Below are 56,901 nucleotides of genomic sequence, written 5' to 3'. Positions count from 1 at the left end.
GATGGCTTGCCGGGGGGTGTCGATCTCGACCGGCTGACCATCCACAAGGATTTCACCGGATTGGCGCCCATCCGCGCCAAACAACATGAGCACCGTTTCCGTCCGCCCCGCCCCTACCAGCCCGGCCACCCCAAGGATTTCGCCGTATTTGGCCTTTAGGGATACGCTGTGCACCATCGTGGCATTGGGATCGCGCAGATTGGGAATGCTGGTCAGGTCGCGTGCCTCCAGCGCAATCTTTCCGCCTGTTGCGGCGGCGCGTTTGGCGAAAATATGCGAAAACTCGCGTCCGACCATGGAATGAATCAACCCGTCCTCGTCGGTGTCCGCGACGTTGCCTATATCGACAAGCTGCCCGTCGCGCAGCACCGAATAGCGATCGCAAATGCGAAACACTTCGCCCAGACGGTGCGTGACATAGATGACGCTGATGTTCTGGCGCTTCAGTTCCAGAACGATGTCCAATAGGCGATCCACCTCGGACCCGCTGAGCGCGGCGGTCGGTTCGTCCATGATGATCAGCTTGGAATCAAACGACAAAGCGCGGGCGATTTCGACCATCTGTTGCTCGGCCACGCTGAGGCTGCTGACCAGGCGCGAGGGTGATATATTCAAGCCGATTCTGTCCAGCGCCTGTTTGGCATCGCGATGCATCTGACCATGACGAATGCCGAAGGTGCCCCGTGGTTCGCGCCCCAGAAAGATGTTTTCCGCAACTGAGAGCGGTGGGATCAGGCTGAATTCCTGATAGATCGTGACGATCCCGGCTTGGCGTGCCTCCAGCGGGGTCTCAACCTGCAAGGGCGTCCCGAACAGCGCGATTTCACCGCTGTCGGCGGGTTGGGCACCGCTGAGGATCTTCAACAGGGTGGATTTTCCAGCTCCGTTTTCCCCAAGCAGGGCGTGGACCTCGGCCCGTCCAACCTCCAGCGACACACCATCCAGAGCGGTCACACCGGGGAAGGTTTTGGTAAGGTTAGAAATCCTAAGTATCGGGTCTGCCACGATCCGCACCTTGTCAGTTGACGACCGGATGCGGGCGACGATGCCCGCATCCGGTCTGTGCATTACTTGATTTCGCCGTAACGTTCGGCTTCTTCCAGGTTGTCAGCACTGATCATGCGAGGGATGATCAGGTTCACCTGTTCTTTCGGGCGTGTGCCGTCGGTTACAAAGGCATTGACGATCTGCACGGCCGTGCGCGATTGCAGCCCCGGGAACTGGTCGACCGCACCGGCCAGCCCACCTTCACGCACCGCCAAGAGCGCCTCGGGGCCCGCATCAAAGGCGATGATCTTGACCTGATCTTCTGCTCCGATCGACCGCAACGCTTCCAGCGCGCCCAGGCCCATCTCGTCATTGGCGGCAACGATGACATCGGGCATTTCCGACAGGCCGGTCAGGATCGCGTTTGTTACGCTCAGGCCCTGATCCCGGCTCCAATTGGCAGTCTGTTCGGCGACGATCTCATATTTGTCGCTCAACGGGTCCAACACATTGTGCAGCCCCTGATTGCGGTCAATCGCCGGGCTGGCACCCGGCTGGCCCTGAAGGTTCACCACCCGCGCGCCATCGGGGAACTGTTCGACAACCCACTGTCCCTGCGCTTCGCCGCCTGCCACATTGTCCGCACCCACATGAGCCAGCAACCCATCGACATTATCGACACGGCGGTCGATGGTGACGACTGGAATACCTTCGTTCACTGCATCCTCGATGGCTGTCGCCAAAGCGTTCACGTCATTGGGGCTGATGATGATCCCATCCACACCCTGCACGATGGCGTTTTCGACATCAGCCACCTGCTTGGGCGATTCATTGCGCCCGTCCGCCTCGATGATCGAGATATTTCCGATTTTCTCGGCCTCGTCATTGATGCTGCTTTGCATGTGGACAAAGAACGGGAATTGGAGCGACGGCATAGACGACATGATCGTCAGGTCCTCGGCCGCCGCGTGCGTGGCACCACCCACGGCAAGGGCTGCCGCCAAAATCAAGCTTTTAACATTGGGATGTTTCATCTGTTTCCTCCTCCGTAGCGCCGCGTCTTTTGAGCGAGACGCTGGCCTTCTTTTTTGACTTTTGCATACAAAAGTTGTATTTTCAAGCAATATGAAACCCTGGATTTTTCTTGACTAAGCCCAAGCATAAAGACACGCCAATCTTGATAAAAAATGGGAGACCAACTTGGCAGAAACCAACTCTGGCCCGATGTACGCCCAAATTCGTGATCGACTGAACGAAGCGATTGCGGCCGGTGAGATTGCGGACGGAACGCGTCTGACAGAGTCTGTTGTTGCTAATCATTTCGAAGTTAGCCGCCAGACCGCGCGCAACGCCTTGAATGAGCTGCGCGGTGATGGTCACGTTCAGATACGCCCCGGCAAACGCGGCTTTTTCGTCATCAGCGCGGGCAACTCACTAAATCCACAAACGCCAACGTCGACCCACAAGCAACCGCTTGCCAAAATCGGGAAACTCAAGCGCGAAAAAAAGTGGATGGAGCGTTACGACGACATCAAGTCCGAGCTTCTTGCCGTGGCAAGTACAGGGGAATTCAGAATTGTTCCGTCAAATCTGGCAGAACAACACGACATTAGCAGAACCGTTCTAAACGATATTCAGTTCCGCCTGATCGCCGATAACATCGTGCGACTGGAAGGCCAGAAATGGATTCTTAACCGTTTCGACAAAGACACAATCGCCGAACAATTCGCGGTTCGCAAACTGCTTGAACCGCATGCATTGTCCGAAGGGTTTGACCGGATCGAAATAGCTTTTGTCGAGGCTTGTCTCGATCGGATACTGGCTGCAGGAGCTCAAACCACTGCTTACTCCTCGGAACAACTCGAAGAGCTGGAAGCAGACCTGCATGATCACGTTCTTGGATTCTGCGGCAACAGTTTTCTTATGCAAATTCTACGCAAATGTAGATTGGTTCACGTATTCAACAGCTATTACTACCCGCGCTATCACCCTGAAAACCTGTTTGCCCAAGAACATGAAACCGTTTACCGAGCAATCTTGTCCGGCAATCGAGATGTGGCATGTAAGGCATTGGTCAATCACCTTGAATTGTCTCGTAAAACCACGATGAAACGCCTTAGCCGTTTCTCTGCCGATAATTGCGACGCGAATATCGGCTATGTCAAACCTTTGTAGGACATAAAGCAGCGCCAAAGCTGCGGAAGCCTCGGGGCTCATTACCAACAAAGCAACTTTCCAAACATGCTCCCAAGTCTTCGACTCTCAATAAAGAAGCTTGGAAAGAGAAAAGACAAGCCTAAATGGCTGGATTGTTGCAGCCAACAATGAACGGCTGAGAGAGCACAATATTGATTTTTCCGACCCGACTTGAGAACCCGCACTTTCCCTAAGCCTTAAGCAAAGTTTAGCTGGTTCTGTCGCAATCTTTTTGGATGGCAGAGCATCAGAAGAGTTAGAGAGCGGTTCACTCTGCCAGTTGGGCGAACTGCTGAAACGGACGGATTCCGGGCGTGAATTGACCTTTGCGGATCATGTTAACCAGTTCTATGCCTGCCAGGACAGATGCGGCTGAAACGAAAGACTTGAATCCCAGCATGGGTCTGATCCTTCGTTTGATGAAACGGTGCTCCTGTTCAATGATGTTATTGAGGTATTTCCGCCTGACCATTTCAATCGGGATGGGACAACCAAAGCTCTTGAGCATCTTGTTTATGGCATTGATACCAGCAGTGTTGGCACCACTTTTGTAGATGACGATTTTGCGTGGCAATCCGTCCACCTCGAGTGCGCGGGCGAAGAACCTCGTGGCAGCGGCCTTGTTCCAGCGCTTGGATAACATGAAATCTAGTGTTTTGCCGTGCTTGTCGATCGCTCGGTAAAGGTAAACCCATTCGCCTTTCACTTTCACATAGGTTTCATCCATGCGCCCGAACGGTCTGCGGGACGCTTTCTATACCGCGCTGCTTCAGAAATGAGGCCTGCATATCGACTAACCCAGCGGTTCAGCGTTGCGTGATCCAGATCAACGCCACGTTCCGCCATAATTTCTTCCAGATCCCGGTATGAAACACCGTAGCGCAAGTAGAAGAAAACCGCGTGCAGGATCACGTCTTTCGGAAAATGCGCGCCCTTAAATGAGATCGTCACGGTTTGCTCCTGTCGTGTTCTAGTGTGCGCTATCAGAAATGCACTCAAACTGACAGGTAGGGGTGAAGTTTGCGACAGAACCACCTGCACACATCCCACACCCGACCCTAAGCATGCGACGTGCCATATAGCTCTTTTTTTTCGATGATAAACCATGTTAATGATTAATATTTTGCATTTTCGCGTGTATGTGTGGCGAGCCCTTTGCGTATCAATTACACATGATAAGTATCCCTTATCATGTTTAATTGATTTCTCCACAAAACCAGCGCAGAATGCCGCTCATGACAGCGCCAAAGCCCTATCTGCCCAGCCCCTCCCCTGCCCTCTCAGAAGAGGATCACGACGCCCTCACCGACCTATACGTGCGCGGCACCCCGGCCAACACACTGCGCGCCTATGAGCGGGACCTGCTCTATGTGAGCGCGTGGAAAGCTGCGCGGTTTGAGTTGCCGCTGCGCTGGCCCGAGTCTGAGGCCACGGCGCTGGCCTTCATTCTCGATCATGCCCGCGATCTCAGCGGCGCGGCACCCGAGGACCGCGCGCGCAAAACAGCGGACGTTTTGATCGCGCAGGGGCTGCGCAAGGTGCTGACCTGCCCTGCCCCGTCGACCCTGGACCGGCGCATCGCCTCCTGGCTGGCCTTTCACCGGATGAAGAACCTCGCCAGCCCGTTTGAGGCGCCCCAGGTGAAACAGGCCCGCGCCAAGGCCCGCCGGGCCGCCGCCCGCCCCCCTGCCCCAAAATCAGCGCATCCGATCACCCGCGATGTGCTGGAGCAGTTGCTGTCCACCTGCCAAGGGTCGCGCCGGGATTGCCGCGACCGGGCGATCCTGATGCTGGGCTGGGCTTCTGGTGGTAGACGGCGCTCGGAGATCACCGGGTTGATGTTTGAAGACGTCTCGCTGAAGGCGTTTGAAAAAGAAGGCCTGGTCTGGATCTCGCTGCTGGAAACCAAGATGACAACCAAAGGAGAAACGCCGAGGCTGGTGCTGAAAGGCCGCGCGGCCCAGGCGCTGGTCCATTGGATCGAGGTTGGACAGATTAAGAACGGGCCACTGTTGAGACCAGTCTCAAAAGCGGATCGTGTGCTGAAACGTCAGCTTTCGCCGGACGCTATCTATCAGATCGTCAAACATCGCCTCCAGTTGGCAGGGTTGCCGGAGGACTTCGCCTCGCCGCACGGTCTGCGTTCTGGGTTCCTAACCCAAGCCGCACTGGACGGCGCCCCAATCCAAGCCGCCATGCGCCTGTCTTTGCACCGCTCCATGGCCCAAGCGCAGAAGTACTATGACGACGTCGATATCGCCGAAAACCCGGCGACGGACTTATTGGGGTAACCGTTCGCCAAAAACCAACTCGCACCATAAGGACGCCCTACTCCCAGCCAACAGCTCCGAACCCGAATATTCGCTGGCAAGAATTCGATTGCGCGTTAGTTGGATTCGTTTCTGAAGCGTGATCGCTCATCTGGATTCCATTCAAGTTACGCAGATCAAATTCCAATCTTCAGCTATTGGACTTGTCGCGGATGAAAGCCTCTTCAATGGCTGAAGTAAATGTTTCGGTTGCGCCGGCAGATATGCAGCCAGTTCGAGTGGTTAAAACGACCTCTGAGTGAGGGGATTACCAAAATTGCCAATTGGCAATTTTTTCGAAAGACCGACATTGCAGGGAAATTGCCAATTGGCAATTTCCAGCTTCGCTTCAGTAGATCAGTCTCGATCTGTGTCGAAATGCCTGTCCAAGAAGATCGAAAAGACCTCTTGCAGTTCATCTTTGCGTACGTCGGTCGGAAACTCCAACACGATCTTTTTGCCTTTGCGCTTGTATGTCATCGCAGGCTTTTCGGGTGACGATTGAAGAGTCACTGGATCTGCTTTTGTCGAAGCAGGAGGTTTCAACGCTGCCTTGAAGACATTCATGACCTGCACGCCGTCACGGCTGACCCCATCCGTTGCCATCTGCCTCGCAGTTTCTAACAGTTTCTCACGATCCTCGGGCCGACCCAGAAACGGCTTTAGCGTACGGGCGTGCAGTTCTTTGATCTCTCGGATCGAAGGGAATGCCTCAACGATCTCCTTCGGCAACTTGGCCAGTTGCAGGTAACGTGAAAGCCAAGCCTCACTGACCTCTAGCCGTACGGCCATCGCCTTTTGCTTACCACCGTAGTAACGAGTCACAGCGTCTGCATAGTCACGAGCACGCTCATAGTCGGAGATATCTTCTCTGTCGCGGTTCTCGATATCGCCCAATCGAAAAGCTTCTTCATCGGTCAACTCTCGAACATCCACCAAGTAGCGAAACTGTGGATAGTTATTTGCGCGTAGCCAGTTGATTGCAAAATGCCGCCGTGCACCGCAAATCACTTCATACGGCTGCTTTGGATCGCTTGTCTTGCGCACGATAGCTGGAAACTCTTGCCGACCCTGACTGCGGATTCCGTCAATCAAATCTCGACAGTTGTCCTCCGATAGTAGGTCATACGCCCGGTTATGTCGCTCCCACATACGGCATTCTCCGGGATCAACCCACCTCAGGGACTTCTCCTCGATATCCCCCGACATCCGTTCCGCAACTCTGTTAGAGCGGTTTAGAAAGCGAGCGCCAGCGCGTTCGGCTTTGGGGGCAGGGCCGCTATCGAGACCGCTTAGTACGTCATCGAAAATTGCGTCATGTTTCTTGCTCATAACACTCCCTCCTTGCGCAATGCAGTATGGTGACTGGGCCAGGTTTTGCGCATCAAAACTTCAACCTCGCGTCCCACCGCGTCCAGATATGCCCGACAGCGTTTGTGGGTTTCTGTACGAGCTGCTGGTCCCGTAATCTCGTACACCGTGCCCAAGTTCGCTGTGGCGTTATCAATCTCGGCGCTGTCTTTCAGAACACTGGCCATCATGTCTTGGGGAAAAACCGCGTCCATCATTCGTTTGATGGCTGCATGCGCAGATTTGTTGTCGTTCATCTTGGTGGCCAGAATCTTGACGAATGAATAATCACGAGCTCCGCCATGTTGAGCTAGTTCATTCAACGTTGCGCCCATCATCTTCAAAAAATGGGCAGTAGATCCAAAGTCGATATTATTCGGCGGGGCAGGGATCACCATCGCGTTTGCTGCTCGAAGCACTGAAAGAGAAATCATTCCCAGCGCAGGCGGCGGGTCTAGAAGGATTACGTCGAATTGATCGGCTATGGTGCTGATCCCATCTCGCAAACGGTCCAACACAAAAACTTGATCCCTGGCCATCCGAGCTGCGAATTCATACTCAGCGTCATAGAGACCGAGGTTTGCAGGGATGAGCGCAATGCCAGGCCAATACGTAGCGCGTAAAGCATAATGAAGCGTCTGCGGCCCACCATGCTGAAAGAATGGGTAAAGCGTATCTTCAGTCTCATCCACATCAATGTCAGGATTCAGGCCAAAGATCGAAGTCGTTGAAGCTTGGCTGTCGCAATCGATAACGCAAACTCTATAGCCTTTAAGCGCAAGGAACTGGGCAAGATGGGTCGTTACTGTCGACTTTCCAACGCCACCTTTGAATGACTGAACTGACAAAACCAGTGTTGGATCATCTGTTGCACGATGAGGTAGTGTACCGAACACTTCCCGCATCCGGTTTATGTCAGACAGTGAGTACCCGGTCCTTCTTCCAGTGACTGGGTCTTTTTCCGGCTCAGGCAAGCGGCCGTCCGCTTCAGCATCACGGATTAACTTCTCTGATCGACCTACCATCTCGGCAGCGGAGCGAACATTAAAATTTAGGTTTAGCGTTTTCTCAGTGTCGGGGGAGAATACTCGATCGCGCAATCGCTCCATCACGGTACTTGCACGATCAGATAGTTGCTCAATCTCTTCCAGCCCAACAGGGGGCAAGGGGGAGGTGGTCATAGGTTTTGTCCTGTAGAAATCTGCCTTTCGTGAATCATGCCCGGAATGGTGAATCGGCTCAAGTGTGGTTTTTGAGGCAGATCACGTAAAAAATGGGAAATTCGAAGGCAAAGGCCACAGGAGCGGAAATTGGGGGTAACCGGAGGTCATTAGTAACAACATTCTAACTCAGAATATCTAATACGGGTGAAGTTGATGTCTGACGATGTTGCCTGGTACCAATCCCCAAAAAACAAAATATAAAAAACAATCTTGTTCAAGATTCTTGGATTCAAATGTTCATACGAGTGTTATTGATTTAAAATCAATGCTTTGTCTTATGTTTCCCTTACATATCGGGCGCAAATCCTTACAGATTGGGGTGCTTTGCCTTACGTTTCGGATGGTTAAAGCTTACATTTCGGGACGGGCGTAAATCCTACTTTTGGGGACGGATCAGGTGATTCGAAAAACCCTTGTTTTATTGGGTTTTGTGAGCCTTCCTTCGAATCACACGAGCCTCGATGTTGATTCGAAAAATTACAGATTGGGTGCTGGACCGAGACAACAGTGATGGCTATGCTTACATCATACGCCATACAAAAGTAATAATTAGGTGTTGGGCAGTACATGTCAAAAAAACCATACCGCACTTTGGACGCACGGCCAAATTCTGAAAGCCTGGTCAAGCCTGGTGAGCTTGTAGACGTGATTGAGGTCACACCGCTGACGCTTAATGATCGGCGGATCTACAATCAGCTTTTGGAAAACGCTTGGGATGCCATCGACAAGCCTGTCAGCCATGTTATCCAAAAATCCATGCTGCGTGGGTCGCATAACTCGAACGACAGGGTAGGGGAGTCTATTGAGCGATTGATGTCCGCCATTGTGAAAGTGGAAGTTGTATGGGATGGCGAACCTGCGGTCGAACGGGTCCAGTTGTTGGGTGGTAACGTGGAAACAGTGCGAAGCGATGGGCTAATTGAATACGAGATCCCGGCGCGGTTGCGCAAAATTATTTCCAATTCGACAGTTTTTGCCCGATTGCAGCGCGAGATCATGTTCGCACTGAGTTCGAAATATGCGCTGACGTTGTATGAGATCGTACAGAAGCGCGGCAATCTGCGCTGGCGCTCATCCGAGAAGTTTTCCGTCGATGATCTGCGCGGCATTCTAGGTGTACCAAAGGGGAAGCTAACCAACTGGAGCAACTTGAAACTACGCGCGATCGAACCTGCAATTGCTGAAGTCAATGCGCTGTCGGATTACATGGTGGCGATCGATCCAATAAAGACCGGGCGCCGTGTGACTCACGTCGAATTGCGCTGGTGGAAAAAGGACGGAGAAGGGCAGGGGGCTGCGGAACGTGCTCTAAAATTTTCGTCCATTGGACGTAAGGCAAAAGCACAAGAACAGGAAGAACACGTTCAAGTACCTGTTGCTCCAAGCATCAAGCCGCGTCCGGCCTGGCTAGAAAAAAGAGGTGATGCCTTAAAGACCGAAACCTACGAAACTGCCCGTCTGCGCCATCCGGGGTATGACATCTACTACATTGAGGGCCAATGGCGTGACTGGTCTGCAGGAATGGAACCACCCAAAGATCCCGACCGTGCATTTCTCGCGTACATTCGGAAATTCGCTGAAGCCAACCCAATTTGAGTTCCTTACGGCTTACCTACCGATTGACGATTCTTGACCTGATGACAGGCGGCTCCCATAACGGAGAAGAATGAGCCTCCTGAATCGTAATGGGATGTTCGAATTTCTTGGCATTATACACAGTGACAATAAGCGGCGCGGAAATGTCCCCGCGCTTTCAATTGGTCGGACATTGAATTTAAATCAGTCGAAGAGGCGACCTAGGAGTTTCTCGAGTTCTTCCCTTTGCTCGACGTGCTTTTTCGGGTTGTCCCGGATCAGGCGCTCCAGATTGAGAAGCTTCCAACGCACGGCGGGAAGATTGGCGGCTTGCGGTCGATCTATTACGGCGAAATCCGGCGCGCCATCCTGCAGACTGAGCAAGAATTGTCTGGTGGGTTTGTCGAAGCGAGATTGGATATCCGCAATCAGTTGGTTGCGCGTCGTCAGTAGGTCATCCAGGCCGACGGCTGACTTAGTCATGCCCTCGAACTCACGCACATAAGGTTGATCTAAGGCGATCAGGTTGGGATTCAGCAATTCGTGTGCCGGACGTGCCGAACTGGCGATGTAGATCAGGAAAGTCCGGAACAGATCATCCGTCAGTCCTTCGTGTTCGTAGAGTAGCTTTACATCATAAAGATCGCGTGGATGCTGGCGATCCACGGCTGCGTGGAGCTTACCGCCGAACAAATCTTCGAATGAGACGATCTGCATTTCTGCATAGCCAAACGCGTCTGCTACGGCGTCGGAGACCGCCCGGGTTTCGGGGTCATGAACAACGCCGCGTGTGACAGGCGAGGTCTCGATTTTGACTTCTGCATCTTCCAGACGCGCAAGCACGCGGGTGGCGCCGCCCCCACCTCCTTTTATTCTTTGAGCCTTCGCCCCGCTGATACCCTTTTCGATCGACTTAGCGATCCGATCCATGGCTTCGTTGATCTCGGCGAGGCTCTGTTCACGCTCTTTGATCGGCAGATATGTCAGGTCGATATCAACCGAGAGTCGCGGTAGATCGCGATAGAAGAGGTTGATCGCTGTCCCGCCCTTGAGCGCGAATATCTCTTCCCTCGCGACGTAAGGCAATACACGCACGAGAAGGGCGACCTGGGATTCATAATTTCTACGCGCCATTTTCTGCCCCTGTCGTGGCGAACTCTTCGGGTACCATGATGCGATATCGCGGATGTATCCGACCCCCTTCGACCAATGCTCGATCCCCCGTCCCGAGGTTGAAGGCGTCAGCATCAAGTCGTTTGCGCCAGGGGTGATTGTGGCGATCCGCAAAAACAAAGAAGAGGCGCTTGACCTTTATTTTCTTGCAGCTCAGCAAGAGCGCTGAGAGCAACTTAGGTCGTAGTGTCGTCAAGCCTTCGAACACCATGTCGAGGTTGTGAAAACTCTCATGGTCCGGCAATTCGTCCATGGCTTCCATGACCGCCCGTTCGGGGGCCGACATGCGCAGTTGCCAGTCCCACGGGAGGGAGTTTTCAGATTTTATGTCGTCATTTGTAACACCAAGTGCCTGGTCAGCGAACAGCGACGTATTGCGCGTTTCTATAGGCGCATTGAGTGGTAGCTTCGTGAGCCAGTTGGGTATTTTGAAGCCATAGATCCAGACCGGGGCGTTGTTGCCCAAACGCAAGTAGTGGTCGTAGCCCTGTTGTGAGAGAGCGGTTTTGCCACCGATATGAATATCATAGCCCATGATATGTTGCATCGACATCAGGCAGGCCTTCCAGTCAACGGTGTTTGATACGGGCGGATTGGGAACAGGTCGGCGAAAAACGCCACGGTGAACGCGTTCGAGCCAGCCCCGTTTTACATAGTCGCGAAAGGTTTCGTAGGCTATGCCATGGGCGGTGAGCCAGTTGGCATCGACGAGATATCCCGCGGGCACTGAGTCGAGAACTTTCTTCAGATTTTTCGATCTTCCAGCGTTCATGACGCCTTAAATCATATTATTTCAAAGAAAAGGCAAGAGGTTCTCTTTGAAAAGTACATCTTTAAAGCGTCTATAGCGCTGAAAATAGCACATTATTAAAAACACAGCGCCACGCGGAAACCCATCGGAATACCCGGGATAAATGGAAGATTCCGGTGCCAAGGGCGGGAAGCGGAAGTTCGCTGCATACGCGCAAAAGACTCTGGTAATTCAGCAAAGCAGCCGTTCAGAACCATCTTCCATTTCTTACAAAATCCAGTTTCGCACTGTCGCTGCTGTGAAGCTAACGACGAGGACTATCCTTGCACCAATCAATTCGCCCTTGTCGGATCCAGAAGTGACACCGGCATTCGTTCGTCTGCCGGACCGAGGGCGAGATGGTCGGGCGCCTCAACCAGTCTGCCATGGCTGTCCATCTGGGCCTCCGGTTCTTGCTGAGAGACAGCTTGATGGTCTCGCCGCACCCACCGGGGCAGTGGAAACAGGCCCATTTGTCGACGCCATCGCTCACGATGGTCATCTCCCCCGGCACAATCTGATCCGGCGTCGGGTGTGTGGGTGTTATCCTGGCGATCAGGTCGTTTCGCGGAATGAGGCGGAAGAGCTCGAGGCTCTTCCGCAGAGTGTCGATTATCATGCCACTCACCCAATACGATCCAGGAACGGGTCGATGTCGCCAAGGCCCCAATATTTCTCACTGCCGCAGACCGGGCAGTCCGGCTGGGGCTGCGCCGCTTGCGAACGCTCGAAGCCCTTGTCGAGCTTCCGGTAGCGTTGCCACGCCCATCCACCGCTGCTGCGGAAGTCTACGAGACCGGCAAGAAGTTCGTTCACTGCCATGGTGGCCGCCTCTGAGGTGAAGGTTACGACGGCCGGGGCGGGATTACCTCCGCCGCGGACATAGGCCTCGGTCTTCTGCCGTTCATATTCGGCGGGGTCCGATCGCTGGAGATCCTCGTCGCGGGCCCTGACACGATCTACCGTGCCGCGGCAGCCGTGGCACGCCGACGTGGGAAACAGCACGCTGACCCGCGCAGCCATCTCGAGGAGGCCGGGCTCACCATCGTCACGGGGCATCAGAACCAGCCCGACATCGATCACCGGGATTAGGTAAAAATGCGCGACGCGGTTCAGGTATAGGCGCCCGGTGTGATCATCCGTGCATCCGAAGATGACGTCGCAGGATTTCAGCGCGTCACGGATATGCGGCGCGTCCACCCAGCCGTTCATCGACCGGATGTCGACATCGAGGCTCATCATCGTCACCTCGCGTGCCATGACGTCGACCTTGGGCACCGCGTTGTCAGCATCCTTCCGGGTCGCGCCATACAGGCGGTTCAGGTTAGAGTGCTCGACCACGTCATCGTCGATGACCACGATGCGCCTCACGCCGAGGCGAGCAAGAAGCTGGACCACCGGGCTTCCGGTGCCGCCGCAGCCGACCACGGCAACGGAAAGCTGCTTGAGGAGGCCGTTGACCTCCGGCCCGAAGGCCAATCCCTGCCGTGCCAGGATTTCCGACGGGATCGGCACGTCGGTCGACTGGATCTCGAGCCGAGTGCCGATGACGGTCACGCTATGACAGGGCCGGGGTGTCATGTCGTCTTCCCAGACCCGCGCCCGGTAGAGGCCGTCACCGACCTGCACGACGCTCACCAGGCGTGTCCCCTCGCCGTTACGGTTCCGGGCCATGGTGAAGAGGTCGCGCTCGTTGCGATCGTCTTGGTCTGAGAAACCGTCGAAGCCTCCCGGGTGACTATGAACAATCGCCGGCACCAGGCCTTCCTCCTTGGCCCGGCGACAGAGCTGGGCGAAGGAGTTGGTATTCCAGGTGACGTGCTTGCCGCTGGCATCAACGCGGTCCTCCTGCGGGATCGCGATGACCTCGTAGGAGTTGTAACGGGTCCGCGGCTCGAGGTCCCAGGGGTCCTGCGCGATCTCGCTTTTGCCGAGCAGCATGTAGGCGGCGCCCTCGTGCCCACGGGGATGCGCGAGCAGCGCCTGCAGCTTGTCGCGGTGACGGGCGTGGAGGGTGATGTCGTTGCGCTTCATGCCGCCACCTCCAGGGCCACTTCGACCCGCTTCAGCATGGTCCAGATGCCGTCGGTGCCGGGACGCCACTGGTTGTTATGCCGAGACCAGCGCTGCCAAGTCTGGCCATCGAAGGCCTGGCGAGCCTGCGTGCAGCGGGGCTCACGCTGGCCGGCAAGGAGCTTCAGATGCGGCACGGCGAAGAACATGTCGGGGGCGACCTCGGGATACGAGGGCGGCAGCAGGATCAGGATATCCGCTTGGGCGACCTGATACTTGCCTTCTGGCAGCGTGATCCCGGTGAGGACCACGCCCTTCTTTCCGCCTTCGATGACCTCGCGAACGGTGATGCCGCGGCCCTCAAGGTAGCGGCGATCCTGTCGGGGGAGGAGACTCATGCTGCACCACCTTCCGTGGTCTGGGGCACGCCGGTGAAGAAGTGCTCCAAGCCTGCGTCCGCAAGGCAGATAAGATCGGTGTCGCCGACCAGGATGTCATCCTTGCCGGGGATCACCTGCCAGACGGCGAACTTAGCGGGATCGACCCCGGCCAGCCTCTTAAGCACGCGCCCGCTGATGACCTTGTGGGCCCACTCGAGGCGTTTGCCATCGATGTCGAAGCGGAAGGATTCTGCGCTCGGGAAGACCAGGAAACGCTCGACCTGGCCGGGGCGCAGATCCGTGGTTTCCTCGAGGCGCAGTTCCTCGAGTTCACCGTTGCGCAGCACCTGGAACACGAGGTGTTCCTCGGCCTTACGGAAGCCGGCCCCCTCGATGATCTGGCGGCCAGTGGGCGTCGGATCGTCGATGACGGCGTCGGTGAACTTCAGGTCGTGGTCGCCGACCTGGACATTGTAGGGTCCGTGGTCGCGGGGCTTGCGGCCGGCCTTCAGGGCGGCCTGGAGATCTTCGATTTCGATCGGTTCGGTAGACATGGCAGCAAATCCTTTTCTTGTCTGCTCGACGCCAGCAGTGGGCGCCCTCAAAGGTGTATGCGCGGCAGAAGAATGTTCGCGTTCGCAGTGTTCATTGTATTTTTGGATTTTCTTGACCGCGGTACGTCGTTTCGTGCGCATATAACGTTGAAGAGCAGCGACGATGGCGACTGGCATGGCGAAAGACACATCCGAAGAGTTCCATACCCTCAAGGAATTCAATGACGAACTGGACCTTCTCTTCCGCGATGATGTCGCACTCAGGAAGCTCCATCAGAAGGCGCGGAACTGGTGCATCCGGAACAACCGAGCCGGCGACGAAGAGGAGGTCCTTCAAGAGGCGGTCATGAGGGTGATGAAGAGTGAGATCACCGGAACGCGCCAATGGCCCAAAGGTGTTGCGCTTATCGACTTTCTCTCCGGTGTGATGAGGAGCATTGCGTCGGAGCGCCCCAAGATCGGGTTTCGCAAGAACACCGACAAGGACATGGAGGCCGCGAAGGACATCGCCTCGTCGTGCAACCAGGAAGGGCAGCTCTTCGAGAAAGAGTTCATGGCTGGCTTCATGGCACTCTTCGAGGGTGATGACGACGTACAGCTATACCTCCTGGCTCTAGAGGAGGGGCAATCGAAGTCCGAGATCATGACGGGCCTCGCCTGGAATGAAAGGGAATACAACACGGTGGTGCAGCGGGTCAAAAGGACGCGCAATGCCCACCCGGAAATGAAAGAGATGCTCAATGGCGGACGATAAGAGAACTTTTCAAGATCGCCTGGCTGACGAAATCGACGAAGCTATCACGAACGCATCAGACGAGGACGTTCGGAATGAGGCTGACGAGGTCGGGGAGGACATTGCTGCTTTCGGAGATCGCATGAGGGCCTGGCTGGAGACCGCGAAAGACGAGGTCGCCGAGATGGCAATGAAGGAAGCCAAAGCCGCGGCTGACAAGGATCGTGCTACACGCGACCAGAAAGTCGTCTCCATGGCTCAGCGTACGCCAAAGAGCCGACCCGACAGCTTTATGCCGGATACGATAGCCGCGCGGCATGGAAAGAATTTGTCCGACAAAGACCGAAAAGGGATTGAGAAAGACTTGGACGACCTGTTCGACGATGACGCTTGGCCGGATAAAAAGGGCAACGAAGAATGACCCATTCTCCGCGCCGTGCCGAGGAGATCCTCCAGGCGCTGCGCCTGAAGCGACCAGAGGACATTGACCTGGAAGCCATTGCTTGGCTTCAAGGTGCCAAGGTTGACTATCGGGAAATGGATGGATGTGAAGCTTGCATCCATGGCCGAGCCGACGTCGGCCGCGCGATAATCGCGGTGAAAGACGCGCACGGAAATCTTCGGCGTCAAAGATTCTCCCTCGCACACGAACTGGGGCACTGGGAGTGGCATAGAGGAGAGCATCTGTTTTGTGCCAAAGAGGATATTGGAGGCAGTAAGGGGCGGGAACGAGGACTTTCCCGAGAGAAGGGTGCGAACCGGTTCGCCTCAGAGCTGTTGATGCCGGAGTTCATGCTCAAGAGTGCGCTGAGTGACTTCAGGAAATTCGACATGCGAACCGTGCGTCTTCTTTCAGACGCCTTTTCTGTCAGCAAGACGGCCATGGCATACAGATTGGTGGATCTTGACTTCGAACCGAGCCTTCTGGCTTCTTACAGCCGCGGGGGCCTAAACTGGTTCAAGCGATCAAAGAGTGTAGGGGAGCGGTGGTTTCTGCGGCGGACCCTCGATCCGCAAAGCAATGCCTACGATATTCTGCACAAAGGTGCCCGAGACGACATCTCGCTTTCACTTATGGACGCGGATACTTGGTTCGATACCGAGGGCGCCGACCGACATGAGCTATGTGAGCAGTCATTCCGCGTAAGAGATGACGAGATCATGACGCTGTTGGTTCTCAAGAGTGAGTATATGATGGCACGCTAAAAGGTATAGAAATCAATTGATTAGCCACTTGAGTAGGATTCAGCGTTTACCTAGACCAGCCTCACGCAGATCTAAATTTTCCCATACTATACTGACGTGACGCCTCGGATTGCCGTTCAAGCATACGTTCGTAGATTCGGCGCTCTTGTTCTAGATCACGCGTCTGATCGTCTTGTGCTTGGGCCTGCGGTTGGTTGCTCTGCATCACATTTTGATCCATTTCATGGTCCATCGTTGCCTCCCCACCAAGCATGATCACTTTGATGCAATCGTCCGTTCAGATCAAGACTTGCCTTGACGGAACGTGGTAATAGGCAAAATATTGTGTTGATAACTATGGAAAGTTTCCTTCATGCGAAGCCGTGTTGAGCTAGTTTTGGGTTTGGTTGGTCCAATCGGATGCCCGATCCACGAAGCGAGCGAAAGCCTAGCAGCGACGCTAAAGAAGATGGACTACACCCCGACAACGATTTCTCTCAGCAAGGAGATGGATCGACTTCTGACTGCCAAGGGCACAGGCTTTGCGGAAGCTCCCACATCCGTACTCCACAACAAGATCAAGAAGGGCAATGCCGTTCGGGAGGCGTTTGGCAATAATGCTGTTCTTGCATCCGAGGCTATCAGGCAAATTGTCGATTTTAGGCGCTCCGCCGCTTCGGCAAGCGGCGAAACGGATGAGGCAAAACTGGATGAGCAAGCCGTTGTGCCGCTTGATGAGCATGCATTCATCATCGACCAACTTAAGTTACCCGAAGAGATTGAGCTTCTCACAAAGGCGTTCGGAAAACGCTTTGTGCAGGTGTCAGTTGTCACCCCTTTGGAACAACGAAGACGTTCGTTGATCGGAAGAATTCGGACTGAACAACATGGTTGGGACAATGAAAGATGTGAGCAGCATGCGGATCAGTTGATCGCCATCGATCAAAACGAAAAAGCCGAAGACCGAGGTCAGCGGATTTCAAAAATCTTCCATCTCGGAGATGTTTTCTTCGATGGAACCTCTGAAGCATCAATTGAGCACTCCAGCCAACGATTCATCAAAGCATTCTTCGGAAGAAATAACGTGGCTCCAACTTCAGATGAGTTCGGTAGCTACATGGCCAAGGCTGCTTCGCTTAGGTCAGTTGATTTGTCGAGACAGGTCGGTGCGGCTATCTGCACCCCGTCGGGCGATCTTATTTCTATTGGATGCAATGAAGTTCCAAAGTACGGCGGAGGCAACTACTGGGACGAAGAGGAAAACAAGCGACGCGACATTGATCTTGGGGGTGAAGCCAACAAGAATGAGATCAACCGCATGATCTTTGATTTTCTGGGCATCCTGAAGAAGCAAGGGCTAATAACCGAAGACCGTACAGTTGAAGAGATCTTGAACGACCCGGATCATCGAAAGGCTATCAAGAAGTCGCTTGTTTCAGGTGTCACTGAGTACGGGCGTATGGTTCATGCAGAGATGAATGCACTTGCGGACGCTGCGCGTCTTGGTAGGTCTGTCAAAGGTTCGACCATCTTTGTGACGACATATCCGTGCCACAACTGCGCAAAGCATCTCGTGGCATCAGGTGTCGAACGAATTGTTTTTATCGAGCCGTACCCAAAGAGCAAAACTGAGAGCCTGTTTGAGGATATCATCGTGCCGGACACGCCCGATGCAGCCACAGTTTCGATCGAACATTTCTATGGCATCTCTCCGCGACGTTACCGCGATATTTTTGAAAAAGAGAGCCGACAGACTGACCAAGGAGAGGTTCAAAAGTGGTACAAGGGGCGCGCGGCGCCTCGCCTAGGCAACATAGAAGTTGGGGGCACGCCACGAGAACTATTTGCGATAATTGAAAACCTTTACAGTTAACGTCGTGATAAGTGTTGAACACGGGTTCGGCTTGCCCAACCGCTTCAATTTACGCCCCTTTGTTCTTAGCATAGCTGCGCTGAGCGACAGGCAACGCGGAGTTACCTGATCTCTATTGAGCCGATCTAAGGTCCTGTGCAATTGACAAGAATTTTTCAGCCCGTTCGTGTAGGTAATCAGCCTCTTCTTGGTTCAGCCGGGTCGCTGTGATTAGCGTTCCTGGCTGTATATTGAGGATACCAACTCCTGCCGAATCTGGTTGAGCAATTCGGAGCACGGTGAGCAAGCCTCGTTCTTTCTTTCTGGGTAGTTGCTCCTTACCAAAGTGGAGGAAAATTATCCTTCTTTGGTTGTTGGCCTCGGTACGTAGGTACCATGCAGTTGTAACCTGCAGGCCCGCGATGTTCGCTTCAATGGGGCTTCGACCTTGCCATATAAGTGCATGATCTTCCTTTAGATCGAGGTAGTTTTGGCTGAGGACTCTGTAGCCAGAGGACTTATTGGGAGCTACTTTTGTATGAAGTTCTAGGAACTGCTCATCCGAAATGGCCTTATCCTCATAAGAAGCCATTGCTTCGCGAAACTGTTTGTACCGATCTTTCGCAGGATCATAAGGTAGCTCGAGATCGTCAATTATGCTCTTCGCTTTTGACTTGTCCTTTCGCTTATCCCCGTAAGCGAAATCAATGAATTGACTGACTCTGATTCTCATTCTTTCCTCCCTACCTCATGGGAACAGTTGCATACTACTGGAGAGAACAAAGAATGAACAGGTCACTAATTCCACTGTGTGCTAAAACGGAGGGTGGTCTTGTTGGCCGCGTTAAGAAGACTCGTCATACTTCGGCGGTTGCGACAACCGCTGGTTTCGGCGTTCAGCTTTTGGTTTTGAAGTCGTCCCATTTGCAGCCGCAGAGAGTGTCTCCTTTGAAGGGACGCACTGCAGCATCCAGACAACGCGCTGGATGTCCGCTCCGGGCCGCTTTATCGGCACCGGAAGTTTCCTCGGACTTTGATGCTGCTACGCCTCCGAAATCCCGTGGGAGCCCAGAGCGGCCATTCGTGCCGTGTGCAGTGAAACTTCGTGAAGCAATGAGTGAGACGCGGGTCAATGTAAACATTCGCTGCGGCAGCGCCAATGACTGCATAGTTTGGGAACTCAGGGGATCGCTCGTACTACCAAGCGATAAAATTCGTCTATTGCATAGCTTTGGGTCATGGCTCTTGAGGACAAAAAACCTATTTAGACAATACCATTGTGGGTTTTGCACTTAATATCCTGAAAGCGTCAAAGCTCATGCCTTTTCAATTGGTCCGATGAGTTTGAGAAATGCTATGACCAAGAATGGCCAAAAAAGTGATCGCTTCAAAGTTGACTGCGTGCAGCTATCTCGTTAACACTATCACTATTGATGACGATTTTGTGATCCCTCAGAATTCAACGAAGAATCTCCCAAGAAATTGAATTTAAATCGACTTAACGATCTTAGAATGGCAAGAATGTGAATTTGTAAAATTTTTGTGTTTTGTAAATTGGAGTAAGTGTTTTTTGACAAGCATTAACCAGGCATTCGCATGCACTTTTTAGTTGTTACCTGGACTTTGATTGCAGGAATGGATCTGACTAGGGGGACACCTAACATTTCTTGGGAACTTAATCTAGGTGGTTCCGGCTTCTTTAAATTGTGCGAGTTGAAACAATGCGGTTTTTTCAAGCTAGGTTTTTAATTTATACAACAGTGCTTGCATGGGTTTGTGCTGGAACTGTGGTTTGGTCTGAAAGCAACGTTGAAAACCGTTGGGAAAACTGCCGTTCAGATGAAAGTTGCTGGATAGAGTTTGACTACCTTTCAAATCAAGAAACCGATCCTTTCATGTTTATTGGCCGTATTGTTGACGAAAAGAGCAATAAGTGGAGCAGTCACCACCACGCCATTGAAAGATTTTCGGATGTTCGCGATTGTCTTGTAAAAAGCGAGCAAACCAAACCAAGACCGAACCTATTATTGATTGATTGGGATCAAATTGGATTTGATCAAGCGTCCGAAATTTGCGTTTTTCGCATTGGAAGAAGCTTAGGTGATATTCAATTGCTCAAGGAATGGTTTGAATATCACGGCTTTTTCGTGGTGGGTCCAAACAGTTCTTTCTCGGACTCATATGAGCCTCAATATAAGACTGAACCGACCCAATCACTGTTAGCGAAGTGGAGCGACACCGAGTATGAAGCTCGGTACAAAGCGCGAAAAGGAAAATTATTTCAGTGGTTTGCAAGCGTTTATGGCATTGGAGGATTTGCCTTTAATGTTAGGTTTTCTGAAGATGGCAGTATCGTTTCGATTGAAGGTAATTGGACTGGAAAACACTAAAGGATTGTAAATGGGAAGCCTAGTTTTAGCGGCAAATGCGATCGCAATAAGCGTTTACGACGAAGATGGTACTGCTCCGTTGGATTCAGAAACAACAAGATACAGTTGGGGGCATCTACAAATCATAAACGGTACTGGTGTAGGTGCCGAAGAATTGGAGGTGCAAGCGTGGACGGAGGACGGAGGGGAATTTCCAAATTTTGTTTACCCCGATCAACGAAATCATTTTGGCTTCACCGATTTTGCATCAGGAGGTGATCCTGAGCCTCCCCAACTGAACTGGTCCACCGCTATGTTTAGGAAACGGAGGACCACGAATGGCAAACAAGAGACCGAAGCCCGAAGAGATTGTCTCGAAGTTACGGCAGGTTGAAGTTCTGATGGGGCAAGGCATGTCCCGTCTTGATGCGATCAGGCAGATCGGCGTTGTTGAACAAACCTATTACCGCTGGCGCAAGAAGTACGGCGGATTGGGCGTAGATCAGTTGAAAGAACTGAAACGGCTTCAGAAAGAGAATGAGCGACTGCGACGTGCGGTATCCGATCTGACGTTGGACAAGCTGATCCTGACGGAAGCCGCGAAGGGAAACTACTGAGCCCCGCTCGTCGTCGTGCTTGTATTGACCATGTTCGCAACCAACTGAACGTTTCCGAGAGACGCGCCTGCCGCGTGCTTGGACAACACCGGTCTACGCAACGGCGTGTCCCACAAGGTCGCGCAGACGAAGACCGATTGGTGGCCGACATGATCGAGCTGACCCGTCAATACGGCCGATATGGCTATCGCAGGATCGCTGCATTGCTGAGAGAGGCTGGATGGTCTGTCAGCGATGGGCGAATTGAACGGCTTTGGCGGCGAGAGGGGCTGAAAGTGCCGATGAAACAACCGAAGAAAGGGAGGTTATGGCTTAATGACGGCTCATGCGTTCGGTTACGGCCTGAGTATCGCAATCATGTATGGAGCTATGACTTCGTTCATTGTCGAACTGACGATGGCAAAGCCTTTCGGACACTGAACATCCTTGATGAGCATAGCCGGGAGTGCCTGGCGATTAGAGTGAAGCGCAAGCTGAACTCGGTCGACGTGATCGATGCCCTGACGGATCTGTTCATACTTCGAGGAGCACCCCGTTTCATACGTTCAGACAATGGGCCAGAATTTGTTGCCCAGGCCGTCCGAGACTGGAGTATCGCCATCGGCGCCCAGACGGCTTACATTGAACCCGGCAGCCCGTGGGAGAACGGATACTGCGAAAGCTTCAATGGCCGGTTCAGGGATGAGCTACTCAACGGTGAAGTCTTCTACAGCTTACGCGAAGCACAAATCCTGATCGAACAATGGAGGAGACACTACAACACAAAGCGGCCCCACAGTGCATTGGGCTATCGCCCGCCAGCACCCGAAAACATCATCCCGATGGATTACAGGCCCACGATGCACTAACAATCAACTTGGACCAGTCAGATGAGGCTGCTCAATCAACAACACTGCACGCCGGTGGGCCGAGGAACAATCTATGATAAAATGCCGGACTCGATGAGTGCCTCAGGTGATAAATCGGGTTCGACCGAAAAGAAGAACCGCGTATACTTACTTTGGGGCGGCATCGCAGATTCTTTGTCCGACATTCTTGCCAGCCCAAGCATTGTGCTTCCATTTCTGTATCTTGCGTTAGGGGCTCCGCAGTTTCTTGCCGGGCTGCTTCTTCCATGTGTAAAAGGTGCCCGGATTATCGCTGAAGCCACAATGTCTCCTTATGTGCGTGTGGGGGACCGCTCAAAAAAAGCGATGATACTACCCAATCTCGTCATTGCTTTGGTTCTGGCAGTGTTAGCTTTGTCCGGTGCAGCACTCTCCCAAGGGGTAGTCATGGTGCTGTTTGTGTTGGTGGCTGTGATCGTGGGCTGCTGCTATGGAATCTGGACCTTGGGTAGCAACCACATCTATGGGTCGGAGCTCAAGGAAGAAGAACGCGGGCAGATCGTCTTCACACAATTGGCGATAAGTTGCGTTTTAGCGATAGGACTTGTCTGGGCAACACGGACGTTGATGGCAGGAGAAACTCCTTTCGAGCGACATCGCGTTCTGCTTTGGTTGGGTGTGCTGGCACTTTTGTTTTCGTGCTTCTGCATGTTCCGACTCGTGCTCACAAAAACTTCAGACGAGGTTGGCAACTCAGAGGACTTTAAGGGGAAGGAGCCCTTTCTCAATCAAGTTTCACGTGGTTGGTCCCTGGCATTCCAATATGCCTGGTTCCGTCGTTTTCTCGTCGCCCGATTGTTCTTTTTGTCAGTCGAATTGGCGACGCCGTTCTATACAATTCATGCCGCGACATATCACCTATCTACTCCGCACATTCTGAGTATTTTCGTTACAGCAACAAGCGCTGGAAGCGCACTTGGCGCGATCTTGTGGCGACGGGTTGTTCGCAAGTCTATCCGTTACACAATTGCTGGTGCGTCGATGATTGCTTGCCTTTCAGCGGTTATGGCGATTGGGTTCGATCTGTTAGGTCTGGCCAGCAACCCATGGGTTTACGCTGCAACGATCTTCTTCCTGTCCTTTGGGATCGGCGGTGAACGCGAAGGTCGCTACTTGTATCTGCTCTCAATGTCGTCTGACGTTAATCGCCCTTATATGGTTGCGCTCTCGGACACCGTTGCAGGAATTGGCGGGATCATTTTCGCCGCCGTCCTTGGACTGGTCGCGCAAATCCATAGCGTCCTGATCCCACTATCCGTACTGGCTGCGCTCAATGCTGCTTCTATTTACTTTGCCCTGACGCTAACTGCGAAACCTGAAACAGCACCCTCAGGTTAATTCGTCCGATCAGAGGATTGAATTCTGTCGTTAGCTAAAAGCTGGCTATTGCGTCAAAAGCTACAGATCGCGCAGTGTTGGCTTCGAAGCAAATCGTGCGTCTATCACAATCGCAAATAAAAACAACGCGCCACCGATGCCAGTAGTGACCGATATGTTCTGGCTTAGGAATAACCAAGCCCAAAGCGACCCAAAAAAGATCTCTGATAGAGAAATCATACTGAACTCGGCCGACGAGACCGATTTGGAACCAATGGTAAAAAGCAAAAATGCTCCGCCTGTCAGAAAGAACCCGGTACCAAAAATAATAACGGCTTCAATCGCGTTGGAACTGACCTGTTCGCCCGTCGCAAAGAAAAGGACAAGTGCGAAAACCATTCCGATCAAGCCAACCATTAGCATTGAAACGCGCATGTCCACGTCTCGTCCGGCCCTTAGTGCAACGGAAAAAACAGCATAGAGAGTCGACGAAAAGACTGCTGCCAAGTCTCCCGATAGTGAAAACCCAACTTCGTCATCGAACGTAAGGCCACCTAGAACAATCAAAATGATGCCTGCCAAAGATAGGCAAAGCGCCAGTATGGTCGCTTTGGTCAAACGTTCACCCAACACAAAGCGGGCAATCAAAGCCGCCTGCAAAGGCGCTGTTGAAAACAACAATAGTACTCGCGCTACCGGGGCGTTGTGAAAAGCATAGATGGACAACACCATGATCGTGCCCATCACGAAAGATGCGACAAAGCCAGGCAAACCTGACTTTCGGAGTCCAGCGATACTGCCAAATCCAGCCGTTGCAGCCAAAATCAAGAAAAAGAAGGCCGCGATTCCAAAACAGCGAAGAATCACGATTTCAAGAGAACTGATTTGTCCAAAACCAGCGACTACGGCACCGGTCGGGGAGATGACCAAAGCGCCCAATAGGATTAAGCCTATTCCCCGTCGTCGATCGTCCAACAGTTACTCCTAGCAATTGGCTTAAGTCTGCATCCTCACAGTTTGATCACGGATTGGAAAGATGCCTAGGATTGCGATACCGGAGCGACGTCGCGGACAACTTCAGCGAGTGCAGTAGCAACGAGCTCCAGCGAATTAGGATCGAAATGCGTACCATCAATGCTGCCAGGGCCGACAACCTGATTTAAATCAAAGCAATGCGCCCCAAACGCAGCGGCTACTGTGGGGTAGGTTTCACGAAGCCTCTTCAGAGTCGCGCGGCTGTGAACAGAATCGAAGATTGGTTTCAGCCAAGTCTTGCTGACGTCGCCCATTTCTGGTGGCACCAAGACGAGCGTCTGAGGGGCTTTGCCATCTCGTCCGGCATTAGACTTGGATATGATATCCAGAAGCCGCCCGAGACCGCGGGCAATCTCATCACCATTCACACTAAAGCGGAGTTTTGTATCATTTGATCCTAGGAGTATGACGACTAGGTCGATTGGCATTTGCGTCTTGAGAGTGATTGGCAAATGAGCAAGACCGCTCGTTTCGCCGATCATAGGGTCGTCGAATACCGTCGTCCTGCCATTCAATCCGTCTTCAATTACATGATACGATGAGCCGAGCTCCGCCTGCAGCCGCCTCGTCCACCGTTCTGCGTGTCCGTACCGAGCAAACTTTATGCCACCCCGTGGATCGAAGCCCCAGGTCAACGAATCCCCAAAACAAAGTACTGTCTTCGGCTCTGCGACCCGCTGACTCTGTGCGTCCCTTGTTTCCATAACGAGCTCCCTGCTGCATGCACGACCATACTCATGCGCTAGAAAGCGCTGCAACCCTGGAACCGGGTCATTCCTTAGTGATTTGACTTATCTGCTTTGGACTACTTACTAGTCCTGCCATTGATAACCGTAGTTCAGCCTTGTCCGCTTAAGCGTCGGGATCGTAATGCAGCGTTGAAACTCTTAAGAAAATCAATGAAGATGTATGGCCGACCGGAAGTGATTGTAACGGACAAACTTCGGTCCTATGGCGCCGCTTTGAAAGTTATTGGCAACGCGCGAAGGCAGGAAACGGGATGCTGGGTGAACAACCGAGCCGAAAACTCACACCTTCCATTTCGACGAAGCTCGGAGTTCGCGGTTGCAGCGAATGACCGCAAAGCGGGCTGCAAACGCGGAAATTCGATGTGGTGCCGAGCGACCGCTTTGGGCCGCAGTATGTCTTGGATAGGGGCAGGGGCTCTTGTTGCTTCTGTACCGAGGTCGGCTGTGAGCCCACTTTGACCGATGCGGCGCTTGGTCCAAATGACAATCTTGGTGCATTAGCGTGCTTTCGTTAGCAGTTGGTTCCCGCGATTTCTTATAAGGAATCGGGAGGCTACTGTTGATGCCTCCCGAGAGTTGATTGCTACTGCGACATTCCGCCTTCAGTCGAAATTTGTTCTTCGACGTGAGACTTATTGGTGACGTCCAAACCTCGTGGAGGATAGTCCTTGAACGTAGACAGGTGGTTTTGGACGATCTTGGCCGCAGGCCCAAATGCCCACATCTTGTTGCCCATCCAGCGGGTGTACATCCCCGATTCCTCGGCCGCTTTCTCGTAAAGATCGCGACGCAGGTTGAACAGCAGGGGCGCGTTCAATTCTTCCTTGGGGCCAGCCCATCCCTCGGTCTGAATCGTGAAATGCGCTTTCCAGTCTCCGTGGCGTACAGCCTGCAGGTCCGGGCCCTCGTAGTAGATGATCTCATCCCGGTTGCTCTCGCCCTCACCGGTCAGGAAAGACAGTTGGTTGTACCCGTCCAAATGCACCTGATAGCCCTCGTAACCCTCCAGCAATGATCCGGTCAGATCATCAGGCCCGCCAGCGGCGGCAACAAGGGTGGGCATCCAGTCAAGACCTGCGAAAATTCCGTTGCTCACGGTTCCAGCGGGAACTTTGCCGGGCCAGCGAATGATGGCGGGGACGCGGAAGCCGCCTTCCCATGTCGTGCCCTTTTCGCCATGGAACGGCGTTGTTCCACCGTCCGGCCAAGTCATGGTTTCCGGTCCGTTGTCAGACGTAAAGACAACAATCGTGTTGTCCGAGACACCCAGTTCGTCCAGCCGTGCCATGACTTTGCCCACGTTGTCGTCAAGCTCTTTCATGACGACATCCTGCAAACCGCGCCCGTCGCCCAGCATGGCCTCGTATTCGGGGCTCAGATGGGTCCAGACATGCGCGCGCGCCGGTGCCATCCAGACAAAGAATGGCGTTTTGCTGTCAACTGCGCGGTTGATGAAGTCCAGCGTGTGGGTTGTCACCTCGTCGTCCAGCGTCTTTTGCCGCTCGGGCGGCGCCGGACCATCGTCGATGATGCGTTGTTTGCCTACCAGACCCCAGCGCGGGTCCACAGTTTCATCGACTGTATCCGTGGCATAGGCGTGAATGATGTTCCGAGGGCCAAACGTGTCGTTGAATTTCTGATCCTTTGGCCAGTCTGGATCGGATGTGTATTCCATCGCGTTCAGGTGATAGAGCCAGCCCCAGTATTCATCAAAGCCCTTCACAGTCGGCAGGAATTTATTCATATCCCCCAGATGGTTCTTGCCAAATTGCCCGGTCGTGTAGCCCAGCGACTTCAGCATATTGGCCAGGGTCGGATCATCCTCGCTCAGACCTTTTTCAGGGTCTCCGGGCAGGCCGACAGTGTGCATTCCGGTGCGAACCGGCAACTGTCCGGTGATGAAGGCGGATCGACCGGCAGTGCAGCTTGGTTGCGCATAGTAATCCGTTAGACGCATACCGTCGGCGGCCAACTGATCAAGATTGGGGGTTTGGATGCTTTTCACACCCTGATGATAGCTGCCAAGACTGGCCCAGCCGACATCGTCGGCCATGATGACAAGAATATTGGGCTGGTCGGTTTCGGCTAAAACCGGCAGGGCACAGACCGAAGCTGTGGCCAGCGTGGCGGAAACCGCAATGGATCGAAGAATGAACATTGATACCTCTGTGGACGTAGAAAACGATTTCGATAGTGGGGTTATCGAAAGGGTTCATCAGGGATAGCGATTGAGACTTTCTTGTCGCAACAGAGCTTTACCATGATTTCATATTGTGAAATCTAAAACACGAAACTTGAAATGAAATTGGCCGCACGATGAATGAAAACGCATTGACCGCCTTTCTGGCATTGGCTGAAACCGGCAGCTTTCAAAATGCGGCTCGTGTGATGGGTGTCTCCAACGCGTCCTTGTCCCGCTATGTCGGGCAGGCTGAGGAGCACACGGGACTTGTTTTGTTCAATCGCAGCCGCAACAGCAGCACGTTGACACGCGCGGGGCAAGAGTTTCTACCAATTGCGCAGGCGCTCCGTGAAGATCTGAACCGCTATGCAACTCGCGTGGCTGGATTGCGTGAAACCGGACCGGGCACTTTGTTGATTGGGTGCGGGCCGCTCACCACAAGAACTTTGATCGTGCCTGTCTTGCGCGTTGTGCGAAGGGCAATGCCTGATCTGCGTTTCCGAATTCTGGTGAGTGCCTATGCGCGTCCACTCGACCTATTGCAGGCGGGCGAATTCGACGTGTTCCTCGGTGATCTGACCTACACTCCTGAAGCCGAAGACGTCGAGATCATGGTGATGGAGAAGCAACCCACCCAATTCGTCGCTCATCGGGATCATGAGATTCACAAACGCGGTCCGCAAACCATGGCGGGTATATTCGATTTTCCCTTTGCATCACCGCATCTCCACAAACATTGGAAAGCTGCTTTGACAAAAGCACTTGGTGGCGGTGTTGAGGCCGTCGAAAAGGTCAATTCACAGCCGCATATCGAATGCGACGACTACAACCTCCTGACCGGGCTGTTGGCGGAGCGTGACTTCGTGGTGGGAGGGATGCCTGACACGTTCGCGGAACTAATCCGCACAAAGACTGTCAAACCCGTGTCGATGAAACAGAATTTGACTTGGAACATCTGTGCGGCGCGCAAGTCGCAGAACACGTCTGCCGCAGTTGAATTGTTTTGGAATGAGCTTACCAACTATAGGGCGTGATCGGTGGCGGGAGGCACAGAGAGACCATTAAATGAAACACTTGCTGGCCCAAATTTTATCGTTTTCTGAGGCCCGATTGACCAGTCAGAGTTCCGCTTAGTTACCGAGAGCAGCTTTTGAATGAAAATAACCAACGGCAGCAAAGCCCCGCTGATCACTAGTAGAAAGAGTTAGAGATTTCGCGGTCGCCGCGAATGGCGGGTAAGCGGGCTGCGACCGCAGCATCGCGACCTGCCGCTGGATGTCGGCTCTGGGCCGTTGCAAGGCACAGGTCACACTTCGCATCTAAGCGGAATCATGGTGCTGAAGGGATTGGGCTCTATCTGTCTAGCTGTTCGAAGTCTCTGCCCGCTTTGTCCACGCGTCGCGGAACACAGCCGTGTGATCAGGCAATTCGACCAACCCGGTGCGAACCTGCAAAACTCCCATCGCGCGTTCAACTATCGGCCTTGGCAGCTCTGCCAGGCAAGGGCGCGCACCGGCTTTGATGTTGGCGCGCTCCCGCAAGATTGCGCGACACATAACGCCAGGCACAAACGGCCCGTGCCCTTGTTCCGCGATCAACTTCCATGTGCGGGTAATGAGATGCCCATCGAGCTTGCCGGAAACACTCACCTCCATGCCTCCACGATCGCTCCCGAAGGAATAGAGCGCTTTGGAGAGCAGGTGGAGCGCGGAATAGGCCGGGCCCGGCAGCTCGAAACGCCGGTACTGCCTTAACCGCGCCAGCAGACTTAGTGCCCCATTCATCAGCGGAAGTTCAAGACCTGCGTGGAAAACGACGCTTTTGGCCCCGGTTAGCGCGGGAAGAAGCGCGATGTCGGGAACGTCAACGCAATATCCGGCACGCCATAAACCTGGTTCCAGTTGATACATCTTGCGATCCGTCCATCCAATCGCCGTCTGCCAAGCACCTTCGCGCCATATTTGATAGGGGCGACCGACCCCGCTTATGATACTTTTGATAACCGACAAACCGCGCGGTGCCCGATTGCCTGGCAGGATTGAAATGTCGATCAGGTCGACCTCATCCAGACCGTCGATCAGGTCTTTGACGATGCATGAGGACAGGCCGGGTACACTGGATGCACCCGACAGCACAAAGACGCCTGCGGCTATCGCATCAGCGTTCAAAGCTGCGATTCCTTTTGTGAATTTGGCGCTGTCTGACAGGTCGAGATAGTGGCAGCGATGGGCGATGCATAGTCTCGGGATTGTGTAGGGATCGTGGCCATAGTGTTGGAATGGTCCAGCTGCATCGATAACCATGTCCGGCTCTGCTTCGAATAGAGCTTCTGGTGCTGCGCTAGTGTCCAGTTTCAAGGTGTGTGCGTTGAGTTCGTGAGCCAGAGCGCAACCCTTTTCGGGATGGCGCCCGGCCAGCCAAAGCTGGTGCCCGTCACGGGCCAGCAATCGTGCGGTCAGGGATCCAAATACACCGTATCCGCCTATTATTACGACCTTCATGACGGGATACCCTCGACAATTTCGGCATCGCGGAAGGTCGCGTCCTGCCAGATCAACTGACCAAATAGAGGATGTGCCAGTTCCAAGGTGAAACGAAAATGTCCGTCGCCGAGTTCTTCATGGCCAACAACCAGACTTCCGGGGCCGGCCCACCGAGGAAAGGGCAGCCGCAGTCGCCCCAATTTCAGGAAGTAGCGGTCGCTGATAAAATACAGACCGTTCGTCGTGCCTTTCAACCTCAGCGAGATACCGATCCCAAAGCCAACATACTCTTCCAATCCGGTCGGTCCGGCAAAGCGTTTGGAGCTGCCAACCATCTGTGGAAAGCCAGCGGCCCGGCCATATTGTCGGATCCAATACTGCCCGCCGGTTGCCGCATCCTCGGTGACGGTGACCACCGCCGATCGACCGACGGAACTGCCATCAAACGGCAGCGGTGCCCCTATGATGCGGAGTGCAAAGGCCAGTGCGCGCCCAACGGGGTTCATGCGCATTTGGGTCACGCGGCCTTGATAGGCAAGGCTGGCATCTCCCAAAAGTTGTTTGCTGAATCGGCGTTGGATTGCCTTGGGTAGTACGGCCCATTCCCTGGCCCCAAGGAGGTGTTTGAATCGATCATCCCTGTCGCGTGCCACATCGAATTGCGTTTCAGCCAAATTTTGGCCGGGGAGGGTGGGGTTTTCCTTTTTTATGAGCATACTGCTGTTTCCGTCATAAGCGAAATAATGGTTCAAAAATTTTTAACTGCTCTTTTTGCCTCCCGTGAAGCTGAGTAGGGAAACGACCTTGGCTCCCATTTTCATCAACATCATCAACTTAGGTCGCGGCACCGTAAGCATGTCGCGAAACCAAGTGTCGGCTGTTGCCAGGAACTCTTGCATTTCCTGCATCCGCCGCAGTGCAATAGGGTCCAGGCCGCTTTCGGTTTCAGCTTGGGACACGCAGGTGCGCAAGGCACGTGTTGCAGGATCAATTTCCCGCTCTTTGCGCCCTTGAGCGATCCGGATTCCCATTTCCCAGACATCTACCTCGGCCTCATAGTGCTCGCGCCGATCCCCCGGAATTGGAATGCGGCGGATCAGCCGCCAGCTTACCAGTTCCTTGAGTGAGTTGGACACATTGGATCGCGCAATTCCCAGAGACTCGGCAATCTGTTCGGCATTAAGTGGTCGGGAACTGAGATAGAGGAGCGCGTGTATCTGGGCCACAGAGCGGTTTACACCCCATTGGTTGCCCATGTCGCCCCAGTAGAGAATAAACTGGTTCACAGCGTCAGATGTTGATAGTTCTTGTTTTTCTGTCATGACAGAAATATCAGGCCAAAGGCTGCCAGAGTCAAGAGGTCAGTAGGAATTCCAACTTCATGACTCGCAGGCGAATAACCTCATGCTCCCAAAGATCGACAAATGATGATCAATTCTGTTGTTCGATGTCCGCTTTCATGAAACCACATCGCGGCGAGAGCAAAGTCGACGAACGTCCGGAATGGGCCGCCCAATCCGTGCAAGCTGGTCTGATCTTCAAAATGCTGCGGTTGTTCTGATGGCGACAGGGAGCCCAACTGTTCAGTTTCGTTCCAAGATGTAATGCTGCCCAAAGCATCTGGAGAAGAGAATGATTGAGCGACTTGACTATTTGTCCATCAATGGCCCCGCTGTTGCGAGTATGGGGAAGGCAAAGAAAGATATGCTGTCCATAGATAGCAAGCTACGGGCGATCATCGAGCTTCGAATATCACAGATCAATGGCTGCGCGTACTGTGTCGACTTGCATACCAACGAGGCACGGCGAGCCGGTGAGGTACAGCAACGGCTTGATTGCCTTACGGTTTGGCGAGAAGTGACGTTCTTTGAAGACGCTGAGAAAGCGGCGCTCGCTTGGGCGGAGGCGGTTACAAAGGTGGCGGAGAATGGAGCGCCAGAAGCTCTCTACGATGCGCTATCAACCTATTTTTCTGAACAACAAATTGTCGATCTGACGCTTATCATCGCCCAGATGAATGCATGGAACCGTTTGGCAATCAGCTTTAGCCATTTACCGGAGCCGAGAACAGAATGAACGGCAACAATGTCCGCGCTATGATTTCTTCCATCATCTGATTTTGCGGCGCAGCGAATGGCCGGTTTGACGGGCCGCGCCGCAACGGACTGAGACACGGGTGAACGGTCGGTATGGGTAAGAAAGTGAACTACCGAAACACAAAGGTTTAACCTATTGACGAGCTCGCTTCCGCTTGCGTGCTGGCTAGACGTCAGAATTTTTCGACCCAAGGCCTTACGGCGATTTCGTTCGACCAAGAGCTACGATCCTGTTCAATTAGATGACGATAGGTTTTGGCTATGGCTTCTGGTTTGAGCATAGATCCCGGATTGTCCTCAGGTTCCGAACGCCCGGGATTGAGAATGGCGCCATCGATATTGACCCAAGCCACGTGAATGCCTTTAGGATGAAGCTCGCGCGCCATGCTTTCGGCAAGCCCTCGCTGGGCAAACTTACCCATCGCGAACGGAGCAGATTTTGGAAACCCCTTCACTCCAGCTGAGGCACCGGTAAACAAGATCGTTCCGCGAACTCCATCAACCAGATCGGCGCCTAGCATTCGCCGGGCCGCGTGTTTGCCCGCAATGAATGCCCCGATTGCGGTTACATCAACCGCATTGCGCACCTCTTCGAGCGACAATTCTGCGATCGGCCCCCTGACACGTGCCGACGGGTTGTAGATCACAACTCTGGGAGCTTGTGGCAGTTTGTCAAACAGTGCTGCCACAGCGGTTTCGTCCGTGCCATCTAATTGGGTGACTACAGCACCAGTTTCCTCTGCTGTAGAACGAACTCTCTCGCCGTTACGCGCCACCAAAGTTAAATGGTAATCTGTTGATAGTTCACGGGCAACAGCGGCAGACAGACCACTTCCTGCACCTATGATCACTGCGTGAGGTTTGGTCATCGTGGTTCCTTTCTCAAGCACTTAATTGTATACAAAAATCAGCATTGATTATTGTCGCACTAAGGAGTAACCAGATTACTCTAGCGAATACGAACGTTGAGTTTGACAATCATGCTATCGCAGCCTTCAACCGTAACGAATGGCGGCTAAGATGGGTCGCACTGCAGCGCAAAGGTGTATAGATCAACGACAGTTTCGGAGCGTTGGATAAATCGTGGAGAGCAGGGCAGGGACGTATGCCACTTATGAACGAGGTCTGTAAGGAGCCTAAACGCACGGTTTATGCACTATTCACGAACGATAGCTTTCTCAGGTTACGACCACAAACATGAAAATACCAAAAACGGCTATGCTTCGGGATGCCGGCGCATGGTTTAGAGGTAGTATAGGTTTTTACTGCCCTCAGTGGCAGACTCAGCTGATCTCCTTTTTCCAACACCTTGACCTTCTTCGTCCCTATGGGTTGTTCATCCAAGTGAAGCCATCCAATCTAAGTCAACCTCACCATCGAGTGGTTTGTACTCAGCGCCGAGGGGATCTCGCCACCCGAGAGCGAAAATTGTGTCAAATATGGCGGCATAGTTCAGTTCCCCACGATTTGGCGCACCTCGATCCGGGACGGCAGCGAACTGGATATGTCCGATAATGTCCATTAGGTCCGCAAGGCGGGTTGTCACGTCACCCTCGGTGCGACCCACATGGTAGCAATCAAACATCAGTTTGAGATTCGGTGCATTTACTGCCTCGATGATAGTGCGGGCCTGATCTGTGTTTTGCAAAAAGTAACCAGGCGCGTCATGACGGTTCAAAGGTTCGATTAGGATGGTGCGATCTGTTCTGTCGCAGGCATAGGCGAGATTGTTTTCAAAAACACGCCGCGCTTCATCGCCGGACGCAAAACCGGCCATGACGTGAATGGCGCGGGCGTTAACCGCATCCGCATAGGCGATTGCCTGATCTATCGATATACGTGCCTCGGCCTCTCGGCCCGGCAACGCAGAAAGACCGTTTTCACCCTGATTGCCTCGAATAGTGTTAAGACCCAGCATCGGCAGGCCGGTCGTATCAAGCGCGGCGCGGACTTCGTTGGCAGGGGTATCATAGGGCCAGTGGCATTCCACAGCGGCAAATCCCGCAGCATGGGCGGCGCGGATGGCCTCGGGCAGGCTGCGGTCGGTCCAGAGAAAGCCGAGATTGGCAGAGAATTGCGTCATGTTTCCCACTCGACGTCGAATTTGGTGATGACGGCCTGTACCTGTTCTGGCGATAGCCCGCGCGCGGGTGTGCCGTGCATCAACATGGCAAGCTTTGCGGTAGCTTCCAACTCTTCGATAGCGTTACAGGCTGCCTCGACGGTTTTGCCCGCCACGACCGGGCCATGATTGGCAAGCATCACGGCGCTGCGCTTGCCCGCCAGCCCGCGTACCGCATCGCCCATCGCGGGATCACCGGGTACAAAAAAAGGTAGAAGCTTAACGCGGCCAAGCTGCATTATCGCGTAGGGAGTCAGGGCGGGAAGGAAATCGTCGGCATCGACATCCGGCATCATTGACCATGCCACCGAGTGACATGAATGCAAATGAACCACCGCGCCGGCTGTGCTGCGCGTGTCGTAGAATGCGCTGTGCAGCGGCATTTCCTTGGTTGGTTTATCTCCGTCGATCTGGCGGCCCGACGCGTCGAAACGGCTGAGCCGCGCCGGGTCCAATCGGCCAAAGCTGGTGCCTGTGGGTGAGACGAGCAAGCCGCCATCTTCCGTTCGCGCCGATATATTGCCGGTCGCACCATGGGTAAGCCCCCGACCAAACAGCGACGCCGCCAAGGTACAGATGTGTTCACGCAGGGCTGTTTCGTTCATCCACCAAGCACCTTATTGGCTTTAACAAAAAAATCAGGCGCACCAAAATTGCCGGATTTCAGCGCGATCACCAGATCCGGCCCTGCCCGAAGGGCGGGTACGCCGGGGTCAATCTCTGGCCCGATCTGCAATTCCTTCAGCCCCAGTCCCTCGACCACTGCACCAGAGGTTTCGCCGCCTGCTGTTATCAAACGCGTCACCCCCTGAGCAACGGCTTGCCGGGCTAGTTCGGCAAAGAAAGCCTCTACCGCAATGGCTGCAACCTCACGCCCGAACCTGTCCTGCACCATCCTCACCGCTTCGGGATCGGCAGAGGTGTAGATCAGCGCAAGCCCTTCCGCGCCATAGGCCCAATCAAGAACGGAAGCCGGAGTGACCCTCCCTTCGATGATGTCGGCTGCGGCAACCTCTTGCGACGGATGAGCCCTGGCGTGTTCGGCCACCTGCGCCCGCGTGGCAACCGAGCAGGACCCCGACAGCGCCAGCGCCGGGCCGGGCTGCCCGTACCAATCGGGCGCGTCCGGCGTGCAACCGAAATTGTTGGGCAGGCCGAGCGCGACGCCCGAACCGCCTGTTACAAGCGGCAAGTCAACTGCCGCCGCGCCAATGGCCCGCAAGTCAGTGTCGTGAATGGCGTCCACGACAACGTGACGTTTACCTGCCGCCTGTTCTCGGGTCAGAGCGGTCCGGATCGCCTCCGGCCCGCGAAATACCGTCTCTGCCGTGACATGGCCAACCGCATAGCGGGTTTGCGGTGCCAACCAGCGCCGCAGGTCCGGGTCGGTCATCGGCGTCAGCGGGTGATTTTCCATTCCGCTTTCGTTCAATAGCCGGTCATTTACGAACAGATGCCCCTGATAGACCGAGCGACCTGTGCCCGGAAAAGCAGGGCAGACGATGACTTGCTCTGCCTCAAGGGCCTCGGCCAGGGCGTCTGCCACGGGACCAATATTGCCGTCGGGAGTAGAATCAAACGTGGAACAGTATTTAAAGAAAATCTGGCTACAGCCCTGCGCCTTTAGCCAATCGAGCGCAGCAAGCGACTGCGCCACAGCGGCATCCGGGTCAATCGAGCGGGACTTAAGCGCGACGACACCCGCCTCGACCTCGGGCGCTGCGGGGGCGTCGGGCACGCCGGTATATTGCACGACCCGCATGCCTTCTTTGGCCAGCGTATTGGCCAGATCGCTGGAGCCGGTGAAATCATCGCCGATACAGCCAAGCTTCATGGCTTCTCTCCCGGCAGGGTCAGGCCGCTGTCGCGGGCATAGACCTTGGCAACTGCCGCATCATCCTCGTGACCCAATCCCATTTTGACGGCTTCGCCATACTGCGACAGTGCCGCCCGCGTTATGGGGGCATGAAAACCCGAGGCACTGGCGGCATCCAGCACGATACCCAGATCCTTGGGCCAGATATTCACCTGAGAATGCGGGGTGTAGTCTCCATCTACGATGTGTGGCGCGCGATTCTCGAGCATCCAGGAGGTGCCTGCGCATTTTGAAATCACGTCGAGAAAGCTCTCGGGCGTAACACCTTGCGTCATGCCGAAGGTCAGCGCCTCGGCCATGGCGGCGATATGGACCCCGGCCAACAATTGGTTAACAGCTTTCATCGCTGATCCGGCCCCGGCAGTATCACCCAGGCGGAACACTGTTTCTGCGGTGGCATCAAGGACAGGCTGCGCCGCGTCGAATGCCTTTGCCGTGCCCGATGCCATGACACTGAGCTTTCCTTTTGCCGCCTTGACAGATCCCCCGGAGATCGGTGCATCGAGATAGTGGATCCCTTCGGCCGCGCAGCGCCGCTCCATCTCACGGGCAAAGCCGGGGGGAACTGTGGCACAGGCCAACACAACAGCACCCGCTCGCAACCTTGGAACGACCCCATCCGGGCCGAACAAGACGCTTTCGGTCTGCTCCGCGTTCAGCACCACGACAACGACCGCATCCAGATCGTCGGGTGATCCGCTTTGCCCGCCTTCAGCTATGAATCCGGCGGCCCGCTCGGGTATCACGTCCTGCCCGAACACCCGATGCCCGGATCGGAGGCAAGATTGCGCCATTCCGTAGCCCATGGACCCCAGACCAAAAACAGCGATATTCAGGTTCATGGAAACTCTCCCCGCAAAGCATGAGCGGCATCACGACGGCCGCTTTGGACGCGATAAACCTTGTCAGACGAGGTGATGAACATCGTTTGTCCATCCCCACCCCCAAAGCAGATGTTAGAGGTTTGTTGCGGCAACCATATCTTGCCGATCAGTGCCCCTTCTGGCGACAGGCAGTGGATGCCATCAAGCGCCGATGTCCATATGTACCCTTCATGATCCACCCGAAACCCGTCTGGTATGCCGGGCGCAACAACGGCAAAAACGCGACCATTGGAAAGCGTTGTGCCATCGACATCGAACACTCGGATATGGTGCGGCAGGTCATAGTCGATGCCGGGGAAACTCGCGCCCTTTATCGCCCCTGAATCGGCTACGTAAAGCTGGCTTTCATCTGGGGAAAAGGCCAAGCCATTAGGTTTGTCGAAGTCCGTGACGACAGAGTGCAACGCGCCGTCAGGAGTCGCGCAAAACACATTGCACGAGCCAATCTCGCTTTCTGCCGGGTAGCCTTCCGCATCAGAGTTGATGCCATAAGGGGGATCGGTGAACCAGATCGACCCGTCAGAGCGTACTATGACGTCATTGGGGGAGTTGAGCCGCTTGCCTTCGAAGCTGTCTGCGATGATTTCCACCGAATCCGCGTCCATTGGATCAAGCCGCCGGATCACCCGCCGCCCGCCATGTTCGCAAGACACCATATATCCGTTCAGGTCGAGCGTATTGCCATTTGCGAACTCGCTATTTGCCAAAACAACCTCGACACCCTCCTGGGCCCACCGCATCATCCGCTTGTTGGGAATGTCGTTGAAATAAAGCGCGTTTTCCAGCCAGACCGGGCCTTCGGTCCAGATGCAGCCATCTGCGATCTGTTCGGGCGGGCGCGATGTGTCCACGAAATCGCCAAACCGGGGATCAACGGTGATGAAATGAGGGTCGGTCACGATCTCGCTCCCTTTCTGAGGGTTTGAAACAGAAGCATCACCAGAATGATGATGCCGAAGATGATGTTGCGCCAGGCATCCCCGATCTGCATCACCGACAGGATCGACGTGAGCAGTGTGATGAACAACGCGCCGCCAATGGTGCCGAAAAGCCCACCACGTCCGCCCAGGATCGACGTACCTCCGATCACGACAGCCGCGATGGTCGGCAAAAGGAACGGGTCTCCCATGCTCTGGTAGGCTTGGTTGGCATAGCCCGCCAGCATTACGCCCCCCAAGGCCGAGCACATTCCAGCAATTGCGAATGCCGTGAATACAACCGACGGGGTAGAGACACCGGACAGAAACGTAGCCTTTTCGTTGAACCCGATAGATCGCAAATACCGGCCAAACGGCGTGCGAGTCAGGATCCAGGCCAGCCCAAGGCAGATAGCAATCCAGATCAGGAAACTGACAGGTAGCCCGACGATATCACCCGAGGCCATTGTCACCATAAGTGGACTTGCTTCACCCTTGGGGTTGAAGCCACCAGTATTCAGCACGGCAAGGCCAAGCAGCATGGAATTGACCGCCAGGGTCCAGACCATGGACGGGATGCGCAGAATAGCGACGCCCAACCCGTTGATAACGCCTATCAACGCCCCAAAGGCCAAGGCGGCTGGAACAGCCAGGGCGCCAAGGATTGAGTTGCCAGAGCCGACCAGAGCGGTGGACAGGATCGCCGCCCCTGTCAGAACCCATGGCACAGACAGGTCGATATGCCCCAAAAGTATCACGATGGTCGCTCCGGTCGCCAAAAGGCCAAGAAACGCCGCGATCTGAAGCTGCTGGGTCAGATAATCTGCGCTCAGCACCTGCGGGAAGAAAAAGCTCCCCGCGATGATCAGCACAACCGCGCCGAGATAGGGCATAAGGCTGTCGAGGGTCATAGTGCGGATCACGAGAACACCTCCAGCTTGTTGCGTGCGCGCAAGACATCCGCTCCGCCGATTGCGATGGCAGCTGCGAGGATCAGCCCCTCGAACAAGGGCTGCGCGAGTGATGGGATGCCCGAGAAGAACATCAGCGATGCGATTGTTTTCAGAATGAATGCGCCCGCGAGCGCGCCAATCAGGGAACCGACACCACCGCGCAGCAACACCCCGCCCAGCACCACCGCCGCGATAGAGTTGAGCGTGAAGCCAGCGGCGATGCCTGCGTCACCTGTTGTGGTGACAAAGCTGTAGAACAACCCTGCCAACCCACCGAAAACCCCGGCCAAGGTAAAGGCTGCAAGCCGGATGATCCTTGTGTCGAGGCCCGACTGAAACGCCGCCTGCTCGGAGGACCCAAGCGCATAAAGTCCAAGGCCCAGCCCGGTGCGCCGGAACGGTAGCCAGAAGCCCAAGACAGCAACGCCTGTGATCACCAGCGCTGTTGGCACCCCCAGAATGTCCAGCGTCATGGCATCTGCCAGATCATAGTTCACAGCGCCTCCTGGCGTGGGCCGGAGCAAGAGCGCTATGCCAACAAAGATCGACGCCGTCGCCAGCGTCACCACGATGGGTTGAATGCGGCCATAGACAATTACAACACCATTCAAGAGCCCGCATAGTGCGCCCGCCCCAACGACTGCGATCATGCCAAAGACGATCCCTGCCGCCGACCCATCCAGAAGATAGGACGCAATGCAATTGGTCAGCGCCATCACAGCCCCCACCGACAGGTCGATCCCCCGCACAACCACCGCAAAAAACTGAGCACAGGCAGCAAGGCCCAGGATCAGGCACTGGTTGGCCCAGATTGTCATCACATAGGTCGAAGCTCCACGCGGATGGGTGCCAAGATAGGTCGCCAGAAGCAGGGCCAGAACCAGCGCGGCAATCATCTCACGCCGGTTCGACTTCATATAGTCAAGCATGGGCAATCGCCCCCTTGCCCGAGACATTCAGCGTGGCAGCGATGATGTTCTGAGGTGTCAGCGTCGCGCCGCTGAGCGAGGCAACGATCTCACCGTCAAAGAACACGTGCGTTTCATCACAAAGCTGGATCAGTTCTTCGTAGTCGGTGCTGAGCAGTACAACGCCAGCCCCCTGGTCAGCCAGTTTGCGCAGGATGGCGTAGATTTGTGTCTTGGTCTTTACGTCGATCCCGCGTGTCGGATCAGCAAGAAGCAGGCAGCGCGGGTTGAGCGCCAGCCATTTTGCCAAGACGACCTTTTGCTGGTTGCCGCCCGATAGCGACGACACCGGCAACTCTAGCCCGCCGTGTTTGAGCGCAAGTTGTTCCAGCGACGCAGCATAGAGCGCAGCATCCCCCGCATCGAGATCAGCCCGTCCGAGGGCGGCAAGTTCCAGATTTTCCTGAATGCTCTGATCCAGGATCAACCCCTCGGTCTTGCGGTCCTCGGGTATGTAGGCCAACCCGATGTCGGGCTGTTTTGCAGCCTTCGGGCTGGAAACCTGTGTGATCACACCCGACAGAGCTGTTTCGCCTTGGGTTTTTCGAAGCAACCCGATCAGGCCCATCATAAACGCGCCTTGCCCCTGACCGTCCAGCCCGCCAAGCCCGATGATCTGACCACGGCGCACGGTCAAGTTGACGTTTTTTACGCGATCCTCCCAGGACAACCTATCAACATACAAGATGATTTCGCCCTCGGGGTTGTTGGGCGGTTTCGGCGGGAATAATTCTTCGATTTTCTGGCCAACCATCATGTCAATGATTTCACCATAGTCATGCGCACCCTTTGCAAAGGTTTCAACCCGCTGCCCATTGCGAAATACCGAGATACGATCGGCCAACGCTTCGATCTCGTGAAAGCGGTGCGAGATGAATAAAATTGCGGTGCCTGCGTCGCGTTCCTCGCGCACCAGATCAAAGACCTTTTCGACGACAGACGCGCTGAGCGCAGATGTAGCCTCGTCCAGAATAAGCAAGCGCGGGGCCTTCATTATGGCTTTGGCAATCTCGACCTGTTGGCGTTGGGGCAAAGTCAGATCGGCCACGCGCGACGACAAGGCAATGTCTTCGCCGCCAATACGCGCCAGTACCTTTTGCGCTTTGCCAAGGCCCATTCCGCGTAGCCAGCCAAGACCGCTATCGCTGGCCCCCAGCAACAGGTTTTCGCGCACCGTGAGGTCGGGAACAAGCGACAGTTCCTGGAACATGCAGACAAGCCCATGGCGCAATGCAGTCTTTGGATTGGTAAGCTGGACATCCGTTGCGTCGACAAAAATCTGCCCCTGTGTGGGCTGCAATACGCCAGCGATCAATTTCATCAACGTGGATTTGCCAGCGCCGTTTTCCCCCAATACGGCGTGAACTTCACCAGCGTTACAGGTAAAATCGACTCCGTCCAGAGCCTTGGTCGCACCGAAGTGCATTGAGATGCCCCGCATCTCAAGAAGAGGCATTGTTTTGTTTGTCATGTTGGAAACCATAAGCGGTGGCGCAATCGCTACGCCACCGCGTTGTCTTTAACGTTCAGGTGTTGTCAGGAGACTGACCCAACAGCTCTTCCGGTGTGAAAGGCGCGAAGCACTCCGCATAGCCCGTTCCGGTGTTAAAGGATTTCGGCAGATCAGGGAAATAGTTCACCCCGGCTTCCAGCGCGTCTGCCTTGACCTGTGGGATAGGCAAAAAGATCGTCTGCGGCAGTTCATTACCTTCAAGCAACGCAACGGCAGCCTCCAGGGCGATAGCCGACATGGCCGGAGCCTGGCTGGCCGAAATGCCTGGAATGCCAAGTTCGCTCATCAGCATCCGTACGCCGTTTTCGCCATCAACACCCATAGGTACAATTGGATGACCTGCGGCTTGCATGGCATTGATCGAACCGGCAGAGCCGTGCTGCGACACAACCGCGTCAAACTCGCCATGGGTCGCCAGCGCATCGGCAACCACTTTCTGGCTGGTACCGGTGTCCCAATTGCCAACCACTTCGACAATCTCAAGCCCGTCGACTTTTTCCAGAACGGACATCATGCCCAAACGGCGATCACGGTCCGTCGCGTTGCCGGGCAGGCCGTTGACCATCAGGATTTTATCCGCTTCACCGCCAAGAATGTCCATTACGGTCTGCGCCTTGAGCGTCCCAAGAGCAAGCTGGCTCTCGTTGACTTGAACCACCTTATCCGTGTCCAAGACGTTGTCGAACGGCACCAGAATCGTACCGGCACGTTCTGCGCGGCGAATGACAGGCTCAAACGCAGTCGGGTTCACGGCGATAAAAGTGATCGCGTCGTATCCAGCAGCGATAAAGTTGTCGATGGCCGCGATTTGCGCCGCACTGTCATTGCCAACCGAGACAACGGTGAATTCATCAATCTTGCCCGCATTATCGGGACGCGCCGCCCATGCTTTGGCCGATTGGATCGCTTGAATGCGCCAGTCGTTGCCGGCAAATCCATTCACGAAGGCCAGCTTATACGGCCCGTCCTTGGCATCATACTGCTTGGTCGAAGTTCCCGGCGCGGGCGCAAAGCACTCTGGGCGATAAGTATCCGCAAAAGCGATACCCGCAGAGGCAAGCGCAATGGCCGAGCTCATAAGAAGTGTTTTCATAGGTCCTCCCTGGCGGCCAATCCGCCCTTTGTTAAATGTCGTTCTGCGTCACGAATGTTTACGTAAACACATTGCAATCAGGTTTAGTGTTTACGTAAACATAGGTCAAGAAAAGAAACAAAAGAGACACCCATAATGGTAAAGCGCCGGACAACAGGTACAGAGAAAACCCAGCCGACAATGCATGATGTCGCGCGGGTTGCAGGGGTCAGTCAGATGACCGTCTCTCGCGTGATGCGAGGCGCTGGGTATATTTCAAAAGACGTTAAGAATGAGGTGGTGCGAGCTGCTCGTGAAATCGGCTATGTCCACAACCGCCTCGCTGGGGGCAACGCAACTTATGACAATCCAATCGTCGGGGTTGTGGTCCCCACTATGCAGAATCGCGTCTTTACCGAAGTGCTTGCAGGCATCAATAAAACGTTGGGGGAAAGCGGGCTAAGGCCGGTTTTTGGCGTTTCAGAGTATTCACTAGAGGTCGAAGAGGACTTGGTTTTCGACCTCTTGTCCTGGCGGCCGCGCGGATTGATTTTGCCTGGATTGGAACATACGGATCAGTTACGAAAAATCGTCAAGCAAACTGGTGTTCGTGTTGCGGAGATCATGGATATAGATGGGGATCCAATCTCAAAATGCTTTGGGTTTTCGCACACTAAAGTCGGAGCGGACATGGGCAGGCATCTGGTCCAGCGTGGCTATCGGCGCTTCGGGTATATCGGCAGCCTTGGTGATCTGGATTTGCGTGCGACGAAAAGGTTTAAAGCGTTTGCCGGCGTCATTCGCGACGCCGGAGCCTCCATAACCTACATCGAAAAATCCAGCGAAGCCTCATCAATGGAGCTTGGGCGAAGACTGATCCGAGAAGTACTGCAACGGCCTGACCGTCCGGAAGCAATCTATTTTGCAAACGACGATTTGGCGGCAGGCGGGCTGATGCACTGTCTGGCAGAGGGTCTGGACGTTCCCGGCGATGTTGCGCTTGCAGGTTTCAACGGATTGGGCTTCTTGTCCGCGCTCCCCAAGAAAATCACAACAACTGTAACACCGCGGTTCGATATCGGTGCTGCCGCGGCAATATGGATTTCGCATCACGAGCCGGATACATCGGGTGACTGGGGCGAATTCGAAGCTAGACTGGACTTGGGTGACACAACCTGAATTTCATCAGAACTCGGCGGGAAAAATCGTAATCACGTTCAGCGAAGCCTTGTAGATCCGATCTGTCGCAGGCAGCTCACATCCGCTCAGGTGCTTCTCGGTTATTATGCGCTGGAGCTCGGAGGTTTGAGCTATAGATCTGTCCGCGCCTCGCTGGTCTGATCAATTTGCGGCGAAAGGGCGGTATGGAGTCCTGCGCTCAAACCAGTCTTTAACGACTTCTCTAGCGACTACACAGCAATGCTGAGAAGATCGTGCTGCAACCGAAAAGGGAGGCTGCATCGACATTAGCCGCGGCGGCACCAGTCGGATTCGTCCGCATATCTATAGTTCGCGCGACCTCGAATTTCGCGCGCGCCGTGAAGGTCTGCAATGCAGGCTGCGGCTGCAGCATTAGAACACAGTTTTCAAGGTCTGGTTTGGGCCGATGGCTAGGTCGCGGCAAGCAAGGCGGGACTAATGCTGCATCTGCTCCGAGGTTTGCAAAGAGCCCGACGCTTCAGTCGCTGTAGAAGAAACCAATGACCGGCGTATGAACTCGAATGGTGTTTAGGAGGCCTCCGAGCTAGTATTGTGTCATGGCAGACATCTTCAAAGCAGCCGAGCGCCTAATGACGATGGACGATGAGGCATGGGCTCGTCACGCGAACCCATGGAGCGTCTATACGCGCTTCAGCTGTCTGCCAATCATTGCACTTGCGATCTGGTCGCGGGTTTGGCTTGGCTGGTGGGCACTGGTACCGTTAGCCTTGGCGATCCTGTGGACGTGGGCGAACCCGAGGCTGTTTGGTCCGCCGGCGAAGTTGGACAGCTGGGCCGCAAAAGGTGTTATGGGTGAAAGACTGTTTCTCAATCGCAAAGTGGTTCCTATAGCTGAACATCACGTCCGCATGGCCAACATACTAACCGCTATGTCTGCTGTTGGAATGGTGATCCTCGTATGGGGTCTGATCGTCCTTGACCTGTGGGCGACTATTTGCGGTTTGGTGCTTTCGATCGGGCCCAAGGTTTGGTTCGTTGACCGCATGGTCTGGATATTCCACGACGCAAACAAATCCGCTTAGGGTCTTCCAACCAAAGCCATTATTCGCGCAGCCGCAGCAAAATTACACTTTGACAGGCTGTCCAGTAGTCTGAAAGCGCCTAGTTTGAACAGATGCAGCGAACAGCGGCTATGAGGGCACGACTGCAGCATCCAAGCACGTGTTTGAGTGACCGCTCAGGGCCGCCACTCTGATGAGGCAAAACATCGATCCAGCTAAGGACAGCCTGCGCGGGCAACCCGTTGAGGTATAGGTCTTATTGGCTCCTGTAGTTTCCCATGGCACGTTTGGAAGCTACGTCGGGACATTGAGCCGCAATTCAGCTGGGCAGGCCAAGGTTCCGCAAGTTAGCATGCTAGTTCTTCATTTTAATGTACTTTAATTGACATTGATAATCATTTCTTCCAATTTTGCTTATGATGACCATCAATGTAATCGAAATAAGAACTCACAATCCTTACCAATAAAGCAAATAGACTCGATATCTTTAACGTCGTTATCCGAAAGGAATGCAAATGAGCCTGATTGCACAAATTGAGCGGGTTGGAGAATTCACTTATCTGGATGCCTCAACCCAGACGTCTTTGCTGCGCAACGGCAAAGTATACACACTACGCGACAACAGTGGGTCGGATGATAAATGGGTTGGCACCAGTTTCGATAGGCGCAAGATAAGTGTTCGCGATGCCCGCGACTTTGACGGTGCAGTGCGTCACCGGCTAGACCCTAACGGTTTCGAGCTGTTGCAGAGGCCTTTGGACGGTCCCGACATTGATTTTCTTAGTAACCAACAGGTGGTGCGACGCTACTATCCTCAGTGCCAAGAGATCATTCGGCAGGCTACCGGTGCTAACGTCGTGGCGGCGTTCGATCACAATGTCCGTTCGGTTTCGGGTAACCGAAACATGCAGCGGATTGTAGGTGGGCAACAGGTGCAGCCACCGCTGCATATGGTCCATGGCGACTACACCATGACCAGCGCACCACAGCGGCTGCGAGATCTGACCCGGCCGCCGACAGGCAATGATACCTACAGTTTCATTTTAGAAGATGGGATGACGCTGCTCGACAAGGATGCGGTGGACGAGGCGATCAGAAAGGGGCGTTATGCTATCATCAACTTGTGGCGTAACATTGACCACAACCCAGTCATGACAGACCCTTTGGCTCTGTGCGATGCAGCCTTGGTCAGTCCGAAGGATCTGGTGGTGTTTGAAATCCACTATGCGGACCGGATCGGCGAAAATTACTATGCCAAATACTCGGAGCAACATCAGTGGCTCTTTTACCCTGAGATGACGCGGGATGAGGCCTTGTTGATCAAGCAATGGGACTCCGCTGGCGAACTCTCTCGTTCGAAGGGGGCGAATGCAGACAGCGCTCAACCGGGGGGTGCTTCAACTTTCAGTTTCCATAGCGCCTTTACCGACTCGTCTGTCGGAGACGACGCCCCGGACCGGTGGAGTATCGAAGTGCGCTGCGCCGTCCTGTACGACGCATAACAATTGGTAACCGAGAACTGAGGAACGCTATGCCGAAAGTCTGTGCAATCATTGGAGCTGGAGAGGGCTTGGGCGCTTCGCTGGCGCGCAAATTCTGCAGCGAAGGGATGGACATTGCTCTGGTCTCACGCACTGAACAGGGTAGTGCCGCAGCAAGGGTCGCGGCCCTTGAAGCGAGGCCTGAGGCGCAGGTGCGATACTATTGCGCAGACGCGACCGACCCTGCGACACTTGAAGAGGCGCTGTCAATCGCTGCGAGTGAGCTGGGCCCGATCGATGTGCTGATCTACAATGTGCGTGATGCATTTACGGCCATCGATCCTCTGGAGATGAGCTATGAAGCGCTGGAGGCAACTTTGCGGCTCGAGGTCATCGGTGCGTTTGCAGCGGCAAAAGCAGTGCTGCCCACGATGCGCAGCAATGGCGGGGGCAGTGTGTTTTTCTCAAGTTCGACCGCAGCTTTCAGGGGGTCAGGTAAGATGCCACTTTATGCGATCGGGAAATTTGATCTTAGAGCGTTGTCGCAAAGCCTGACACGTGCTTATGCCAAGGACGGCATTCATATCGTACATGTGCGACTAGACTGCGACCTGGATGTTCCGGTGATGCATGAACGCTATGGCGACCGCTACGACCCTGAGAAACTGGCGCACCCGGATGACGTGGCGCTTAGCTATTGGCATGCTTATTTGCAGCCGAGATCGGCCTGGAGCAATGAGATTGAGCTGCGCCCCTACTCGGAAACCTGGACCTTCTAATCGTTCGCACTCGTTTTCTAGATCTTGCATACGCTAAGAAGGGGGAGGGGGATCGTGCGCTAGCTGATCCACAACAAAGCGCTGCGAGCAACCGGTTGTTTTCAGATCCGGGCGCAGGCTTTGGGTGTAACGAAGAACTGCACTCAGTTCATTTGAATAGAGTTTCTGATGTATTGGTGTTTGGCTCAAAACTGCTGCGATTTCAGGGTTGCGGGTGTCGGATAGCAGGTCGTCTGTCACGATAGATCAGCCGAGGGCTTCTTGGGGCCTCCGTTTCAAACGTGACGCTGTGTGCTGCTCCAACTGCCGTTAGGTACAGTGCAAGATCTCAGCCCTCGGTATTTGGACCGAGTGGAAGCCCTAGTCACGGATCTGCTCAGTGATGCTGTTTTCGCGAATGGCAAGAACCGAGGAATAGGTTGAGACCAAATAGGGTACGCAATACGTCACCAGGATCTTTGCAACCATTGTCAGATCGATGTCGCCCGATAGCAGGCGGTCGCCATGATTGATCGCGGCCAAAACTGTACCAACGATCAAGGAAATACGAGTCGCGCGCCGTACCACTGGTCGAGTTAAGGCAATGTGCCAAAATCCCAAAACAGTGCTTGACCTCATCTATGATCCACCATTATTCGCCAGTTTAGAGCCTCAGTACACCACGACCGAGCGGATGCTTTCGCCTTTATGCATCAGGTCGAAACCGTGATTGATGTCGTCCAGACCCATGGTGTGGGTGATCATCGGGTCGATCTCGATCTTACCTTCCATGTACCAGTCGACGATCTTGGGTACGTCGGTCCGGCCCCGCGCACCGCCAAAGGCAGTTCCGCGCCATGAGCGACCGGTGACCAGTTGGAACGGACGGGTCGAGATCTCGGCCCCCGCAGGTGCTACACCGATGATGATCGACTCACCCCAGCCTTTATGCGCCGATTCCAGCGCGTCACGCATTACGCCGACATTACCGGTGGCGTCGAACGTGTAGTCCGCGCCACCCTTGGTCAGATCGACCAGGTAGGGCACCAGATCACCTTCGACCTCTTTGGGGTTCACGAAATCGGTCATACCGAACTTGGTTGCCATCTCGACCTTGGCTGGGTTCAGGTCGACGCCGACGATTTGGTCGGCTCCGGCCAGGCGCAGGCCCTGAATGACGTTCAGACCAATGCCACCCAGGCCGAACACGATGGCCCGGCTGCCGATTTCCACCTTGGCGGTATTGATCACGGCACCGATGCCGGTGGTTACGCCACAACCGATATAGCAAATCTTGTCGAACGGCGCGTCCTCACGCACCTTGGCCAGCGCGATCTCAGGCAGAACCGTGTGGTTCGAGAAGGTCGAGCAGCCCATGTAGTGCAGGATCGGATCACCATCCAAGGTCGAAAAGCGCGAGGTTCCGTCGGGCATCAGCCCTTGTCCCTGCGTGGTGCGGATTGCCTGACACAGGTTTGTCTTTGGATGCAAACAGTATTCGCATTCGCGGCATTCCGGCGTGTAGAGCGGGATCACATGATCGCCCGGCTTCAGGCTGGTCACGCCGGGGCCGACCTCAACCACAACGCCTGCGCCTTCGTGCCCCAGAATTGCGGGAAACAGCCCCTCGGGGTCAGCGCCCGACAGGGTGAATTCATCGGTGTGGCAGATGCCGGTAGCCTTGATTTCAACCAGAACTTCACCGGCTTTGGGGCCTTCGAGGTTCACATCCATCACTTCCAAAGGTTTGCCTGCCTGAACGGCGACGGCGGCACGGGTACGCATAATCGGTGCCTTCTTTTCTGAACTGGAACGCCGCAAAGGCCATGTCCGAGTGGAAAGGTGGATCGGAAAGCCACCTGGGCTAACAGGGCGGCATTCCAATCTGTCCAGGTGGCCTGCGGATTAGCTCGCTGATTCAACCTCGGCGATGTAATCATGCTTGTCGCCGGTATGAACCAGACCGGTGTTGTGGCCACCATGCGCCTCGGTGCCTTTCAGAACGGCGGTGCGGCGCGTGAAGGTCACCTTCAATTCACCGCCCAGTACCTGACGGATCGTCTCGTATTGCCATTCACTGACCTGCCGCGCTGCCGGACGTTCAGAGATTTTTTCGAACCAGGCGCGTGTCTTGGGATGCTTAGCCCAAGCGGTATCGGGGATAATACCGCCTGCTTCGTGCGATACGAATTCGTGGAACGCCGCCAGATCGCCATAGCTGATCTGGTCGCCGCACAGATATTCGGTGTCCTTCAGCCAGTAGTTTTCCAGCAGATCCATGGCCTCGTACAGCAGATGCTTACCTTTGCGTACCTCGGCAGTGAAATCCTTGTCTGCCCCGTAGATCATTGGTGCGAAGATCGTCCAATGGAAGGCCCCCCCGCCGAGACGCAGCGTGTAGGCGTACCATTGTACGAACATGTTGACCCGCGTGCGCTCAGGCAGCGTACCGCCGAACCAGTGATCGGCGCAGTTATATTTCTCGTTCAGATAGCGCCCGATGGCGACATTTTCCCAGACGCGTACATCGCCGTCACAAAGGATCGGTACCTGGCCAGTCGGATTGTATTCATCTCTGAAGTCCTGCCGTTCGTTGATGTTGGTCGTGATGTCAACGACCTCCTCATCATGCGGGATGTCATTTTCGATCAGAAATTGCAGAGCCGTGCGGCAGGGCTGGGAAGCCGGGTGGTGCAAAAGCCGGACTTTGTCTGTCATGTGGTGTGTCCTCTCTGTTGAAAGCCTGGCTTCACGAGCCCGGTTCAACCAGGACATCGGTGCCGGGCGTATTTACCGAATAAAATTTAGGCAGCAGTGCATTATTCGGTGCGCATTGATTATGAACGTTAGCTTTGAGTGCGGCATTTTGTCAATAAAATCTATGAAAGGATAGAAATGTATAGCTAAGTATAGCTAAATACCATTGGTATTGTTCACTTTACCCAGTCGGATATAGTGGGGCAGGAAAAGCAGTTACTGTGCAGAAATTGCCTTTAAGACCAACGAGCTGTGGAAATTATCAACGCGTAATGCCGTCCGGTAGAAGAGGCGAAATATTGTCGCAAGGAGTGAACGTGAATAAGCAGCACGATCCAGGCAACGAGCTTCTGAACATCAAGGAAGCCGCAGCCATCCTGAAGGTTAGTGAGGCGTCGTTGCGTCGTTGGACCAATGCAGGTCGTTTGGTTTGTCAGCGCATTGGCGTCAAGAAAGAACGTCGTTTTCGCCGCCAGGATCTAATGGCCTTTTTGGACGGCAACGTTATGGCGGACGGCGAAGCATCTCAGGTTGCTCGCCCAAGCGAGGTGTTACTGGAAGGTGTGGCAATTGAATACGGAAATCACATCTGCACACTTTATGAGAGCGATCTGGGCCGGCTAAAATGGTCGGTGCCTTTTCTGGCCGATGGTCTACGCAATGGTGACGGGTGCTTTCTGATCGCAACAGAAAAGGTGCGTGCTGAAATTCTCGGCCATATAGGTCAGGCTTGGGATGGGTTACCCCAAGCGATAGAAACCGGCCAGTTGTTGCAGAGCAGTGGTTTGCCCGATGGGGAAGAGATGTGTCGCTACATTGAGCGTAATATCTTTAAGGCGACGCGGGCTGGGTGGCGAAGCTTTCGGTTGCTGGGCGATATGAGTTGGTGCTTGGATTTGGGAATGAGCCACGATCAACTGTTTGCTTACGAGCGGCAATTCAATCATGAGGTTGGTCACCGTCACCCGTTGGTCAGTGTTTGTCAGTATGATACGCGCGACTTCACGGGACCCGCAGTGCTAAATGCGCTGAAATGCCATGAAGATACATTTAAGTTCCCATTGTCGAGATTTTTGGCGTCATGAATGTAAGGGTTTGGAAGGTAAACTCGGGGCGATGTTTCTAGGGTCAGGCACCCATTGTTTTCCGGTAGAAACGTGATTCACGGTTCTAAAAACGAGCGGTGAACATGTCTGATCTTTTTTGGTTAAGTGACACGCAGATGGCGCGTTTGAAGCCCTTCTTTCCAAGTCCGAAGGCAAACCACGCGTTGATGATAGGCACGTATTGAGTGGGATTATCTTCTTCAGCCACAACGGGTTACGATGGCGGGATGCGCCCAGGGAGTACGGCCCATACAAGACCCTGTACAACCGCTGGAAGCAGTGAAATGACAAGAGCATATTTGGCCAGATGATGGTCGGCCTGGCCGCTGAGCATGGTGAAAAGAAGACGGTCATGATCCGCCACCTATCTTAAAGCCCACCGTACAGCGTCCAGTTTGGCCGTAAAAAGGGGGGGCGCGGTAGCCTGATCGGTAGAACCAAAGGCGTTATCAGTACCAAGTTGCACGCCATCCGTGACAGCAAAGGGCGACCTTTGTACCTCTTTGTTACTGGAGGTCAGGTTAATGATCACATCGGGGAAAAGGCACTTTTGGGCGGCCCGCCCAATGTCCAATGGCTGCTCGGAGATCGAGGTTACGACGCCGATTGGTTCAGAGAAGCCCTGAAAGACACAGGGATACGCGCATGTATCCCTGGTAGGAAGCAACGCAAAGCAACTGTTAAGTACGACAAACACCGCTACAAGCGGCGCGATCGGATCAAAATTATGTTCGGTAGGTTCAAGGATTGGCGGCGCGTTGCAACCCCCTATGGCAGGTGCCCAAAGGTCTTCCCCGCCTCCATCGCTCTCGCCGCAACTGTCATATTCTGCCTATGAAGCAAGAACGAGCTCTGACCCTTAAAACGGTTTCGAAGCGGACACTTGCGCGACCGCAGCACGCGGCTGCTTAGTCCTGTCAACTGCGAGTTCACTCGTCGATTTAATTTTGCCGTCTCAGCGAACGTCTGGAATGCGGTCTGCAATACTCAAGATCGGTTCTGCGCCTACAGTCTTATTCAATAAGCCATGAAGAAGATTTACGATATTCAAGCTTTTCAACTCCGATGCTACTCTGGGGCTCCCAGGATAATCGTCGAACTTCGTTCGTACGTTTCATGCGTTGAAAATCAAATTAAAAACCATTCATGCATTGCAGCAAATAATGGAATACAAACCCCAACGGTTATGTAACGTAAGCGGGGAAAGCAAGCTTAGAGACCGATCGGACAATCGAACTTATGGCAGTGCAATCTAACCAAGGCTCGGAAGCATCGAAAGGAGATGTTCAACCGACACTTGCACCTAGGAAACTGGGATTGTTCGCCATGACTCTGTTAGTCGTCAGCGCGATGTTTGGTGGTGGGGTTTTCAACATTCCTCAAAACATGGCCGAGCAGGCTGCGCTGGGTGCGATTCTCATTGCCTGGCTCATCAGCGGACTGGGTGTTTTCTTTGTCGCGCGAAGCTTTCAGGTTTTGGCCGATATCCACCCCGAGATGACCTCGGGCATCTACATGTACGCCCGCGCTGGCTTCGGCAGGTTGGCCGGATTCCTGATCGCCTGGGGATATTGGCTGTCCGTCGCATTCGGAAATGTCAGCTATGCGGTTTTGCTGATGGACACGTTGAATTACTTCTTACCACCATACTTTCAAGACGGGAATACCTGGCAGGCCACACTGGGGTCCTCGCTGATCATCTGGGGCCTGTGTTTTTTGGTCATGCGCGGCGTGAAAGGAGCGTCACTTCTGAACAGCATCGGAACCGTGGCTAAGTTTTTGCCAGTTCTTGTGTTCCTTGCGGTGGTGGCTTTCTTCTCGTTTGGAAAAGGTCTTATTTCGTCGGATTTCTGGGGGAATGTTTCCGTCGCCCAGAATGCTGACAAACCTTTGGGCAGTCTGCTCGACCAGATCAAAAGCACCATGCTTGTAACGCTCTGGATGTACATCGGCATTGAATGCGCAGTAGTGATGTCGGATCAGTCAGATGCCAAAACCGTCAGCCGCGCAACGATCCTTGGCTACTTCATCGTGACAGTTGTCTTTGTGCTAATCTCTGTCGTACCGTTTGGCGTGATGTCCCAAGGCGAGCTTGCAGTACTGGCCCCGCCCTCAACCGCGGGCATCATGATGTCGCTCATTGGTTATTGGGGCGAGGTATTTATCAATATCGGCGTCATCATCGCCTTGCTCAGCTCGTGGCTGGTCTGGACGTTGCTAGTGGCACAGTTGCCGTGTGTCTGCGCAAAGGACGGGACCTTTCCGAGGTTCTTTGCCAAAACCAACCAGGCTGGTACTGCGTCGAATTCGCTGATTATTTCAACCTTGATCATGCAAGCGGCTATTATCATTGTTTATTTTGCCGACAACGCATGGAATCTGATGCTTTCGATTACTGGCGTGGTCATCCTACCAGCATACATCGGCTCTGCCGTGTTCCTTTGGAAGGTGATCTGGTCAGGCGATTACCCGCGCACTGCAAAGGTCGGCAAGTATACGGCCCTGATCACCAGTATGCTCGCGACAAGCTTCGGACTTTGGCTGGTCTATGCGGCGGGCATACAGTTCATGCTGGCGGGTGCCATCATCTATGCGGCCGGATTGCCGGTATTCTATTGGGCACGCCGGATGGCTGCAGATAAAGCCAGCGCGTTTGACCGGGCCGAGGGATTGGTCGCCGCGGCTCTGCTTCTGTTGGCAGGCGTCGCCCTTTGGATGTTGGTCGACGGGCAGCTGCCTCAGGTGTTTTCGGGGTGAAGAATAGGGTCTACTTGCGCGGTCCAACTGTTGCGATCCGCTGGTTGACCAGGATGTTGGTGCTGTCCAGTCCCGGTTCCTGCCCATGCAAATCAAAATCGATATCAACGTCTGACTGAAAGACCAAGCAATGCGTAGAGCCTCCAAAATGGAACATGCCAATCTCGTCACCTTTGGTGACATGTTGGCCTTCGAAAACGGTGATGTCACAGGTCGATACTTCGGCCATGCCGATGCCCACGAAACACATTAGGCCGATATCCGGGTTGTCCGCTTCGATGAAAATCAACGCGCGCGTGGCTACCTCAGCGATGTAACCTTGCGAAGCGTTTGGACCAGCAGGGTCCAGCCCTTCCGGCATGATTTCCGAGTAGTAAGTTCCTTCGATCCGACGGGTTTTGACAACCCGACCCGATACCGGTGCATGCCAGCGATGATAGCTGAGTGCGCTCAAGAAAGCCTGGTATACTGTGGCCGATTCAAAGTGATCAACCAGAGGATCGTTATTCAGCATGAATTGCAGCGCATAGGGTTGCGCTTTGATCCAGAACTGATCGCGAAGTTTTACTTCTCGAGCGACGCGATATGGTGCAGACTCGCAAGCGTTGGCAACAATTGTATCATCGTCTGGCGCAGCGATCGGTCGGACTCCTTCACGAAACCGGCGCGTGAAGAAATCATCCCAAGATTTGAACCCGAAGTGAGGCAGCGACGGGTCGCAAATGAAGTCTTCTTTGAAGGTAGGCATCGCTTTTTGCGCATTTGTGCCGAACCACCCGGTTTTAGGATCATTAGTTAAAACAGACCTGCTTTGCGGTGATTGCAGAAATATGGCCCATTCATTCAGCATATCACGTAGGCAGTCATCAACCTTGTCGTCTAAAAACCCAGCCCAACCGCCAACATTGGCCATTGACCAATCGAGAATCGCATTGAACGGAAACCCAACCAAACCGCTGTCATTGAATTCGGGCGCATGTGTCATGATCGTGTTGAACAGCCGAAGCATATGTTCATAGTCGCGCACCTGCGGCTTGCCTGAAGGTGTGGTTTTCTTGTTCTCAGGCACCTCCTGAAACATCTGTGAAAAGAACATATACGCCTTCGCATCCGTCTCGATCAGGGTCTTCAGCCTCTGTACAGAGGGCAAAAGAGGGGTGGTGTCCTGCTCAGCCTTGGCTGCGATCTTTGTAGACCATGCATCCAGCACACTCTGATCCGAAGGCAACCATTTGCCAACTTTGTAATGAACGTTTACGGAAGTTTCTTTCAAAGCCATTGTATGCACCTTATCCAACTGGATTCTAGTCGATCTCAACCCTGACGATACTACGTGCCCAGACACCACGGAGTCCATTTCGATACAGACGAATCGAACTTAGCAGTGTCTGCGGTCCCGATATTTATCGCGACACAAACTACCCGCTTACAGAGATCGACCGTAATGCGGGCTGCGAACGCAACGTCGACTGGCCTTGGCCAAGGTCGGTTCTGGGCTGACCTCGCAACACGTAACCATGATTCAGACTGAGATGCTGCATCAACCCCAGCGGCGGCTCAGAGCCCACTTTGACCGATGCTGTGCGATGCACCAATGATTGTGATGCGGACTAAGCAGCCCAATGAAAGCTGATGCTAAATGTCAGCTTTTGATAAACGACCCACCGTGGTTGAGGGTGACAGTTGTTCATCTCAGCACTTCGACTAAATGGTCTATAAAGGCCCTGAGTTTTGCAGGCATGTAATTGCGGTGGACGAAAACCGCATACACAGGTTGCTCTTCTGTCTCGTAGCTTGGCAAAAGCCTTTGGAGTTGACCTTGCGCCAGCATGTCCTGGACGAGATAGTCACCGATCAATCCCATTACGTGCCCTGATTTTACGGCGTTTATCGCTGCATTTGGCGAGTTCACCACAAATGTATCCGGCATCCTAAATTCGACAAGCTTGCTGCCGCTGTGCAATCGATTTACCACGCCCCAGTTTCCTGTCATCTGCTTCACGGTGGGGCGGTCCGAAATTTCTTCCAAACCCTCCGGTGCGCCATACCGTTCGACAAACTCAGGCGTCGCGACAAAAATTAGTTTTTGGGAGAACAGCAAACGCGACTTCAGCTCCGAGATATTCAGTCCGTCGCTACCACCGACCCTTATGAGACCGTTCAAAACTCTGGGGTGAATCCGATCGGTTGATGTAATCTCCTTGCCCATAGAAAGTTTTATGGAGGCAAGAATGCATTGGCGCATCGTACTGGAGGCTCTTGACCCGACGGGGGACGAGTACCGCAAGGAATTCCTGATCGAAAAGTGTCTCGATGGCTTTGCGAGCGGGGATGTCGGATGCTCGATCGACGATGGCAAAGCGATCATGAAACAGGTTCAGAAGATCGTCGTCGAACGCGAGCTGGACTTGTGGATCCGGTATTGCCGCACGTGCCCAAGTTGCGACGGCTTGTTGCCCATCAAGGATTACCAAACACGAAAACTGCTCACCGTGCATGGAGCAGTGATGGTGAAGTTTCCCCGGCTCGTCGTATGCCAGAAATGCCACCCAGCGATGTGCATGGCGTATTCTCCGGTTGCGGATATCTGCCCAGACCGAGCTACCCCGGAACTGTTAGAACTGTCTGCAAAACTGGGTGCCAGGTTCTCCTACCGGGAGGCATCAGACGTGCTGGCGACGTTCCTGCCGGATCAATCTGCGCGAAGCTTCACCACGCTTCGCAATCGAACCCTAGCCATCGGGAAAAGGATCGAGGAGGCCGAAAGGCAGCAGTGCTGGTTCGAAGACTTGGACTATTCGGATAGAAAGCAGCTTGAGCTTGCGCTTGTCGGCGACCCGGCAAGTGAATTTGTATATACTGTCGACACGGCGCACATACCCTTGGTCAAGCGAAATGGCGGACGAACGTTTGAAGCTGTTGTTGGCCATTGTGCTCGAGGAGGTAGGGGTAATATGACAGGGCCAGTCTTTGCGTTCGAGGGTACACACCCTAGGGAACTAAAGGCGGTGGCGGCTCTGGCACTCAAGAGGCAGGGATACGCTGACCAAGGCGATATCACGGTTATTACAGATGGTGCGGAATGCCTGAAGCGCCTGGTGGGCATGCTTCCGCAGCCGGTGACCCACATCCTCGATTGGTTTCAGATTTCAATGAAGATACTGCCGCTGACCCAGCTCGGAGCAACGGCCCCGAAGCACATGTCGAGCTTCGAGAGTCGTATGGAACGAATAAGATGGCGATTGTGGAACGGGCAAGCGGGTCGAGCATTGTCCTTGATCGCAAGGGTCCGACGAGATTTGTCCAGAGAGATTGTGCCAAGCATTTGGGCGCACCGCGCCGACAAACTGCTCAAAACGCTGCAAGTCTACATACGACGAAACAAGAGATCGGTGGTCAACTATGCCGAGCGCTACCGTGATGGTAAGCGCGTTTCGACCGCACCGGCCGAAGCGAGCGT

52 protein-coding genes and 2 pseudogenes (1 of these 54 only partly in view) are annotated in these 56,901 nt (G+C 54.2%); 21 read left to right on the top strand and 33 right to left on the bottom strand.

Translation table 11 applies throughout. The features are described 5' to 3' along the window. Together ACR0DG_RS18865 and ACR0DG_RS18860 are read right to left on the bottom strand one after the other, a co-directional pair. Positions 1–1,068, bottom strand: the 5' portion of a protein-coding gene (locus tag ACR0DG_RS18865) for a sugar ABC transporter ATP-binding protein (RefSeq protein ID WP_480699904.1). The gene continues 555 nt to the left of window position 1, outside the view; 1,068 of the gene's 1,623 nt are visible here — the first part of the coding sequence; it begins with the start codon at positions 1,066–1,068; its stop codon lies off the left edge, out of view. After that, the gene (locus tag ACR0DG_RS18860) at positions 1,068–2,021 is read right to left on the bottom strand and encodes a substrate-binding domain-containing protein (protein WP_480699905.1); all 954 of its coding nucleotides are present in this window, start codon (positions 2,019–2,021) and stop codon (positions 1,068–1,070) included. Before ACR0DG_RS18860 ends, ACR0DG_RS18865 begins: the two co-directional genes overlap by 1 nt. A gap of 166 nt (positions 2,022–2,187) precedes the next feature. Between ACR0DG_RS18860 and ACR0DG_RS18855 the strand changes: the two genes are divergently transcribed. Beyond that, positions 2,188–3,162 (top strand): GntR family transcriptional regulator, encoded by a 975-nt coding sequence (locus ACR0DG_RS18855; RefSeq protein ID WP_480699906.1) that lies wholly within the window; start codon positions 2,188–2,190, stop codon positions 3,160–3,162. A 289-nt stretch (positions 3,163–3,451) separates the two neighbouring features. Here the strand turns inward: ACR0DG_RS18855 and ACR0DG_RS18850 are convergent. Further along, positions 3,452–4,134 (bottom strand): IS6 family transposase gene (locus tag ACR0DG_RS18850; RefSeq protein WP_480707265.1). Its coding sequence is split into 2 segments (ribosomal slippage): positions 3,452–3,915 and positions 3,915–4,134, totalling 684 coding nucleotides; the frame shifts between segments, so codons are not numbered across the junction. A 284-nt stretch (positions 4,135–4,418) separates the two neighbouring features. On the opposite strand from ACR0DG_RS18850, the gene ACR0DG_RS18845 reads away from it, so the two are divergent. Then, on the top strand, positions 4,419–5,474 hold the full coding sequence (locus tag ACR0DG_RS18845; protein ID WP_480699907.1) for a tyrosine-type recombinase/integrase: 1,056 nt from the start codon (positions 4,419–4,421) through the stop codon (positions 5,472–5,474). Between the two features lie 375 nt (positions 5,475–5,849). Here the strand turns inward: ACR0DG_RS18845 and ACR0DG_RS18840 are convergent, their stop codons facing one another. After that, entirely contained in the window at positions 5,850–6,824 is a 975-nt protein-coding gene (locus ACR0DG_RS18840) for a ParB/RepB/Spo0J family partition protein (RefSeq protein WP_480699908.1), read from the bottom strand. Continuing rightward, positions 6,821–8,023 carry an AAA family ATPase gene (locus tag ACR0DG_RS18835; protein ID WP_480699909.1) on the bottom strand — a complete coding sequence of 401 codons (1,203 nt, stop codon included), beginning with the start codon at positions 8,021–8,023 and terminating at the stop codon, positions 6,821–6,823. The genes ACR0DG_RS18840 and ACR0DG_RS18835 overlap by 4 nt, the downstream gene beginning before the upstream one ends. A 609-nt stretch (positions 8,024–8,632) precedes the next feature. Here ACR0DG_RS18835 and ACR0DG_RS18830 point away from each other — a divergent pair. Then, on the top strand, positions 8,633–9,661 hold the full coding sequence (locus ACR0DG_RS18830) for a RepB family plasmid replication initiator protein (protein WP_480699910.1): 1,029 nt from the start codon (positions 8,633–8,635) through the stop codon (positions 9,659–9,661). A gap of 183 nt (positions 9,662–9,844) precedes the next feature. Here ACR0DG_RS18830 and ACR0DG_RS18825 read toward each other — a convergent pair whose 3' ends face one another. The 6 genes from ACR0DG_RS18825 to ACR0DG_RS18800 form a co-directional block, all read right to left on the bottom strand. Next, positions 9,845–10,774: a nucleotidyl transferase AbiEii/AbiGii toxin family protein gene (locus ACR0DG_RS18825; protein WP_480699911.1), complete on the bottom strand. Its 930-nt coding sequence runs from the start codon at positions 10,772–10,774 to the stop codon at positions 9,845–9,847. Then, positions 10,764–11,585, bottom strand: a complete 822-nt coding sequence (locus tag ACR0DG_RS18820; protein ID WP_480699912.1) for a type IV toxin-antitoxin system AbiEi family antitoxin domain-containing protein — start codon at positions 11,583–11,585, stop codon at positions 10,764–10,766. Before ACR0DG_RS18820 ends, ACR0DG_RS18825 begins: the two co-directional genes overlap by 11 nt. A 283-nt stretch (positions 11,586–11,868) precedes the next feature. Further along, entirely contained in the window at positions 11,869–12,222 is a 354-nt protein-coding gene (locus tag ACR0DG_RS18815; RefSeq protein WP_480699955.1) for a ubiquitination-like system serine protease family protein, read from the bottom strand. A 5-nt stretch (positions 12,223–12,227) separates the two neighbouring features. Then, positions 12,228–13,637, bottom strand: a complete 1,410-nt coding sequence (locus tag ACR0DG_RS18810) for a ThiF family adenylyltransferase (protein ID WP_480699913.1) — start codon at positions 13,635–13,637, stop codon at positions 12,228–12,230. After that, entirely contained in the window at positions 13,634–14,014 is a 381-nt protein-coding gene (locus ACR0DG_RS18805) for an E2/UBC family protein (RefSeq protein WP_480699914.1), read from the bottom strand. The genes ACR0DG_RS18810 and ACR0DG_RS18805 overlap by 4 nt, the downstream gene beginning before the upstream one ends. Further along, a complete protein-coding gene (locus ACR0DG_RS18800) occupies positions 14,011–14,727 on the bottom strand; it encodes a multiubiquitin domain-containing protein (protein ID WP_480699915.1) in 717 nt (238 codons plus the stop codon). The genes ACR0DG_RS18805 and ACR0DG_RS18800 overlap by 4 nt, the downstream gene beginning before the upstream one ends. Between ACR0DG_RS18800 and ACR0DG_RS18795 the strand changes: the two genes are divergently transcribed. The 4 genes from ACR0DG_RS18795 to ACR0DG_RS18780 all read left to right on the top strand — a co-directional run bounded on the left by ACR0DG_RS18795 (position 14,726) and on the right by ACR0DG_RS18780 (position 18,341). Further along, positions 14,726–15,304, top strand: a complete 579-nt coding sequence (locus ACR0DG_RS18795) for a hypothetical protein (RefSeq protein WP_480699916.1) — start codon at positions 14,726–14,728, stop codon at positions 15,302–15,304. The two genes, ACR0DG_RS18800 and ACR0DG_RS18795, sit on opposite strands and share 2 nt — an antisense overlap. Next, complete coding sequence (locus tag ACR0DG_RS18790; RefSeq protein WP_480699917.1) at positions 15,291–15,704, top strand: hypothetical protein; 414 nt, start codon at positions 15,291–15,293, stop codon at positions 15,702–15,704. The genes ACR0DG_RS18795 and ACR0DG_RS18790 overlap by 14 nt, the downstream gene beginning before the upstream one ends. After that, the gene (locus ACR0DG_RS18785) at positions 15,701–16,489 is read left to right on the top strand and encodes an ImmA/IrrE family metallo-endopeptidase (RefSeq protein ID WP_480699918.1); all 789 of its coding nucleotides are present in this window, start codon (positions 15,701–15,703) and stop codon (positions 16,487–16,489) included. The genes ACR0DG_RS18790 and ACR0DG_RS18785 overlap by 4 nt, the downstream gene beginning before the upstream one ends. A 352-nt stretch (positions 16,490–16,841) precedes the next feature. After that, positions 16,842–18,341, top strand: coding sequence for an anti-phage dCTP deaminase (locus tag ACR0DG_RS18780; RefSeq protein WP_480699919.1), 1,500 nt, complete (start codon positions 16,842–16,844; stop codon positions 18,339–18,341). 112 nt (positions 18,342–18,453) lie between these two features. On the opposite strand, the gene ACR0DG_RS18775 is transcribed toward ACR0DG_RS18780, so the two are convergent. Further along, a complete protein-coding gene (locus ACR0DG_RS18775; RefSeq protein ID WP_480699920.1) occupies positions 18,454–19,053 on the bottom strand; it encodes a hypothetical protein in 600 nt (199 codons plus the stop codon). Between the two features lie 988 nt (positions 19,054–20,041). Between ACR0DG_RS18775 and ACR0DG_RS18770 the strand changes: the two genes are divergently transcribed. The 3 genes from ACR0DG_RS18770 to ACR0DG_RS18760 all read left to right on the top strand — a co-directional run bounded on the left by ACR0DG_RS18770 (position 20,042) and on the right by ACR0DG_RS18760 (position 23,531). Next, the gene (locus tag ACR0DG_RS18770; RefSeq protein WP_480699921.1) at positions 20,042–20,710 is read left to right on the top strand and encodes a hypothetical protein; all 669 of its coding nucleotides are present in this window, start codon (positions 20,042–20,044) and stop codon (positions 20,708–20,710) included. 317 nt (positions 20,711–21,027) lie between these two features. Beyond that, positions 21,028–22,154, top strand: a protein-coding gene (locus ACR0DG_RS18765; RefSeq protein WP_480699922.1) for an IS3 family transposase whose coding sequence is annotated in 2 segments (ribosomal slippage) — positions 21,028–21,292 and positions 21,292–22,154 — 1,128 coding nt in all. Because the reading frame shifts where the segments join, the coding sequence is not laid out codon by codon here. Positions 22,155–22,175: 21 nt separating this feature from the next. Continuing rightward, the gene (locus ACR0DG_RS18760; protein ID WP_480699923.1) at positions 22,176–23,531 is read left to right on the top strand and encodes a hypothetical protein; all 1,356 of its coding nucleotides are present in this window, start codon (positions 22,176–22,178) and stop codon (positions 23,529–23,531) included. Between the two features lie 60 nt (positions 23,532–23,591). Here ACR0DG_RS18760 and ACR0DG_RS18755 read toward each other — a convergent pair whose 3' ends face one another. Then, on the bottom strand, positions 23,592–24,485 hold the full coding sequence (locus ACR0DG_RS18755) for a DMT family transporter (RefSeq protein ID WP_480699924.1): 894 nt from the start codon (positions 24,483–24,485) through the stop codon (positions 23,592–23,594). A gap of 65 nt (positions 24,486–24,550) precedes the next feature. Continuing rightward, positions 24,551–25,249, bottom strand: coding sequence for an SGNH/GDSL hydrolase family protein (locus ACR0DG_RS18750; RefSeq protein ID WP_480699925.1), 699 nt, complete (start codon positions 25,247–25,249; stop codon positions 24,551–24,553). 120 nt (positions 25,250–25,369) lie between these two features. Between ACR0DG_RS18750 and ACR0DG_RS18745 the strand changes: the two are divergent. After that, positions 25,370–25,594, top strand: a pseudogene (locus ACR0DG_RS18745) (DDE-type integrase/transposase/recombinase); the annotation flags it as partial. 283 nt (positions 25,595–25,877) lie between these two features. On the opposite strand, the gene ACR0DG_RS18740 reads toward ACR0DG_RS18745, so the two are convergent. Further along, entirely contained in the window at positions 25,878–27,452 is a 1,575-nt protein-coding gene (locus ACR0DG_RS18740) for an arylsulfatase (protein ID WP_480699926.1), read from the bottom strand. A 158-nt stretch (positions 27,453–27,610) separates the two neighbouring features. Here ACR0DG_RS18740 and ACR0DG_RS18735 point away from each other — a divergent pair, with 158 nt between their 5' ends. Continuing rightward, complete coding sequence (locus tag ACR0DG_RS18735) at positions 27,611–28,510, top strand: LysR family transcriptional regulator (protein ID WP_480699927.1); 900 nt, start codon at positions 27,611–27,613, stop codon at positions 28,508–28,510. Positions 28,511–28,837: 327 nt separating this feature from the next. On the opposite strand, the gene ACR0DG_RS18730 is transcribed toward ACR0DG_RS18735, so the two are convergent. Genes ACR0DG_RS18730 through ACR0DG_RS18720 form a run of 3 tightly spaced genes read right to left on the bottom strand, consistent with a single transcriptional unit; the run spans position 28,838 to position 31,281 of the window. Continuing rightward, positions 28,838–29,977 carry a saccharopine dehydrogenase family protein gene (locus tag ACR0DG_RS18730; protein ID WP_480699928.1) on the bottom strand — a complete coding sequence of 380 codons (1,140 nt, stop codon included), beginning with the start codon at positions 29,975–29,977 and terminating at the stop codon, positions 28,838–28,840. Continuing rightward, entirely contained in the window at positions 29,974–30,675 is a 702-nt protein-coding gene (locus ACR0DG_RS18725; protein ID WP_480699929.1) for a DUF4166 domain-containing protein, read from the bottom strand. The genes ACR0DG_RS18730 and ACR0DG_RS18725 overlap by 4 nt, the downstream gene beginning before the upstream one ends. Before the next feature lie 42 nt (positions 30,676–30,717). Beyond that, complete coding sequence (locus tag ACR0DG_RS18720; RefSeq protein ID WP_480699930.1) at positions 30,718–31,281, bottom strand: GbsR/MarR family transcriptional regulator; 564 nt, start codon at positions 31,279–31,281, stop codon at positions 30,718–30,720. Between the two features lie 310 nt (positions 31,282–31,591). Here ACR0DG_RS18720 and ACR0DG_RS18715 point away from each other — a divergent pair, with 310 nt between their 5' ends. After that, entirely contained in the window at positions 31,592–32,035 is a 444-nt protein-coding gene (locus ACR0DG_RS18715) for a carboxymuconolactone decarboxylase family protein (RefSeq protein ID WP_480699931.1), read from the top strand. Positions 32,036–32,228: 193 nt separating this feature from the next. Here ACR0DG_RS18715 and ACR0DG_RS18710 read toward each other — a convergent pair whose 3' ends face one another. From ACR0DG_RS18710 to ACR0DG_RS18665, 10 genes are all read right to left on the bottom strand, one after another. Beyond that, entirely contained in the window at positions 32,229–32,924 is a 696-nt protein-coding gene (locus ACR0DG_RS18710) for an SDR family NAD(P)-dependent oxidoreductase (RefSeq protein ID WP_480699932.1), read from the bottom strand. 467 nt (positions 32,925–33,391) lie between these two features. Further along, positions 33,392–34,138, bottom strand: a complete 747-nt coding sequence (locus ACR0DG_RS18705; RefSeq protein ID WP_480699933.1) for a hydroxypyruvate isomerase family protein — start codon at positions 34,136–34,138, stop codon at positions 33,392–33,394. Further along, entirely contained in the window at positions 34,135–34,782 is a 648-nt protein-coding gene (gene otnC / locus ACR0DG_RS18700; protein WP_480699934.1) for a 3-oxo-tetronate 4-phosphate decarboxylase, read from the bottom strand. The genes ACR0DG_RS18705 and otnC overlap by 4 nt, the downstream gene beginning before the upstream one ends. After that, positions 34,779–36,011 (bottom strand): 3-oxo-tetronate kinase, encoded by a 1,233-nt coding sequence (otnK, locus tag ACR0DG_RS18695; protein WP_480699935.1) that lies wholly within the window; start codon positions 36,009–36,011, stop codon positions 34,779–34,781. The genes otnC and otnK overlap by 4 nt, the downstream gene beginning before the upstream one ends. After that, positions 36,008–36,895 carry an L-threonate dehydrogenase gene (ltnD, locus tag ACR0DG_RS18690; RefSeq protein ID WP_480699936.1) on the bottom strand — a complete coding sequence of 296 codons (888 nt, stop codon included), beginning with the start codon at positions 36,893–36,895 and terminating at the stop codon, positions 36,008–36,010. The genes otnK and ltnD overlap by 4 nt, the downstream gene beginning before the upstream one ends. Further along, positions 36,892–37,836: an SMP-30/gluconolactonase/LRE family protein gene (locus tag ACR0DG_RS18685; RefSeq protein WP_480699937.1), complete on the bottom strand. Its 945-nt coding sequence runs from the start codon at positions 37,834–37,836 to the stop codon at positions 36,892–36,894. The genes ltnD and ACR0DG_RS18685 overlap by 4 nt, the downstream gene beginning before the upstream one ends. Continuing rightward, entirely contained in the window at positions 37,833–38,777 is a 945-nt protein-coding gene (locus tag ACR0DG_RS18680) for an ABC transporter permease (RefSeq protein WP_480699938.1), read from the bottom strand. Before ACR0DG_RS18680 ends, ACR0DG_RS18685 begins: the two co-directional genes overlap by 4 nt. Continuing rightward, entirely contained in the window at positions 38,774–39,736 is a 963-nt protein-coding gene (locus tag ACR0DG_RS18675) for an ABC transporter permease (RefSeq protein WP_480699939.1), read from the bottom strand. Before ACR0DG_RS18675 ends, ACR0DG_RS18680 begins: the two co-directional genes overlap by 4 nt. After that, positions 39,729–41,246 (bottom strand): sugar ABC transporter ATP-binding protein, encoded by a 1,518-nt coding sequence (locus ACR0DG_RS18670; protein WP_480699940.1) that lies wholly within the window; start codon positions 41,244–41,246, stop codon positions 39,729–39,731. Before ACR0DG_RS18670 ends, ACR0DG_RS18675 begins: the two co-directional genes overlap by 8 nt. Before the next feature lie 55 nt (positions 41,247–41,301). Continuing rightward, positions 41,302–42,381, bottom strand: a complete 1,080-nt coding sequence (locus ACR0DG_RS18665; RefSeq protein WP_480699941.1) for a sugar ABC transporter substrate-binding protein — start codon at positions 42,379–42,381, stop codon at positions 41,302–41,304. 135 nt (positions 42,382–42,516) lie between these two features. Between ACR0DG_RS18665 and ACR0DG_RS18660 the strand changes: the two genes are divergently transcribed. The 4 genes from ACR0DG_RS18660 (at position 42,517) to ACR0DG_RS18645 (ending at position 46,842) form a co-directional block, all read left to right on the top strand. Then, positions 42,517–43,539 (top strand): LacI family DNA-binding transcriptional regulator, encoded by a 1,023-nt coding sequence (locus ACR0DG_RS18660; RefSeq protein WP_480699942.1) that lies wholly within the window; start codon positions 42,517–42,519, stop codon positions 43,537–43,539. A 578-nt stretch (positions 43,540–44,117) separates the two neighbouring features. Beyond that, positions 44,118–44,603: a DUF6653 family protein gene (locus tag ACR0DG_RS18655; protein WP_480699943.1), complete on the top strand. Its 486-nt coding sequence runs from the start codon at positions 44,118–44,120 to the stop codon at positions 44,601–44,603. 494 nt (positions 44,604–45,097) lie between these two features. Then, entirely contained in the window at positions 45,098–46,084 is a 987-nt protein-coding gene (locus ACR0DG_RS18650; protein WP_480699944.1) for a CmcJ/NvfI family oxidoreductase, read from the top strand. A gap of 29 nt (positions 46,085–46,113) precedes the next feature. Beyond that, positions 46,114–46,842 (top strand): SDR family NAD(P)-dependent oxidoreductase, encoded by a 729-nt coding sequence (locus ACR0DG_RS18645; protein WP_480699945.1) that lies wholly within the window; start codon positions 46,114–46,116, stop codon positions 46,840–46,842. 360 nt (positions 46,843–47,202) lie between these two features. Here ACR0DG_RS18645 and nrtS read toward each other — a convergent pair whose 3' ends face one another. From nrtS to ACR0DG_RS18630, 3 genes are all read right to left on the bottom strand, one after another. Further along, positions 47,203–47,409, bottom strand: coding sequence for a nitrate/nitrite transporter NrtS (nrtS, locus tag ACR0DG_RS18640; protein ID WP_480707262.1), 207 nt, complete (start codon positions 47,407–47,409; stop codon positions 47,203–47,205). Between the two features lie 84 nt (positions 47,410–47,493). Next, positions 47,494–48,606, bottom strand: a complete 1,113-nt coding sequence (locus ACR0DG_RS18635; RefSeq protein WP_480695776.1) for an S-(hydroxymethyl)glutathione dehydrogenase/class III alcohol dehydrogenase — start codon at positions 48,604–48,606, stop codon at positions 47,494–47,496. Positions 48,607–48,726: 120 nt separating this feature from the next. After that, the gene (locus ACR0DG_RS18630) at positions 48,727–49,539 is read right to left on the bottom strand and encodes a glutathione binding-like protein (RefSeq protein WP_480699947.1); all 813 of its coding nucleotides are present in this window, start codon (positions 49,537–49,539) and stop codon (positions 48,727–48,729) included. 260 nt (positions 49,540–49,799) lie between these two features. Between ACR0DG_RS18630 and ACR0DG_RS18625 the strand changes: the two genes are divergently transcribed. The 3 genes and pseudogenes from ACR0DG_RS18625 (at position 49,800) to ACR0DG_RS18615 (ending at position 53,441) form a co-directional block, all read left to right on the top strand. Continuing rightward, a complete protein-coding gene (locus ACR0DG_RS18625; RefSeq protein ID WP_480699948.1) occupies positions 49,800–50,663 on the top strand; it encodes an MEDS domain-containing protein in 864 nt (287 codons plus the stop codon). A 104-nt stretch (positions 50,664–50,767) separates the two neighbouring features. Continuing rightward, positions 50,768–51,522: pseudogene (locus ACR0DG_RS18620) on the top strand (IS5 family transposase). Positions 51,523–51,923: 401 nt separating this feature from the next. Continuing rightward, the gene (locus ACR0DG_RS18615) at positions 51,924–53,441 is read left to right on the top strand and encodes a basic amino acid/polyamine antiporter (protein ID WP_480699949.1); all 1,518 of its coding nucleotides are present in this window, start codon (positions 51,924–51,926) and stop codon (positions 53,439–53,441) included. A gap of 10 nt (positions 53,442–53,451) precedes the next feature. Here the strand turns inward: ACR0DG_RS18615 and ACR0DG_RS18610 are convergent, their stop codons facing one another. Continuing rightward, positions 53,452–54,720, bottom strand: a complete 1,269-nt coding sequence (locus ACR0DG_RS18610; protein ID WP_480699950.1) for a phophatidylserine decarboxylase associated domain-containing protein — start codon at positions 54,718–54,720, stop codon at positions 53,452–53,454. Between the two features lie 408 nt (positions 54,721–55,128). Next, positions 55,129–55,650 (bottom strand): LysR substrate-binding domain-containing protein, encoded by a 522-nt coding sequence (locus ACR0DG_RS18605; RefSeq protein ID WP_480699951.1) that lies wholly within the window; start codon positions 55,648–55,650, stop codon positions 55,129–55,131. Between the two features lie 22 nt (positions 55,651–55,672). Between ACR0DG_RS18605 and ACR0DG_RS18600 the strand changes: the two genes are divergently transcribed. Beyond that, positions 55,673–56,901 (top strand): hypothetical protein (locus tag ACR0DG_RS18600; protein WP_480707260.1); only part of this gene is annotated, 1,229 nt, incomplete at its 3' end.

The organism is Ruegeria sp. BG8, from assembly GCF_056538325.1.
The sequence above is the reverse complement of the archived record's forward strand: the minus strand, read 5'-3'. Positions and strand labels throughout refer to the sequence as shown.

Coding starts and splice junctions, on each gene's coding strand:
- ACR0DG_RS18800 (WP_480699915.1), bottom strand. CDS start 14,727: ATGCCAGTCGCCATCGTCGCTGCTCTTCAACGTTATATGCGCACGAAA.
- ACR0DG_RS18735 (WP_480699927.1), top strand. CDS start 27,611: ATGAATGAAAACGCATTGACCGCCTTTCTGGCATTGGCTGAAACCGGC.
- ACR0DG_RS18790 (WP_480699917.1), top strand. CDS start 15,291: ATGGCGGACGATAAGAGAACTTTTCAAGATCGCCTGGCTGACGAAATC.
- ACR0DG_RS18610 (WP_480699950.1), bottom strand. CDS start 54,720: ATGGCTTTGAAAGAAACTTCCGTAAACGTTCATTACAAAGTTGGCAAA.
- ACR0DG_RS18730 (WP_480699928.1), bottom strand. CDS start 29,977: ATGAAGGTCGTAATAATAGGCGGATACGGTGTATTTGGATCCCTGACC.
- otnK (WP_480699935.1), bottom strand. CDS start 36,011: ATGAAGCTTGGCTGTATCGGCGATGATTTCACCGGCTCCAGCGATCTG.
- ACR0DG_RS18660 (WP_480699942.1), top strand. CDS start 42,517: ATGGTAAAGCGCCGGACAACAGGTACAGAGAAAACCCAGCCGACAATG.
- ACR0DG_RS18670 (WP_480699940.1), bottom strand. CDS start 41,246: ATGACAAACAAAACAATGCCTCTTCTTGAGATGCGGGGCATCTCAATG.
- ACR0DG_RS18630 (WP_480699947.1), bottom strand. CDS start 49,539: ATGACAGACAAAGTCCGGCTTTTGCACCACCCGGCTTCCCAGCCCTGC.
- ACR0DG_RS18605 (WP_480699951.1), bottom strand. CDS start 55,650: ATGGGCAAGGAGATTACATCAACCGATCGGATTCACCCCAGAGTTTTG.
- ACR0DG_RS18835 (WP_480699909.1), bottom strand. CDS start 8,023: ATGACCACCTCCCCCTTGCCCCCTGTTGGGCTGGAAGAGATTGAGCAA.
- ACR0DG_RS18770 (WP_480699921.1), top strand. CDS start 20,042: ATGCGGTTTTTTCAAGCTAGGTTTTTAATTTATACAACAGTGCTTGCA.
- ACR0DG_RS18615 (WP_480699949.1), top strand. CDS start 51,924: ATGGCAGTGCAATCTAACCAAGGCTCGGAAGCATCGAAAGGAGATGTT.
- ACR0DG_RS18720 (WP_480699930.1), bottom strand. CDS start 31,281: ATGACAGAAAAACAAGAACTATCAACATCTGACGCTGTGAACCAGTTT.
- ACR0DG_RS18805 (WP_480699914.1), bottom strand. CDS start 14,014: ATGAGTCTCCTCCCCCGACAGGATCGCCGCTACCTTGAGGGCCGCGGC.
- ACR0DG_RS18820 (WP_480699912.1), bottom strand. CDS start 11,585: ATGAACGCTGGAAGATCGAAAAATCTGAAGAAAGTTCTCGACTCAGTG.
- ACR0DG_RS18645 (WP_480699945.1), top strand. CDS start 46,114: ATGCCGAAAGTCTGTGCAATCATTGGAGCTGGAGAGGGCTTGGGCGCT.
- ACR0DG_RS18655 (WP_480699943.1), top strand. CDS start 44,118: ATGGCAGACATCTTCAAAGCAGCCGAGCGCCTAATGACGATGGACGAT.
- ACR0DG_RS18795 (WP_480699916.1), top strand. CDS start 14,726: ATGGCGAAAGACACATCCGAAGAGTTCCATACCCTCAAGGAATTCAAT.
- ACR0DG_RS18785 (WP_480699918.1), top strand. CDS start 15,701: ATGACCCATTCTCCGCGCCGTGCCGAGGAGATCCTCCAGGCGCTGCGC.
- ACR0DG_RS18810 (WP_480699913.1), bottom strand. CDS start 13,637: ATGAAGCGCAACGACATCACCCTCCACGCCCGTCACCGCGACAAGCTG.
- ACR0DG_RS18775 (WP_480699920.1), bottom strand. CDS start 19,053: ATGAGAATCAGAGTCAGTCAATTCATTGATTTCGCTTACGGGGATAAG.
- ACR0DG_RS18840 (WP_480699908.1), bottom strand. CDS start 6,824: ATGAGCAAGAAACATGACGCAATTTTCGATGACGTACTAAGCGGTCTC.
- ACR0DG_RS18740 (WP_480699926.1), bottom strand. CDS start 27,452: ATGTTCATTCTTCGATCCATTGCGGTTTCCGCCACGCTGGCCACAGCT.
- ACR0DG_RS18675 (WP_480699939.1), bottom strand. CDS start 39,736: ATGCTTGACTATATGAAGTCGAACCGGCGTGAGATGATTGCCGCGCTG.
- ACR0DG_RS18650 (WP_480699944.1), top strand. CDS start 45,098: ATGAGCCTGATTGCACAAATTGAGCGGGTTGGAGAATTCACTTATCTG.
- ACR0DG_RS18705 (WP_480699933.1), bottom strand. CDS start 34,138: ATGACGCAATTCTCTGCCAATCTCGGCTTTCTCTGGACCGACCGCAGC.
- ACR0DG_RS18860 (WP_480699905.1), bottom strand. CDS start 2,021: ATGAAACATCCCAATGTTAAAAGCTTGATTTTGGCGGCAGCCCTTGCC.
- ACR0DG_RS18815 (WP_480699955.1), bottom strand. CDS start 12,222: ATGATAATCGACACTCTGCGGAAGAGCCTCGAGCTCTTCCGCCTCATT.
- ACR0DG_RS18750 (WP_480699925.1), bottom strand. CDS start 25,249: ATGGAAACAAGGGACGCACAGAGTCAGCGGGTCGCAGAGCCGAAGACA.
- ACR0DG_RS18780 (WP_480699919.1), top strand. CDS start 16,842: ATGCGAAGCCGTGTTGAGCTAGTTTTGGGTTTGGTTGGTCCAATCGGA.
- ltnD (WP_480699936.1), bottom strand. CDS start 36,895: ATGAACCTGAATATCGCTGTTTTTGGTCTGGGGTCCATGGGCTACGGA.
- ACR0DG_RS18635 (WP_480695776.1), bottom strand. CDS start 48,606: ATGCGTACCCGTGCCGCCGTCGCCGTTCAGGCAGGCAAACCTTTGGAA.
- ACR0DG_RS18845 (WP_480699907.1), top strand. CDS start 4,419: ATGACAGCGCCAAAGCCCTATCTGCCCAGCCCCTCCCCTGCCCTCTCA.
- ACR0DG_RS18830 (WP_480699910.1), top strand. CDS start 8,633: ATGTCAAAAAAACCATACCGCACTTTGGACGCACGGCCAAATTCTGAA.
- ACR0DG_RS18725 (WP_480699929.1), bottom strand. CDS start 30,675: ATGCTCATAAAAAAGGAAAACCCCACCCTCCCCGGCCAAAATTTGGCT.
- ACR0DG_RS18760 (WP_480699923.1), top strand. CDS start 22,176: ATGAGGCTGCTCAATCAACAACACTGCACGCCGGTGGGCCGAGGAACA.
- ACR0DG_RS18665 (WP_480699941.1), bottom strand. CDS start 42,381: ATGAAAACACTTCTTATGAGCTCGGCCATTGCGCTTGCCTCTGCGGGT.
- ACR0DG_RS18715 (WP_480699931.1), top strand. CDS start 31,592: ATGATTGAGCGACTTGACTATTTGTCCATCAATGGCCCCGCTGTTGCG.
- ACR0DG_RS18710 (WP_480699932.1), bottom strand. CDS start 32,924: ATGACCAAACCTCACGCAGTGATCATAGGTGCAGGAAGTGGTCTGTCT.
- otnC (WP_480699934.1), bottom strand. CDS start 34,782: ATGAACGAAACAGCCCTGCGTGAACACATCTGTACCTTGGCGGCGTCG.
- ACR0DG_RS18825 (WP_480699911.1), bottom strand. CDS start 10,774: ATGGCGCGTAGAAATTATGAATCCCAGGTCGCCCTTCTCGTGCGTGTA.